General features: G+C 59.9%; 53 protein-coding genes and 1 pseudogene (1 of these 54 only partly in view). 27 read left to right on the plus strand and 27 right to left on the minus strand.

From position 1 onward, the window contains the following. Positions 1-87: 87 nt before the first annotated feature. From FQ185_RS01065 to FQ185_RS01085, 5 genes and pseudogenes are all read right to left on the minus strand, one after another. A complete protein-coding gene (locus tag FQ185_RS01065) occupies positions 88-336 on the minus strand; it encodes a DUF1652 domain-containing protein (RefSeq protein WP_149415826.1) in 249 nt (82 codons plus the stop codon). Positions 337-529: 193 nt separating this feature from the next. Continuing rightward, positions 530-2026, minus strand: coding sequence for a helix-turn-helix transcriptional regulator (locus tag FQ185_RS01070; protein WP_149415827.1), 1497 nt, complete (start codon positions 2024-2026; stop codon positions 530-532). 330 nt (positions 2027-2356) lie between these two features. Beyond that, a pseudogene (locus FQ185_RS30835) lies at positions 2357-2545 on the minus strand (carboxymuconolactone decarboxylase family protein); the annotation flags it as partial. 69 nt (positions 2546-2614) lie between these two features. Continuing rightward, complete coding sequence (locus FQ185_RS01080; protein ID WP_149415829.1) at positions 2615-3898, minus strand: Zn-dependent hydrolase; 1284 nt, start codon at positions 3896-3898, stop codon at positions 2615-2617. Between the two features lie 136 nt (positions 3899-4034). Then, complete coding sequence (locus tag FQ185_RS01085) at positions 4035-5519, minus strand: NCS1 family nucleobase:cation symporter-1 (protein ID WP_149415830.1); 1485 nt, start codon at positions 5517-5519, stop codon at positions 4035-4037. Between the two features lie 618 nt (positions 5520-6137). Between FQ185_RS01085 and hydA the strand changes: the two genes are divergently transcribed. The 3 genes from hydA to preA all read left to right on the plus strand — a co-directional run bounded on the left by hydA (position 6138) and on the right by preA (position 10376). Further along, positions 6138-7577 carry a dihydropyrimidinase gene (gene hydA / locus FQ185_RS01090; RefSeq protein ID WP_149415831.1) on the plus strand — a complete coding sequence of 480 codons (1440 nt, stop codon included), beginning with the start codon at positions 6138-6140 and terminating at the stop codon, positions 7575-7577. A 156-nt stretch (positions 7578-7733) separates the two neighbouring features. Then, entirely contained in the window at positions 7734-9101 is a 1368-nt protein-coding gene (locus tag FQ185_RS01095; RefSeq protein WP_149415832.1) for an NAD(P)-dependent oxidoreductase, read from the plus strand. Continuing rightward, positions 9102-10376 carry an NAD-dependent dihydropyrimidine dehydrogenase subunit PreA gene (preA, locus tag FQ185_RS01100; protein WP_149415833.1) on the plus strand — a complete coding sequence of 425 codons (1275 nt, stop codon included), beginning with the start codon at positions 9102-9104 and terminating at the stop codon, positions 10374-10376. It abuts the gene before it with no gap. Between the two features lie 70 nt (positions 10377-10446). On the opposite strand, the gene FQ185_RS01105 is transcribed toward preA, so the two are convergent. Continuing rightward, on the minus strand, positions 10447-11067 hold the full coding sequence (locus FQ185_RS01105; RefSeq protein WP_149415834.1) for a TetR/AcrR family transcriptional regulator: 621 nt from the start codon (positions 11065-11067) through the stop codon (positions 10447-10449). A 138-nt stretch (positions 11068-11205) separates the two neighbouring features. Between FQ185_RS01105 and copC the strand changes: the two genes are divergently transcribed. The 9 genes from copC (at position 11206) to FQ185_RS01155 (ending at position 19816) form a co-directional block, all read left to right on the plus strand. Then, a complete protein-coding gene (gene copC, locus FQ185_RS01110) occupies positions 11206-11571 on the plus strand; it encodes a copper homeostasis periplasmic binding protein CopC (protein WP_149415835.1) in 366 nt (121 codons plus the stop codon). Between the two features lie 3 nt (positions 11572-11574). Next, positions 11575-12432, plus strand: a complete 858-nt coding sequence (gene copD, locus FQ185_RS01115; protein WP_149415836.1) for a copper homeostasis membrane protein CopD — start codon at positions 11575-11577, stop codon at positions 12430-12432. Between the two features lie 249 nt (positions 12433-12681). Continuing rightward, positions 12682-13980: an OprD family porin gene (locus FQ185_RS01125; RefSeq protein WP_149415837.1), complete on the plus strand. Its 1299-nt coding sequence runs from the start codon at positions 12682-12684 to the stop codon at positions 13978-13980. Between the two features lie 203 nt (positions 13981-14183). After that, complete coding sequence (locus tag FQ185_RS01130; protein ID WP_149415838.1) at positions 14184-15005, plus strand: NAD(P)-dependent oxidoreductase; 822 nt, start codon at positions 14184-14186, stop codon at positions 15003-15005. A gap of 51 nt (positions 15006-15056) precedes the next feature. Further along, a complete protein-coding gene (locus tag FQ185_RS01135; protein WP_149415839.1) occupies positions 15057-15944 on the plus strand; it encodes an SMP-30/gluconolactonase/LRE family protein in 888 nt (295 codons plus the stop codon). A gap of 68 nt (positions 15945-16012) precedes the next feature. Then, entirely contained in the window at positions 16013-16984 is a 972-nt protein-coding gene (locus FQ185_RS01140) for a TRAP transporter substrate-binding protein (protein WP_149415840.1), read from the plus strand. A 78-nt stretch (positions 16985-17062) separates the two neighbouring features. After that, a complete protein-coding gene (locus tag FQ185_RS01145) occupies positions 17063-17590 on the plus strand; it encodes a TRAP transporter small permease (protein ID WP_149415841.1) in 528 nt (175 codons plus the stop codon). Then, a complete protein-coding gene (locus FQ185_RS01150) occupies positions 17591-18871 on the plus strand; it encodes a TRAP transporter large permease (protein WP_149415842.1) in 1281 nt (426 codons plus the stop codon). Positions 18872-18943: 72 nt separating this feature from the next. Then, the gene (locus FQ185_RS01155) at positions 18944-19816 is read left to right on the plus strand and encodes an aldose 1-epimerase (RefSeq protein ID WP_149415843.1); all 873 of its coding nucleotides are present in this window, start codon (positions 18944-18946) and stop codon (positions 19814-19816) included. Here the strand turns inward: FQ185_RS01155 and FQ185_RS01160 are convergent. From FQ185_RS01160 to FQ185_RS30415, 14 genes are all read right to left on the minus strand, one after another. Further along, the gene (locus tag FQ185_RS01160) at positions 19813-21540 is read right to left on the minus strand and encodes a NahK/ErcS family hybrid sensor histidine kinase/response regulator (RefSeq protein WP_149415844.1); all 1728 of its coding nucleotides are present in this window, start codon (positions 21538-21540) and stop codon (positions 19813-19815) included. The genes FQ185_RS01155 and FQ185_RS01160 overlap by 4 nt on opposite strands. Next, a complete protein-coding gene (gene ercA, locus FQ185_RS01165) occupies positions 21524-22687 on the minus strand; it encodes an alcohol dehydrogenase-like regulatory protein ErcA (RefSeq protein WP_149415845.1) in 1164 nt (387 codons plus the stop codon). The genes FQ185_RS01160 and ercA overlap by 17 nt, the downstream gene beginning before the upstream one ends. Positions 22688-22920: 233 nt before the next feature. Continuing rightward, positions 22921-24063 (minus strand): pyrroloquinoline quinone biosynthesis protein PqqE, encoded by a 1143-nt coding sequence (gene pqqE / locus FQ185_RS01170; RefSeq protein WP_149415846.1) that lies wholly within the window; start codon positions 24061-24063, stop codon positions 22921-22923. Further along, positions 24041-24313: a pyrroloquinoline quinone biosynthesis peptide chaperone PqqD gene (gene pqqD, locus FQ185_RS01175; protein ID WP_149415847.1), complete on the minus strand. Its 273-nt coding sequence runs from the start codon at positions 24311-24313 to the stop codon at positions 24041-24043. The genes pqqE and pqqD overlap by 23 nt, the downstream gene beginning before the upstream one ends. Then, positions 24310-25062: a pyrroloquinoline-quinone synthase PqqC gene (pqqC, locus tag FQ185_RS01180; protein ID WP_149415848.1), complete on the minus strand. Its 753-nt coding sequence runs from the start codon at positions 25060-25062 to the stop codon at positions 24310-24312. The genes pqqD and pqqC overlap by 4 nt, the downstream gene beginning before the upstream one ends. A gap of 143 nt (positions 25063-25205) precedes the next feature. Further along, positions 25206-26120 (minus strand): pyrroloquinoline quinone biosynthesis protein PqqB, encoded by a 915-nt coding sequence (pqqB, locus tag FQ185_RS01185; protein WP_149415849.1) that lies wholly within the window; start codon positions 26118-26120, stop codon positions 25206-25208. A 53-nt stretch (positions 26121-26173) separates the two neighbouring features. Then, the gene (gene pqqA / locus FQ185_RS01190) at positions 26174-26245 is read right to left on the minus strand and encodes a pyrroloquinoline quinone precursor peptide PqqA (protein ID WP_003253598.1); all 72 of its coding nucleotides are present in this window, start codon (positions 26243-26245) and stop codon (positions 26174-26176) included. 302 nt (positions 26246-26547) lie between these two features. Beyond that, positions 26548-28068 (minus strand): aldehyde dehydrogenase family protein, encoded by a 1521-nt coding sequence (locus FQ185_RS01200; RefSeq protein WP_149415850.1) that lies wholly within the window; start codon positions 28066-28068, stop codon positions 26548-26550. Between the two features lie 275 nt (positions 28069-28343). Beyond that, positions 28344-30119 (minus strand): PQQ-dependent methanol/ethanol family dehydrogenase, encoded by a 1776-nt coding sequence (locus tag FQ185_RS01205; RefSeq protein WP_149415851.1) that lies wholly within the window; start codon positions 30117-30119, stop codon positions 28344-28346. Positions 30120-30265: 146 nt separating this feature from the next. Further along, entirely contained in the window at positions 30266-31204 is a 939-nt protein-coding gene (locus tag FQ185_RS01210; RefSeq protein ID WP_149415852.1) for a quinoprotein relay system zinc metallohydrolase 1, read from the minus strand. Positions 31205-31220: 16 nt separating this feature from the next. Continuing rightward, complete coding sequence (locus tag FQ185_RS01215; RefSeq protein ID WP_149415853.1) at positions 31221-31982, minus strand: quinoprotein dehydrogenase-associated SoxYZ-like carrier; 762 nt, start codon at positions 31980-31982, stop codon at positions 31221-31223. Continuing rightward, positions 31982-32857: an ABC transporter substrate-binding protein gene (locus tag FQ185_RS01220; protein WP_149415854.1), complete on the minus strand. Its 876-nt coding sequence runs from the start codon at positions 32855-32857 to the stop codon at positions 31982-31984. Before FQ185_RS01220 ends, FQ185_RS01215 begins: the two co-directional genes overlap by 1 nt. Positions 32858-32860: 3 nt before the next feature. Then, positions 32861-33322 (minus strand): cytochrome c-550 PedF, encoded by a 462-nt coding sequence (pedF, locus tag FQ185_RS01225; RefSeq protein ID WP_149415855.1) that lies wholly within the window; start codon positions 33320-33322, stop codon positions 32861-32863. A gap of 352 nt (positions 33323-33674) precedes the next feature. Further along, on the minus strand, positions 33675-33797 hold the full coding sequence (locus tag FQ185_RS30415) for a hypothetical protein (RefSeq protein ID WP_256730344.1): 123 nt from the start codon (positions 33795-33797) through the stop codon (positions 33675-33677). 158 nt (positions 33798-33955) lie between these two features. On the opposite strand from FQ185_RS30415, the gene FQ185_RS01230 reads away from it, so the two are divergent. The 6 genes from FQ185_RS01230 to FQ185_RS01255 all read left to right on the plus strand — a co-directional run bounded on the left by FQ185_RS01230 (position 33956) and on the right by FQ185_RS01255 (position 39057). Continuing rightward, positions 33956-35140, plus strand: a complete 1185-nt coding sequence (locus FQ185_RS01230; protein WP_149415856.1) for an ABC transporter substrate-binding protein — start codon at positions 33956-33958, stop codon at positions 35138-35140. 37 nt (positions 35141-35177) lie between these two features. Then, on the plus strand, positions 35178-36137 hold the full coding sequence (locus FQ185_RS01235; protein WP_149415857.1) for a YVTN family beta-propeller repeat protein: 960 nt from the start codon (positions 35178-35180) through the stop codon (positions 36135-36137). Next, positions 36134-36865, plus strand: coding sequence for an ABC transporter ATP-binding protein (locus tag FQ185_RS01240; RefSeq protein ID WP_149415858.1), 732 nt, complete (start codon positions 36134-36136; stop codon positions 36863-36865). Before FQ185_RS01235 ends, FQ185_RS01240 begins: the two co-directional genes overlap by 4 nt. Beyond that, a complete protein-coding gene (locus tag FQ185_RS01245; RefSeq protein WP_149415859.1) occupies positions 36862-37653 on the plus strand; it encodes an ABC transporter permease in 792 nt (263 codons plus the stop codon). The genes FQ185_RS01240 and FQ185_RS01245 overlap by 4 nt, the downstream gene beginning before the upstream one ends. A gap of 124 nt (positions 37654-37777) precedes the next feature. Further along, positions 37778-38335, plus strand: coding sequence for a PQQ-dependent catabolism-associated CXXCW motif protein (locus FQ185_RS01250; protein ID WP_149415860.1), 558 nt, complete (start codon positions 37778-37780; stop codon positions 38333-38335). A 56-nt stretch (positions 38336-38391) separates the two neighbouring features. Further along, complete coding sequence (locus FQ185_RS01255; protein ID WP_149415861.1) at positions 38392-39057, plus strand: response regulator transcription factor; 666 nt, start codon at positions 38392-38394, stop codon at positions 39055-39057. A gap of 60 nt (positions 39058-39117) precedes the next feature. On the opposite strand, the gene nahK is transcribed toward FQ185_RS01255, so the two are convergent. From nahK to FQ185_RS01275, 4 genes are all read right to left on the minus strand, one after another. Next, the gene (nahK, locus tag FQ185_RS01260; RefSeq protein ID WP_149416141.1) at positions 39118-41712 is read right to left on the minus strand and encodes a hybrid sensor histidine kinase/response regulator NahK/ErcS'; all 2595 of its coding nucleotides are present in this window, start codon (positions 41710-41712) and stop codon (positions 39118-39120) included. Further along, complete coding sequence (nosP, locus tag FQ185_RS01265) at positions 41681-42844, minus strand: nitric oxide-sensing protein NosP (protein WP_149415862.1); 1164 nt, start codon at positions 42842-42844, stop codon at positions 41681-41683. Before nosP ends, nahK begins: the two co-directional genes overlap by 32 nt. Positions 42845-43005: 161 nt before the next feature. Beyond that, entirely contained in the window at positions 43006-44190 is a 1185-nt protein-coding gene (locus FQ185_RS01270) for a porin (protein WP_149415863.1), read from the minus strand. 209 nt (positions 44191-44399) lie between these two features. Beyond that, positions 44400-45206 (minus strand): sulfite exporter TauE/SafE family protein, encoded by an 807-nt coding sequence (locus FQ185_RS01275; RefSeq protein WP_149415864.1) that lies wholly within the window; start codon positions 45204-45206, stop codon positions 44400-44402. Positions 45207-45367: 161 nt separating this feature from the next. On the opposite strand from FQ185_RS01275, the gene FQ185_RS01280 reads away from it, so the two are divergent. Beyond that, positions 45368-46231 carry an MBL fold metallo-hydrolase gene (locus FQ185_RS01280; protein ID WP_149415865.1) on the plus strand — a complete coding sequence of 288 codons (864 nt, stop codon included), beginning with the start codon at positions 45368-45370 and terminating at the stop codon, positions 46229-46231. Positions 46232-46243: 12 nt separating this feature from the next. On the opposite strand, the gene bkdR is transcribed toward FQ185_RS01280, so the two are convergent. Next, positions 46244-46729: a Bkd operon transcriptional regulator BkdR gene (gene bkdR / locus FQ185_RS01285; protein ID WP_008149727.1), complete on the minus strand. Its 486-nt coding sequence runs from the start codon at positions 46727-46729 to the stop codon at positions 46244-46246. A gap of 186 nt (positions 46730-46915) precedes the next feature. On the opposite strand from bkdR, the gene FQ185_RS01290 reads away from it, so the two are divergent. The 5 genes from FQ185_RS01290 (at position 46916) to FQ185_RS01310 (ending at position 53128) form a co-directional block, all read left to right on the plus strand. Continuing rightward, positions 46916-48151, plus strand: coding sequence for a 3-methyl-2-oxobutanoate dehydrogenase (2-methylpropanoyl-transferring) subunit alpha (locus FQ185_RS01290; protein WP_149415866.1), 1236 nt, complete (start codon positions 46916-46918; stop codon positions 48149-48151). Position 48152: 1 nt separating this feature from the next. Then, positions 48153-49211 carry an alpha-ketoacid dehydrogenase subunit beta gene (locus tag FQ185_RS01295; RefSeq protein WP_149415867.1) on the plus strand — a complete coding sequence of 353 codons (1059 nt, stop codon included), beginning with the start codon at positions 48153-48155 and terminating at the stop codon, positions 49209-49211. Then, entirely contained in the window at positions 49212-50489 is a 1278-nt protein-coding gene (locus tag FQ185_RS01300) for a dihydrolipoamide acetyltransferase family protein (RefSeq protein WP_149415868.1), read from the plus strand. Positions 50490-50492: 3 nt separating this feature from the next. After that, the gene (gene lpdA, locus FQ185_RS01305) at positions 50493-51878 is read left to right on the plus strand and encodes a dihydrolipoyl dehydrogenase (protein WP_149415869.1); all 1386 of its coding nucleotides are present in this window, start codon (positions 50493-50495) and stop codon (positions 51876-51878) included. A gap of 230 nt (positions 51879-52108) precedes the next feature. Continuing rightward, positions 52109-53128, plus strand: coding sequence for a branched-chain amino acid aminotransferase (locus FQ185_RS01310; protein ID WP_149415870.1), 1020 nt, complete (start codon positions 52109-52111; stop codon positions 53126-53128). Between the two features lie 100 nt (positions 53129-53228). Here FQ185_RS01310 and FQ185_RS01315 read toward each other — a convergent pair whose 3' ends face one another. After that, on the minus strand, positions 53229-54143 hold the full coding sequence (locus tag FQ185_RS01315) for a LysR substrate-binding domain-containing protein (RefSeq protein ID WP_149415871.1): 915 nt from the start codon (positions 54141-54143) through the stop codon (positions 53229-53231). 105 nt (positions 54144-54248) lie between these two features. Between FQ185_RS01315 and FQ185_RS01320 the strand changes: the two genes are divergently transcribed. Together FQ185_RS01320 and FQ185_RS01325 are read left to right on the plus strand one after the other, a co-directional pair. Continuing rightward, positions 54249-54857, plus strand: a complete 609-nt coding sequence (locus FQ185_RS01320) for a LysE family translocator (RefSeq protein WP_149415872.1) — start codon at positions 54249-54251, stop codon at positions 54855-54857. 226 nt (positions 54858-55083) lie between these two features. Continuing rightward, positions 55084-55827: an SDR family NAD(P)-dependent oxidoreductase gene (locus tag FQ185_RS01325; RefSeq protein WP_149415873.1), complete on the plus strand. Its 744-nt coding sequence runs from the start codon at positions 55084-55086 to the stop codon at positions 55825-55827. Positions 55828-55843: 16 nt separating this feature from the next. Here the strand turns inward: FQ185_RS01325 and FQ185_RS01330 are convergent, their stop codons facing one another. Beyond that, positions 55844-56599 carry a helix-turn-helix transcriptional regulator gene (locus tag FQ185_RS01330; protein ID WP_149415874.1) on the minus strand — a complete coding sequence of 252 codons (756 nt, stop codon included), beginning with the start codon at positions 56597-56599 and terminating at the stop codon, positions 55844-55846. A gap of 82 nt (positions 56600-56681) precedes the next feature. On the opposite strand from FQ185_RS01330, the gene FQ185_RS01335 reads away from it, so the two are divergent. Further along, positions 56682-57250: the 5' portion of a cytochrome P450 gene (locus FQ185_RS01335; protein WP_149415875.1), read on the plus strand. The gene runs 553 nt beyond the window's last position; only the first 569 of its 1122 coding nucleotides appear in the window; the start codon lies at positions 56682-56684; its stop codon lies off the right edge, out of view.

Genomic DNA, 57250 nt, shown 5'->3' on the forward strand with positions numbered 1-57250 from the left:
CCCGACAACCACACCGCTAGTTCGCGGACCGGTCACAGAAACTACTCTCGTACTTCTGATACGACCGCTGGCAAAACCCGGCAGTTCCTAGGAAATCTCAGGACGATGTAACGTATTGCTCTCAAGCTCATAACGCAGTTCTTCAATCAGCGCCGTCACCGCTTCCGGCGTCCTGAGTGTTGCCGCGCTCAACCCACTGACCACCAGATCTACTTGCCCTGATACCGGATGATAGAGTTTCACCGTCAACGAGTTATCGCCCGTCACACTGCAATCACAGGCCAACGGTGAAAAACTGCGTTCCAGTTGCATACGCAATTGCGCCAGATAAATCATTCGACTCACCCTCGCAGCAACGCAGAATAAAATGCATTCGTGATGTGTTCGGGGCCCATGTGGCTGTTCCTTTAGCTGTTTCGAAGGGGAGACGATTGCGGCCCGAAGACCTGTATCGCACCCTTACAGATTAGAAACTGCCGTACCCGGCCAACACATGAATTTGCACCATCCTGGTTAGTGCATTTGCACCTTACCGTTGGCCCTTGGGCCATCGTTCGCTGGAGAACAAACCTCGCTCGCGCGCCCAGACAATCGCCTCACTGCGACTGTGGACATCAAGCTTGGAATACACCGTCGATACATGATTGCGCACCGTGTTGGGCGCCAGTTTCAGCCGCGCGGCAATTTCCTTGTCGGCCAGGCCTTCGCAGATCAGCCCCAACACATCGCGCTCGCGGGCGGTCAGGTCGGTGAACGACACACTGGGCAACTGTGGTGAGTTGACGTTCTTCACGTTAGCGAGCTTTTCGATGAGCGTGCGGCTGAACCACGAGGCGTCTTTCATCACCTCTTCGATCGCCGACACCAACTCCAGCTCCGTGCGTTTTCGCTCGGTAATGTCCATAAACACCAGCAGATAGCAGGGATTGTCCTGAATGTTCACGGTGTCGGCCGAGACCGCGCAATCGATCAGCCCGGCGTCTTTTTTACGCACCCGGACGTCGACACGATCCACGCTGCCGGTTTTTTCCAGCGCTGCAAACAGCCGCGTGCGAGCGCCGTTGTCATCGATAAAATCGATCTGCGTCACGGTTTTGCCAAGCACTTCTTCACTGGGATACCCCAGCGTGTCGAGAAAGGCCTCATTGACGTCCATCACCACCTGATCGTCGGCGTTGCACACCAGGATCGGTACCGGGGTCAGTCGGAAAGCCTTGGCGAAACGTTCCTCGCTCTGGCGCAGGGCGACTTCGGCCTTATGCCGAGGCTCCACGTCGACAAAGGAAAACAACATGCACGGCTCGTCGTTGAGCTCGAGGGGCTGGCCGGCGACAATCACCTGCTTGCTACCACCGCCGCACAATTGCAGCCCCGCCTGCATTTGCGGAATGGTGACCCCTTCGCGCAAACGCTGCTTGGCCAGGTCTTTGTTTTCAGCCCCCTCCAGCACGTCCAATTCGTAGGTCGAACAGCCGATCACCTGATCCCGTGCATAACCGGTCATTTCCAGAAAGCCCGGGTTGACTTTGATGTAGCGCAAATCGCTGAGGCGACAGATCACGGCCGGTGCGGGGTTGGCGTTGAAGGTCTTCTCGAAACGCTGCTCGGCACTGGCCCACTCGGTGACATCGTCCATGATCAGCACCAGCGATTCCGGCTCACCACGACTATCGGCCAACACCATGCTGCGCACGCTGTGGACCCAAGTGCGCTCTTTATCGTCGACCGGGGTTAATTCAACCAGCACATCACTGAAGGTCTCACCGCGGGCGACGCGATTGATCGGATAATTGTTGGCCGCGACCGGGTGATTGTTGCGATAACGCAGGATGAAGCGCTTGGCGTACTCGCCGGTATTGGTTCCCAGGTCGCTGACCTGTCCGACACCGTGCATGGCCAGCGCAGCGTCATTGGCCCAGAGGATGGTCTGGTCGAGTTCCAGCAAAATCACCCCGTCGGACAGACCGGCGATGATCTGCTGCAACTGACGGCGATTGGTTTCGGTGGTCAGGACTTCCTGGCTCATTGGATCTCCACACATGCGGCGGCGCATTCATGCGCCGCCCTGTGAAGATGTCGACCGCGGGGGGTTGGGATAGTGCAAACCGCCTGTGTGATGGCGCACCGGGTTACTGCATGTCCTACGCATCCTGCAACCCCGCCAATTTCTCCGGATTGCGCATGATGAAAATCCGGCTCACCTGCCTTGCTTCGTCAAAGCCAAAGGTCATCGATGCCGTGATAACGCCGTCAGCCTTGATGATTACCCCTTGAGCGCCGTTGATATCTCTTGAGCCAGCATCACGGTCAGGGTGGTGGTAGAGCCGCTGGTGATGGCGCGGTGGAAAGCGCTCAGTAGTTGATCGGTCCAGGCCAGGGCGGCACGTTCGGCGCTGGTGAAATCACTGACGTGGCGCCAGACGATCAGGCGATCGAGACGTTCGTTGGTCTCGTTGGCTTCACGGGCTTCGCGGGTGTGCATTTTCACGCAGAAACCGCATTGGTTGATCTGCGAAGCCCGCAAGTGGATCAGGTGTTTGAGGGATTCAACAGGATGACGATTGAGAATTCGGCTTTGTGACGTGCGCTGTTTTCTCAGCGCACGCCAGACATTTCAAGCCGCCAATTGACCGCTGGCAATCGCCGCCGACGCCGCCAGCATTGCCCGCAACAACACCGCACACCCGGCCGCCAGATCATCCGGCGCGGCGTTTTCGATTTCGTTGTGGCTGATGCCGCCTTCGCACGGTACGAAGATCATCCCGGCCGGGCCAAGTTCGGCGAGGAAGATTGCGTCGTGCCCTGCCCCGCTGACGATGTCCATGTGCGTCAGGCCCAGTCCCTGAGCCGCATCGCGTACCGCTTCGACGCAGCCTTTGTCGAAGTACAGCGGCGGGAAATCAGCAGTGGGAGTCAGTTCAAAGGTCAGGCCGTGCGCGTGGCAGGTGGTTTCTATGACTTCGCGGACTTCGGCGATCATCGAGTCCAGGCGTGCCGGTTCCAGGTGCCGGAAGTCCAGGGTCATGCGCGCTTCGCCGGGGATGACGTTGCGCGAGCCGGGATAGGCTTGCAGGCAGCCGACGGTGCCGCAGGCGTGGGGTTGATGGCCGAGAGCGGCGCGGTTGACGGCGCCGACGATGATCGAGGCGCCGACCAGGGCATCCTTGCGCAGGTGCATTGGGGTTGGGCCGGCATGGGCCTCGACGCCGCGCAATTTCAGGTCGAACCATTTCTGGCCGAGCGCGCCCATCACCACGCCGATGGTTTTGTGTTCGTCTTCGAGGATCGGCCCTTGTTCGATGTGTGCCTCGAAATAGGCGCCGACCGCATGACCGCTGACGGCTCGCGGGCCGGCGTAACCAATGGCGTTCAGCGCTTCACCGACGGAGACGCCTTCGGCATCGACCTTGGCCAGGGTTTCTTCGAGGGTGAATTTTTCCGCGAATACGCCGGAGCCCATCATGCACGGGGCGAAGCGTGAACCTTCTTCGTTGGTCCAGACCACCACTTCCAGCGGTGCTTCGGTTTCTACGCCGAGGTCATTGAGGGTGCGCAGTACTTCGACCCCGGCCAGTACGCCGAAGCAGCCGTCGAATTTGCCGCCCGTGGGCTGGGTGTCGATGTGGCTGCCGGTCATCACCGGTGGCAGGTTCGGGTTGCGACCGGGGCGACGGGCGAAGATGTTGCCGACAGCGTCGATACTGACGGTGCAACCGGCCTCCTCGCACCAGTTGACGAAAATGTCCCGGGCCTGACGGTCGAGGTCGGTCAGAGCCAGGCGGCAGACACCACCCTTGACCGTCGCGCCGAGCTTGGCCAGTTCCATGAGCGACTGCCACAGGCGGTCGCGGTTGATGTGCTGATGGGTGGACTGCAGAACGTCTACGGCAGCGTTCATGATGATCTCCTCGGTTGTTCTTCTGATAGTTCCCACGCTCTGCGTGGGAATTCATCCGTGGACGCTCTGCGTCCGCTTCTGGGACGCGGAGCGTCCCGGGCTGCATTCCCACGCAAAGCGTGGGAACGATCACTCCTTAAACCGCAGTTTTCGCTACGGACGGGCTGGGGCGCATTGAGCACAACCCGTAATAAATCAGCCCGCCCAACGCCGAGCCGGTGAACCAGCCGTAGCTGTAGAACCAGCTGAAGGCATCGCTGCCCAAGGACAACAGCGTCAATACCACCGGCACACCAAACGCGATGAAGCCGAACCAGTTCCACGCCGGATACACGTCATCGCGATAAAGACCGGCCAGGTCAAGTTGCTGTTTCTTGATCAGGAAATAGTCCACCACCATGATCCCGGCGATCGGTCCCAGCAGGCTGGAATAACCGAGCAGCCAATTGGAATAGACCGTTTCCAGGCTGACATCAGAGACGATCAGCCCAAGTTTTTTCAGCAGTTCATGGCCCATCAGCACCAACCCCACCAATCCCGTCAACATCACCGCTTTGGTGCGGTTGATGACTTTGGGGGCGATATTCTGGAAGTCATTGGTCGGCGATACGATGTTGGCCGCCGTGTTGGTGGACAACGTGGCAATGATGATCAGCGCCATGGCCAGGGCTACCCAGACCGGGCTCTGGATATGGCCGATCAGGGTGACCGGATCGGACACGCTGACGCCCACCAGCTTCACTGACGCGGCGGTCATGACGACGCCGAGCGCAGCAAACAGGAACATGGTCAGCGGCAAGCCGATGATCTGCCCGACAATCTGGTCCTTCTGGCTTTTCGCGTAGCGGCTGAAGTCCGGGATGTTCAACGACAACGTCGCCCAGAACCCGACCATGGCGGTCAGCCCGGCGGCGAAGTAACTGACCACGCTGGCGCCTTCGGGACGCTTGGCCGGAATCGCCATCAACTCGGTCATCGACACATTTGGCATCGCCCAAACCAGCAGCCCCACACCCACCAGCACCAACAGCGGTGCAGAGAGCGTTTCCAACCATTTGATCGACTCGGCGCCACGAATCACCACCCATAGATTCAATACCCAGAACACCATGAAACCGATGACTTCACCGGTACCGCCAAGGGACTTCCAGCCTTCGAACACCGAGCCCAGAAACAGGTGAATGGCCAGCCCGCCGAACATCGTCTGGATGCCGAACCAGCCACACGCCACCAAGGCGCGGATCAAACAGGGAATGTTGGAGCCGAGAATGCCGAATGACGAACGCAGCAACACCGGAAACGGAATACCGTACTTGGTGCCGGGGAAGGCATTCAGGGTCAGGGGGATCAGCACAATGATGTTGGCGAACAGTATCGCCAGCAGCGCTTCGCCAACGCTCAAGCCGAAATAGGCGGTGAGCACCCCGCCGAGGGTGTAGGTCGGCACGCAGATCGACATGCCGACCCACAAGGCGGTGATGTGCCATTTGTTCCAGGTTCGTTCGCGCACCTTGGTGGGTGCCATGTCGTGGTTGTAACGGGGACTGTCGAGGACGTCGCTGCCGGCTTCGAGCTCAAACAAGCCGTCGCGCTCGGTCACTTGCGATCTGATCTGTTGCATGGCCACTCCACTGTTCTTTTGATTATTTTTGCTCATCAGGGGCTGGCGCCGAGAGCGCAGCCGGACGATGGCCGGAGGAACTGACAACTTTTACGGGCCGGCCAAGGTGTCAGCGGCGGCATCAATAAACGTGCCGGAGCCCCGCTGGCGCATTGGGCAGTGCCATAAAAACTTTGTAAACCACTGATGTTTATCAGCTTATTTATTCAACTATCGAATCCCCGGTTACTTGTCTGCTCACTCAGGCCGAATGTAAGGCAAGTTGTCCGAACAGTCAGGACTCAATCTGGTGCACTGCACTTTTTTTCAAAGTTGCGCATCAACCATAGACCATCCTCAAGCGGCTGATTTCACATAAGAAATCTCGTCTATTTTTAGAACCTGTCAAGTGAGTCAAAATGGTGAGAGGGCTCACCGTTTTGGTGATTTCTAACTTATTTCGTTATATTTCATATATTTAAAACAAATATAAGCTTATAAATATTTTCTTGCTCATTCCCTGATCTCAGACTAGCTTCTATTCCTGACAGCGTTGACAGGAATACACCTGTTTGCGTCAGCTTCATATAAAACATTTAGAACCGGCACAAGTCGGTCATTGCCTGCGAGGAACTCGGAATGTCTCTGTTGATCCGTGGTGCCACCGTTATTACCCATGATGAAAGTTATCGTGCCGACGTCTATTGCGCCGACGGCGTGATCAAGGCTATCGGTGAAAACCTTGATGTTCCCGCCAGTGCCGAAGTGCTCGACGGCAGCGGCCAATACCTGATGCCTGGCGGCATCGATCCGCACACGCACATGCAACTACCCTTCATGGGCACCGTGGCCAGCGAAGATTTTTTCAGCGGCACCGCGGCAGGTCTGGCCGGTGGCACTACGTCGATCATCGACTTCGTGATTCCCAATCCACAGCAGTCCTTGATGGAAGCGTTTCATCAGTGGCGCGGCTGGGCCGAGAAGTCGGCATCGGATTACGGTTTCCACGTAGCGATCACCTGGTGGAGCGAGCAGGTCCGCGAGGAAATGGCCGAATTGGTCAGCCATCACGGGGTCAACAGCTTCAAGCACTTCATGGCCTACAAGAACGCGATCATGGCGGCCGATGACACGCTGGTAGCGAGTTTCGAACGCTGTCTGGAACTGGGCGCCGTGCCGACCGTACACGCTGAAAACGGCGAACTGGTTTATCACCTGCAACGTAAGTTGATGGCCCAAGGCATGACCGGTCCTGAAGCTCATCCGTTGTCACGACCTTCGCAGGTGGAAGGCGAAGCAGCGAGCCGCGCGATCCGTATTGCCGAAACATTGGGCACGCCGCTGTACCTGGTACATGTCTCGACCAAAGAAGCTCTCGACGAAATCACCTATGCCCGCAGCAAGGGGCAACAAGTCTACGGTGAAGTACTGGCCGGGCATCTGCTGCTGGACGACAGCGTCTACCAACACCCGGACTGGCAGACTGCCGCCGGTTACGTGATGAGCCCGCCCTTCCGTCCTCGTGGCCATCAAGAAGCACTTTGGCACGGGTTGCAATCGGGCAACCTGCACACCACTGCGACCGACCACTGCTGCTTCTGCGCCGAGCAAAAAGCCGCCGGCCGTGATGATTTCAGCAAGATTCCGAACGGAACCGCCGGTATCGAGGACCGCATGGCCGTGCTCTGGGATGAAGGTGTGAACACGGGCCGCTTATCGATGCAACACTTCGTGGCGCTGACCTCCACCAACACCGCGAAGATCTTCAACCTCTACCCACGCAAAGGTGCGATTCGCGTCGGGTCGGATGCGGATCTGGTGCTGTGGGATCCGGAGCGCACGCGGACAATTTCAGCGAAAACGCATCACCAGCAGGTCGACTTCAACATCTTTGAAGGCAAGACCGTGCGCGGTGTTCCAAGTCATACCGTCAGTCAGGGTCGGGTGGTTTGGGCTGATGGTGATTTGCGCGCCGAACGTGGTGCGGGTCGGTACATCGAGCGGCCGGCGTATCCGGCGGTGTTTGATTTGCTGAGCAAGCGGGCTGAGATGAATAAGCCGACTGCAGTGAAACGCTGAGATCGAGGCCTTCGGCCATCGCGGGCAAGCCCGCTCCCACAGGAAAACGCATTCCAAATGTGGGGGAGTGGCTTGCCCGCGATGGCGTCGGCACAGGCAACACAAAAACCAATGCCCATCAGAGGCAGTACCTCAAATAACCGTGAGGCCAACACCGTGATCAAGACCCTGAACCATCTCCCGCATCCGTACGAGAATGCGGCCGCCCTCGCCAGCCATTTCACCGATCTGGCACCGCCACTCAACGAGCGTCAGGCGCATCTGGAAGCCTCGCGCTGCCTGTACTGCTACGACGCGCCGTGTGTGAATGCCTGTCCGAGCGAGATCGATATTCCATCGTTCATCCGCAATATCCATCAGGAAAACGTGCAGGGCGCCGCGCAGAAAATCCTCTCGGCGAACATCCTCGGCGGCAGTTGCGCCCGGGTTTGCCCGACAGAAATCCTGTGCCAGCAAGCCTGCGTGCGCAACAACGCCCACGAATGCGCACCGGTGTTGATTGGCCTGTTGCAGCGATATGCGGTGGACAACGCACACTTTCTCGAACACCCCTTCACGCGGGCCGCTTCAACCGGCAAGCGCATCGCTGTGGTCGGTGCCGGCCCGGCTGGGTTGTCTTGCGCTCACCGCAGCGCCATGCACGGCCATGACGTGGTGATTTTCGAGGCACGGGAAAAGGCGGGCGGACTCAACGAATACGGGATCGCCAAGTACAAACTGGTGGACGATTACGCGCAAAAGGAACTGGATTTCTTGCTGGAAATCGGCGGAATTGAAATCCGCCACGGGCAGAAACTCGGCGAGAACCTGACCCTCAGCGAACTGCATCAGCAATTCGACGCGGTGTTCCTGGGCCTCGGTCTGGCTGCGAGCAAACAACTTGGCCTGTCGCACGAGGATGCACCCGGTTTGCTGGCCGCCACCGACTACATCCGTGAACTGCGCCAGGCTGATGACCTGACTCAACTGCCCCTGGCGGATCACTGCATCGTCCTCGGCGCCGGTAACACGGCCATCGACATGGCCGTGCAAATGGCTCGCCTCGGGGCTCGCGATGTCAATCTGGTGTACCGCCGCGGTGTCGAGGAAATGGGCGCCACCGGCCATGAACAGGATATCGCCAAGGCCAATCAGGTACGGCTGTTGACCTGGGCTCAACCCGAAGAAGTGCTGCTCGATGAGAACGGCCAGGTGCGCGGTATGCGGTTCGCCCGCACGCAACTGATGGAAGGTCGCCTGCAAACCACCGGAGAAACCTTCGAACTGGCCGCCGACGCGATCTTCAAAGCCATCGGCCAAGCGTTCGATGCAAGCGCCCTCGCCGATCCGCTGGCCCGTGAGCTCAAGCGTCAGGGTGACCGGATTCAGGTGGACGAAAACCTGCGTACCAGCATCCCCGGCGTGTATGCCGGCGGCGACTGCACCAGCCTTGATCAGGACCTTACCGTGCAGGCAGTGCAACACGGTAAACGGGCCGCCGAGGCCATTAACGCCCACCTCATGCTCAACGTGGAGGCTGCGTAAATGGCCGATCTCTCGATTGTCTTCGCCGGCATCAAAGCCCCCAATCCATTCTGGCTGGCGTCCGCGCCGCCCACCGACAAGGCCTACAACGTGGTCCGCGCCTTCGAGGCCGGCTGGGGTGGCGTCGTCTGGAAAACCCTGGGTGAAGACCCGGCGGCAGTCAACGTCTCGTCGCGTTACTCGGCGCACTTCGGCGCCAACCGCGAAGTGGTGGGCTTCAATAACATCGAGCTGATTACCGATCGCTCGCTGGAAATCAACTTGCGGGAAATCACCCAGGTCAAAAAGGACTGGCCGGACCGCGCGCTGATCGTTTCGCTGATGGTGCCCTGCGTCGAAGAATCCTGGAAATTCATCCTGCCGCTGGTGGAAGCGACCGGTGCCGACGGCATCGAACTGAACTTTGGCTGCCCGCATGGCATGCCGGAACGCGGCATGGGCGCAGCGGTCGGCCAGGTGCCGGAGTACGTCGAACAAGTGACCCGCTGGTGCAAGACCTATTGCTCGCTACCGGTGATCGTCAAGCTCACGCCGAACATCACCGACATTCGCGTCGCCGCCCGCGCGGCCCACCGTGGCGGTGCCGATGCGGTGTCGCTGATCAACACCATCAACTCGATCACCAGCGTCAATCTGGAGCACATGGTCGCCAATCCCGCCGTCGGCAGCCAAAGCACTCACGGCGGTTATTGCGGTTCGGCGGTCAAGCCGATTGCACTGAACATGGTCGCCGAAATCGCCCGCGACCCTCAGACTCAGGGACTGCCGATCTCCGGCATTGGCGGCATTGGCACCTGGCGCGATGCAGCGGAATTCATTGCGCTGGGCAGCGGCTCGGTGCAGGTGTGCACGGCGGCGATGCTGCACGGATTCCGGATTGTCGAAGAGATGAAGGACGGTTTGTCACGCTGGATGGACAGTCAGGGCTATGCCAGCGTGTCAGAGTTTTCCGGGCGTGCGGTGGGCAACACCACGGACTGGAAGTACCTGGACATCAACTATCAGGTGATTGCCAGGATTGACCAGGAGGCCTGCATCGGTTGCGGTCGCTGCCATATCGCGTGTGAAGATACGTCGCACCAGGCGGTTGCCAGCCTCAAGCAGGCGGACGGCACGCACAAATATGAAGTGATCGATGATGAGTGCGTGGGCTGCAATTTGTGCCAGATCACCTGCCCGGTGCAAGATTGTATCGAGATGGTGCCGATGGACACGGGCAAGCCGTTTCTGGACTGGAATCATGATCCGAGGAATCCCTACCATGTCGCTCCCTGAACTCAGCAGCGCCTGAACTGCCGCCATCGCGGGCTTGCCCGCGATGGGGCCAGCCGCCTCACCGCAAAGCTCACGGCTCCAACCCAATCCCGCGCAAGATCACACTGGTCACCGTCTGCACCGCCCGCTCGAACTGCATGTCCGACAGCGGCTGATGGTCGTTCAGAATATTCACCTGGTGATCGAAGTCAGCGTAATGCTGGGTCGAGGCCCAGATCATGTACAGCAGGCTCGAAGGCTCCACCGGCAGGATGCGTTTGTCGTCCACCCACTGGCGGATTTTTGCCTCTTTCATCTTCGCCCAGTCATACAGGCTCACGTCCAGCCTCTCACCCAGGGTCGGTGCGCCGTGGATGATTTCGTTGGCCCAGACTTTCGAACCGTAAGGCCGGCTGCGAGAGTGGTTCATCTTGGCGCGAATGTAGCTGCTGAGCACCACGCGCGGGTCGTCGAACATTTCGAAGCACAACGCGTCCTGCTTCCACACTTCCAGCAAACCCAACAGCACCGCGCTGTACAGCTCGCTCTTGGTGCTGAAGTAGTAATGCAGATTGGAGCGTGGCAGCTGCACTTCGGCGGCGATGTCGGCCATGGCGGTGCTGCCAAAACCTTTTTCGGCGAAAACCTTTTCGGCTCCCAACAGAATTTTCTCGACGTTACTGCGACGAATCTCGATCTTGTGATTGCCCATGAGGGCTCCCTGACAACAGCATGGGTCAAGACTAGCATCCGCTCTACGTCGCGGCGACAGGGGAAAACGAAACTTCGTATACCGACTTCGTGCAGCTAAACTGTGCACTTCTTCGAACCTGCCTCTGAGGTATCCACGATGCTGCTCAAGAAAACCCTGACCACTGCCGCCCTGCTCGGCTCGCTGTTCGCCGCCACGTCGGTGTTCGCCCATGCTCATCTGAAAAGTCAGACCCCGGCCGCCGACAGCACCGTGAGTGCGCCGTCGGAACTGCGCCTGGTGTTTTCCGAAGGTGTTGAAGCGACCTTCACCAAGGTCTCGATCAGCAAGGACGGTGCCGATGTGCCGGTGAAAAGCCTGGCCACCGAAGGCAGCGACAAGAAGACCCTAGTCGTTACCCCGGCCGCACCGTTGGCGGCAGGTGCCTACAAAGTCGAGTGGCACGCGGTGTCGGTCGATACCCACAAAAGCGAAGGCGCCTACAGCTTCAAGGTTGGCCAGTAATTCATGACGAGCGCGATGGTGCTGTGCCGCTTCCTGCATTTCACCGTGGTGCTGATGCTGTTCGGAGCCTGGGTCTTCCGGCCCCTCTTGTCAGGCCGAGACCCGGCACTGGATCGGCGACTGGCCCGTGTGGCTCCATGGCTCGCGGCCGTCGCGCTGGTCAGCGGCGTGGGTTGGCTGCTACTGATCACCGCCAGCATGGCCGGTTCCTGGGACGCGGCGTTCGATCCCTCGACACTGCGGCTCGTGTTGCGCAAGACATTTTTCGGCCAGGTCTGGAGCTGGCATTTGCTGCTGAATGTTTTGCTCGTGACGCTGCTGCTGACTCCCCTACGGTCCAACCTGCCCTTGCGAATAACCCTGAGCGGCCTGCTGGTGGCCACGTTGGCCCCGGTCGGTCACGGCGCCATGCTCGACGGGCTCAGCGGCCAATTGTTGATCCTCAATCAAATCGTTCACCTGATCTGCGTCGGCGCGTGGCTCGGCGGCCTGATGCTGTTGGTGATGATCCTTCGGCAACCTGCGGGGCAACCCGTGAGCGCAATATTGCAACGCTTCAGCGGCGTCGGTTATGGACTGGTCGCGGGACTGCTGCTGAGCGGTTTGATCAACGTGCGGGTGCTCACCGGGGCGTTCTGGCCGACGCCGTTACTGTCCGGTTTTGCCTTCATCCTGCTGATCAAGGTTGTTCTGGTGGTCATGATGCTGGGGTTGGCGCTGTTCAACCGGCTGCGGATCAATGATTGCGAGCAGCGGCTGGCGACGCTGAAAACCAGCGTGATCCTGGAGTGGATGCTGGGGATGGGTGCCGTAGCAGCCGTTTCTTTACTCGGCACCATGCCGCCGATGATAACTGGCTAAAACACCATCCAATGTGGAAGCGGGCTTGCTCGCGAAAGCGGCGTCACATTCAACACATTGGTTGACTGACAGACCGCCTTCGCGAACATGCCCACTCCCACAGGTCCAACCACCTACGACCAAAGTCATCAAGTCATCGTATAACTTCTGATTGACATTCCCTGAAATCCTCGCAAATAATCGCCCCAATGTTGTACGACGACGTACGACAAAAAATAAAAACAACAAAGAAAACAAGGGAGCGTCACAGTGAGCAAGCTCGTCCGCAATTCATCCGCCTGCACCCCTCAATCCGCCTTCGCACGCCGTCATGCCCTGAGCCTGATAAGTTGCAGCAGCCTGGCCCTCGCCTTACCTATGACCAGCAACGCCGAAGGGTTCGTCGATGACGCCAAGGCCACGCTGAACCTGCGCAACTTCTACATCAATCGCAACTTCACCAACCCGGCCTACCCGCAGGGCAAGGCTGAAGAGTGGACGCAAAACTTCATCCTTGATGCCAAGTCCGGGTTTACCCAAGGCACCGTCGGCTTTGGTATGGACGTGCTGGGGCTGTACTCGCAAAAGCTCGACGGTGGTAAAGGCACCGGGGGTACTGGGTTGCTGCCGATTCACGACGATGGCCGCCCTGCCGACAATTACGGGCGTCTGGGTGTGGCGCTGAAAGGCAAAATTTCGAAAACCGAATTGAAGGTCGGCGAATGGATGCCGGTGCTGCCGGTCCTGCGTTCCGACGACGGCCGATCCCTGCCGCAAACCTTCCAGGGTGGCCAGGTAACGTCCAGCGAGATCAGCGGCTTGACACTCTACGGCGGCCAGTTCCAGGGCAACAGCCCACGCAACGACGGGAGCATGGAAGACATGTTCATGAACGGCAAATCGGCGGCCCTCACCTCCGACCGTTTCAACTTCGGCGGCGGCGAGTATGCGTTCAACGACAAGCGTACCCAGGTCGGTGTCTGGTACTCGGAACTCAGCGACATTTATCAGCAGCAGTACTTCAACCTGAGCCACAGCCAACCCATTGGCGACTGGACCCTCGGCGCCAACCTCGGCTACTTCATTGGCAAGGAAGACGGCAGCGCCCTGGCGGGCGACCTGGACAACAAAACCGCATTCGCCATGCTTTCGGCCAAATACGGTGGTAGCACCTTCTTTGTCGGCCTGCAAAAACTCAGCGGCGACGATGCCTGGATGCGGGTCAACGGCACCAGCGGCGGCACTCTGGCCAACGACAGTTACAACTCCAGCTACGACAACGCCAAGGAAAAATCCTGGCAGTTGCGCCACGACTACAACTTTGTGGTGCTCGGCATTCCCGGCCTGACGATGATGAACCGCTACATCAGCGGCGATAACGTGCACACCGGCACTATCACCGACGGTAAGGAATGGGGCCGCGAATCGGAACTGGCTTACACCGTGCAAAGCGGCGTGCTGAAGAACCTCAACGTCAAATGGCGCAACGCGAGCATCCGCAAGGATTTCAGCACCAACGAATTTGACGAAAACCGCATCATCATCAACTACCCGATCTCGTTGCTGTAAGGCATTTATCCACCCTGCTGATAGATCGTTATCACAGCGATCTATTTCAGCGGTTGGTCGAATTGAGCCTGGGACGACCCTCCGTCAATTTCAAACGATGACGCGTTGACAAGAACAGGAAAGCTTAACGATACTCCGACCAAGTCGTACGACAACTTACAACGAACTCAATAACAACAACTGCTTGTGCAGGGACTTTCAAAATGACCACTCCAACAGCCCGCGCCCCTTTCAATCGTTTGCTTCTGACCGGTGCCGCCGGTGGCCTCGGCAAAGTCTTGCGCGAAAGCCTGCGCCCTTACGCTAATGTGGTTCGCCTGTCGGACATCGCCGACATCACCCCCGCCCTTGATGATCGCGAAGAAGTCATGCACTGCGACCTGGCAGACAAGCAAGCGGTGCATCAACTGGTGGAAGGCGTGGACGCGATCCTGCACTTCGGCGGCGTGTCGACGGAGCACTCGTTCGAAGACATTCTCGGCGCCAACATCTGCGGCGTATTCCACATTTACGAAGCCGCTCGCCGGCATGGCGTGAAACGCGTGATTTTCGCCAGCTCCAATCATGTGATCGGCTTCTACAAACAGGACGAAGTCATCGACGCCCACTCCCCTCGCCGCCCGGACAGCTATTACGGTTTGTCCAAGTGCTACGGCGAAGACACGGCCAGTTTCTACTTCGATCGCTACGGCATCGAGACCGTCAGTATTCGCATCGGCTCTTCTTTCCCGGAACCGCAAAACCGCCGAATGATGAGCACCTGGTTGAGCTTCGGTGACCTGACCCAATTGATCGAGTGCGCGTTGTACACCCCGAACGTCGGCCACACCGTGGTCTACGGTGCGTCCGACAACAAGAACGTCTGGTGGGACAACCGCTACGCCACAAGCCTGGGTTACGCACCACAGGACAGCTCCGAAGTGTTCCGCGAAAAAGTCGAAGCCCAGCCAATGCCGGCCGCTGATGACCCGGCCATGGTTTACCAGGGTGGCGCGTTTGTGGCAGTTGGCCCGTTCGGCGACTGAACCGCGTATTCACTTGATCCCAACTACAAAAAACCAAGGGAATGAGTTGCCATGCAAGCTGAATTGATTGTCGATGCCCGCAACGCAGTCGGTGAAAGCCCGGTCTGGGTCCCCGAGGAAAACGCCCTGTATTGGGTTGATATTCCTGCCGGTGGACTTCAGCGCTGGAGCGCCGAAACCGGCCATGTCCATTCTTGGACCGCTCCGCAGATGCTCGCCTGCATTGCCCGCCAAAGCGACGGCAGTTGGGTTGCCGGGATGGAAAGCGGGTTCTTCCATCTTCACCCGCATAACGACGGCAGCCTCGACAGCAACCTTCTGGCGCCGGTCAAACACGCCCGCACTGATATGCGCTTGAATGATGGGCGCTGCGATCGTCAGGGACGCTTCTGGGCCGGCAGCATGGTGCTGAACATGGGCGCCAATGCTGCCGACGGTACGCTTTACCGCTACAGCGCCGGTCAACGCGGACCGATCGATGCGCAACTCAGCGGATTCATCGTGCCCAACGGCCTGGGTTTCAGCCCGGACGGGCGGACGATGTACCTGTCTGACTCCCATCCGCTGGTCCAGCAAATCTGGGCCTTTGATTACGACATCGACAGCGGCACACCGTCCAATCGCCGACTATTTGTCGACATGAATCAGTTCCCAGGTCGTCCCGACGGCGCAGCGGTTGATGCCGAAGGCTGCTACTGGATTTGCGCCAACGACGCCGGATTGATTCACCGTTTTACCCCCGATGGCCGGCTGGACCGTTCCCTCGCCGTACCGGTGAAAAAACCGACCATGTGCGCCTTCGGTGGCAGCCGACTGGACACGCTGTTTGTGACCTCGATCCGCCCCGGTGACGACCATGACGAACAGTCATTGGCTGGCGGGGTGTTCGCCCTCGACCCCGGCGTCAAAGGGTTGCCGGAACCTCTTTTCAACCACTAGCTCCACCCGCTTCTGCTGCACCGCTGCGCATTGAATACAAAAAAAATAACAACATTGGAGACAACCTCATGCACTTCAAACGCACCTTGCTCGCCGCTGCACTCCCCTTGGCCTTCACCCTCAGCAGTGCCGCTCAAGCGCTGGAAGTGAAATACGCCGATATCCATCCGGCCGGTTATCCGACCGTGGTGGCGGAAGAACAACTGGGCAAGACCCTGGTGGCCGACAGTAACGGCGCACTGACCTTCAAAATGTTCGCTGGTGGCGTGCTCGGCTCGGAAAAAGAAGTGATCGAACAGATGCAGGTTGGCGCCATCCAGATGGCTCGCGTCAGTCTCGGCATCGTTGGCCCCGTGGTACCAGACGTGAATGTGTTCAACATGCCGTTCGTGTTCCGTGACCAGGCGCACATGCGCAAAGTCATCGACGGCGACGTTGGCGACGCGATCCTCGACAAAATTACCCACTCCGAATTCGGCCTGGTGGCTCTGGCCTGGATGGACGGTGGTACACGCAACATCTACACCAAAAAACCGGTGCGCAAACTTGAAGACCTCAAGGGCATGAAAATCCGCGTGCAAGGCAACCCGATGTTTATCGAAACCATCAACGCCATGGGCGGTAACGGCATTGCGATGGACACCGGCGAGATCTTCAGCGCCTTGCAGACCGGGGTGATCGACGGCGCGGAAAACAACCCGCCGACCCTGCTCGAACACAACCACTACCAGAACGCCAAGTTCTACAGCCTGACCGGGCACTTGATCCTGCCCGAGCCGATCGTGATGTCGAAAATCACCTGGGAGAAACTCACCCCCGAGCAGCAAGTCCTGGTGAAGAAAACCGCCAAAGCCGCACAGGCGCAAGAACGCATCCTCTGGGACGCAAAATCGGCCAGCAGCGAAGAAAAACTCAAGGCCGCTGGCGTCGAGTTCATCACCGTCGACAGGAAACCTTTCTATGAGGCAACCGCCTCGATCCGCGAAAAATATGGCGCGCCTTACGCCGACCTGATCAAGCGCATCGAAGCCGTTCAGTAACCCTCCCTGCATTCATGAAAGGCCCGGCGCCGCTGACGGTGGTGTATGTCAGCGCGCTCCCGGTTACGGTGGAACCCGATGAAGAATCTGCTGCTGCGCATCAACGACAAAATCTACATGACCTGTATCTGGGTCGCCGGGCTCTCCGTTCTGGCCATTGCGTTAATCATTCCCTGGGGTGTTTTCGCCCGCTACGTGCTCGGCACCGGCTCCAGCTGGCCGGAGCCCACCGCCATTTTGCTGATGATGGTGTTTACCTTCATCGGTGCCGCGGCCAGTTATCGCGCCGGTGCGCACATGGCAGTGGCCATGCTGACCGACCGCATGACGCCCCAACTGCGCCAGATCATGAGCATCGTGTCGCAACTGTTGATGGCAACGATCTGCCTGTTCATGACGATCTGGGGCACCAAGCTCTGCCTGTCGACCTGGAACCAGTTCATGAGCGCCCTGCCCACCCTGCGCGTGGGCATCACTTATATGCCGATCCCCGTGGGCGGTTTGCTGACGCTCATTTTTGTCCTGGAAAAACTCTTGCTCGGTGATCAGAGCAACCGTCGGGTCGTGCGTTTCGACCTGGTTGAAGAAAGCGAAGGTGCCGCCTAAATGGATGCTCTGATTTTGCTCGGCAGTTTTATCGCTTTGATCATGATCGGCATGCCGGTCGCCTACGCCCTGGGCCTTTCTGCCCTGATCGGGGCGTGGTGGATTGACATCCCGTTCCAGGCGCTGATGATTCAGGTCGCTGGAGGTGTGAACAAATTCTCTTTGCTGGCTATTCCGTTTTTCGTACTCGCGGGCGCGATCATGGCCGAGGGCGGAATGTCCCGGCGGCTGGTGGCGTTTGCTGGCGTTTTGGTCGGGTTCGTCCGTGGCGGGTTGTCGCTGGTCAACATCATGGCCTCGACGTTCTTTGGCGCGATTTCCGGTTCCTCGGTAGCTGACACCGCGTCGGTCGGTTCGGTACTGATCCCGGAAATGGAACGCCGTGGCTACCCGCGTGACTTCGCGACAGCTGTCACTGTCAGCGGCTCGGTTCAAGCCCTTTTGACCCCGCCCAGCCACAACTCGGTGCTCTACTCGCTGGCCGCTGGCGGCACGGTGTCGATCGCGTCGCTGTTCATGGCCGGTGTAGTGCCGGGGCTGTTGATGAGCGCGTGCCTGATGGTGCTGTGCCTGATCTTCGCCAGAAAGCGCAACTACCCCAAGGGCGAAGTCATTCCCATGCGCCAGGCGCTGAAAATCTGCGGGGAAGCGCTGTGGGGCTTGATGGCGATGGTCATCATTCTCGGCGGCATTCTCTCGGGTATCTTCACCGCCACCGAATCGGCGGCCATCGCGGTACTGTGGTCGTTCTTCGTGACCATGTTCATCTACCGCGACTACAAGTGGAGCGAGCTGCCGAAACTGATGCACCGCACGGTGCGGACGATTTCGATCGTGATGATCCTGATCGGCTTCGCCGCCAGTTTCGGCTACATCATGACGCTGATGCAGATCCCGTCGAAGATCACCACGATGTTCCTGACCCTGTCGGACAACCGTTACGTGATCCTGATGTGCATCAACGTCATGTTGCTGTTGCTCGGCACGGTGATGGACATGGCGCCGCTGATCCTGATCCTGACGCCGATTCTAATGCCGGTGATTCTGGGCATTGGCGTGGACCCGGTGCAGTTCGGCATGATCATGCTGGTGAACCTGGGGATTGGTTTGATAACACCGCCGGTGGGTGCGGTGCTGTTCGTGGGGTCGGCAGTGGGCAAGGTCAGTATCGAAAGCACCGTGAAAGCCCTGCTACCGTTCTATGGCGTGCTGTTTTTGGTGCTGTTGGCCGTGACCTATATTCCGGCGTTGTCGCTGTGGTTGCCGCATTTGGTGTTGTAACAAGTGGCCCCTCCGTCAAACGAGGGGCACACGCAGGGCACATCGGTGTTCATCCATTAGAGCTCAACAGATATGACGTTAATACGCCTCGAACTTGAAGACGAACTCACCCACCTCACCCTCGCCCCGGAACTCGGTGCGAGCATCGTCAACTGGACCGTGCGCAGCACCGGGCAGCCGCTGTTGCGCCACGCCGATACTCACGCGCTGAACACCGGCCTGCCGGGTAAACTCGGCTGCTTTCCCTTGGTGCCCTGGTCCAATCGCATTGCCCAAGGCGGCTTTGAATGTCCCGATGGCTGGCTGGCGCTGACAGCCAACAGCCTCACCGATCCCCTGCCGATTCACGGCAGCGCCTGGCAACAGCCCTGGCAAGTAGTTTCCCATTCAAGTAATGAAGTCGTCCTGCAACTCGACAGCACAACGCCCTTCGCCTATCGCGCCCGGCAACGTTTCCATCTGAGCGAGGGCAAGCTGAGCATCGATTTGCACGTCACTCACCTGGCCGAACGCGCCGCTTGGCATGGCCTGGGACTCCATCCGTATCTGCCACGAACCGCAGGCACACAGTTGCAGGCAAAGGCCCGGCAGGTCTGGTTATGCGACACGTCAAAACTGCCGACACAACTCAGCGAATTGCCTGCCGCATGGGATTTTCAGTCGCTCAAAGACTTGCCCGACACCCTGGTCGACAACGGTTTCTGCGAATGGGACGGCCATTGCCTGATCCGCCAACCCGACCTGGGTTATGAACTGGAATGCCATGCCACCGGCAGCGATTACTACCTGCTGTACTGCCCGGTGGGCCTGGAGTTTTTCTGCATCGAACCGGTGAGCCACCCGGTCAACGCTCATCACCTGCCGGGTCGCCCGGGGCTGCGTTTGCTGGAGCAGGGTCAATCCGTCGAACTCGGCTTCAGCCTGCACTATCGCCAGCTCAACTAGCCCAGCATCTGACTCAACACCGCGCGCAATTTTCCGGGTTTTACCGGTTTGTTCAGCAGCGGTGCGTCGAGTCTTTGCAACGAGCGCCGACACTGGTCGGTGCGGTCTGCGGTGATGATGACCGCTGGAGTCGTCTGACCAAAATGCTCGCGCAAATGCCGGACCACCTCACACCCCACCACCCCGTGATCGAGGTGGTAGTCCGCCAGAATCAGCTCCGGTGCTTGCCCCTGCAAGGCCGTCAACGCCGAGGCTTCATCCGTGGCCGTGACCACTTCGCAACCCCACTGCCCGAGCAACGCGCTCATGCTTTCGAGAATGCTCACTTCGTTATCCAGCACCAGCAAGCGTCGGCCCGGCAAGGGGTTGCCGGCGCCAGGTTGCGGCGCTGCCAGACTGATCGGTAGCGGAATCTCATGGGATATCGGCACATCGATGCTGAACATCGAACCGTGTCCCGGCCGCGAATGAACCTGAATCCGGTAATCAAGAATCTTGGCGATGCGCTCGACAATCGCCAGCCCCAGGCCCACGCCTTTGCGGTCGGCGGCGCGGCCGACGTCCAGTTGGTTGAATTCGAGAAAAATTGAATCCAGCCGATCCGCCGCGATACCGCGCCCGGTGTCCCAGACTTCCAGACGCAACATTTCGCCCCGGCGTCTGGCCCCCAGCAGGATGCTGCCTTCATCGGTGTAGCGGCAGGCGTTGCTGAGAAAATTACGCAGGATTCGCGTCATCAATCGCAAGTCAGTGCTGATGGCGTAATCGCCCACGTGCACCCGCAGGTTCAACCCGGCCGCCTCGGCCACTGACTGAAATTCCGACACCAACGGCCCGAGCAATTCGTCGAGTCGATACAGCGCGACGTCCGGTTTGACCGCCGCCTGATCGAGCCGGGAAATATCCAGCAGATCGGTGAGCAAATCTTCAGCCCCTTCCAGAGCCTGGTGAGTGCGCTCGACCAGCACCTGCTCGACATCGGGGAGTTTGCGCTCGCGCAAGGTCGAGATCAGCAAGCGCGCGGCGTTCAGCGGTTGCAGCAGGTCGTGGCTGGCGGCGGCGAGGTATTTGTCTTTGCTGCGATTGGCCGCTTCGGCGGCGTCCCGCGCATCGCGCAAGGCCTCGGTGATCTGTTTACGCTGGGTGATCTGCTGTTGCAGGTTGCGATTGGCTTCGAGTAATTCGTCGGTGCGCGCGGTGACCCGCTGTTCCAGTTCGTCATTGAGTTGTTGCAGGCGCTGTTGGGCGAGTTTTCGTTCGGTGATGTCAGCAACAAAGCCTTCCACCAGCCCTTCCTGATCGGGCTTGAGCAACAGGTTCATCAGCACGTCGAGGCTGCTGCCGTCCTTGCGTCGCAACTGGGTTTCATAGCCATGCAGGCTGCCCTGGTGCCTGAGGATTTCGCCGATATTTGCCAGCTCCCGTGCCCCCCCGACAAACAGATTGCTCGCCAGATCCGCCAGGGAAAACAGCACCTCCTGCGGATTGTCGTAGCCGAGCATCCGCGCCAGCGCCGGGTTGGCAGCGCGCATGCCTTCCAGCAGGCTGGCCTGGAAGATCCCGTGGACGGCGTTTTCGAACAGCCATTTGTAGCGGTTGCGCTCGGCTTCCAGTTCGTCGAGGCGCGCGGCCAGTTCCGGGTAGTGACTCTTGCGCGCCGAATGGCTGCCTAATCCCAGTAATCCGGCCAGCGCCCGTTGATGCTCGTCAGAGGGCTTCGCCATAGACGACCTCGACATCACGCTGACTGGATTCGCGCGGATTGGTGAGGATGCACGGGTCGTGCATGGCGTGTTGCGACAGGAACGGAATGTCCGCCACGCTGACCCCGTGCAGACCAAGGGTTTCATGGAAGCCGATGGCGTGTTTGAGGGCGATCAGGTGTTCGACCAGACGCCCGCAAATCTGCCGGTGATTGAGGCCGCGGCAATCGATGCCAAAGGTCTCGGCGATCACCTTGAAGCGCTCCGGCGCCGAGCTGTAGTTGAACGCCACCACGTGTTCCACCAGCACCGCGTTGCACAAGCCATGGGGCAAATCGAGGAAGCCGCCGAGGCTGTGGGACATCGCGTGCACCGCGCCAAGGATCGCGTTGGAAAACGCCAGCCCGGCCTGCATGCTGCCGAGCATGATCTTCTCGCGCAGGGCGATGTCGTTCGGGTTGGCGATCATTTGCACCAGGTTGCCGTTGATCAGGCGCATAGCTTCCAGCGCGTGGGGATCGGTCAATGGCCCATGACCGGTGGAAACAAAGGCTTCGATGGCATGCACCAGTGCATCGATGCCGGTACAGGCCGACAGGAACGGGTCCATGCTCAGGGTGGTTTCCGGGTCGATCAGCGACACGTCCGGCACCACGGCTTTGCTGACGATGGAGAACTTCATGCGTTCTTGCTGGTTGGAGATGATCACGAATTGCGAGACGTCAGCCGAAGTCCCGGCAGTGGTCGGAATCAGGATCAGTGGCGGGCTGGGCACGCGAATGGTGTCCACGCCCTCGAACTCGAGGATGCTGCGCCCATGGGCGACGACGATGCCGATGCCTTTGCCGCAATCCATCGGGCTGCCGCCACCCACGGCGACGATCACATCGCAGTGGTTTTCCCGGTACAGATCGGCACCGAGCATGACTTCTTCGACCCGAGGGTTGGGCGAGACCGCGCTGTAGAGGAAATATTCGATGCCCTGTGCTTGCAGGCTGGCCTCGACATCGGCCACCCAACCGGCGGCAATCACGCCGGGGTCGCTGACCACCAGCACCTTGCGGGCGCCAAAGGTTTTGGCGCAATTGCCGACGTTGTGCCGGCAGCCGGCACCGAAGATGATTTCAGGTGAAACGAATTTACGCAGCTGGCTGAGACTCTGGCTCATTGGAAAGCCTGTTTTTTATTGTTTTGGAAGGTAGATCCACACTAAAGCATCCGGCTGCGAATGCAATCAGACCAATGGGTAGCAGGCGGATGCACGCAAACCCTTTATCCACCGCAAATCCCCTGTGGGAGCGAGCCTGCTCGCGATGACGGAGTGTCAGGCAGCATCAATGGTGACTGGTAGTCCGCTATCGCGAGCAGGCTCGCTCCCACAGGGGATTTGTGTTGTTTGATTCAACCGCGGTAGATCAGTCGCGAAGCCTTCTCGTTACGCAACGTCAGGTGTTCCATTCCCTGCCCCGGCGCATCGGCCTCCTCGCGGGCCTTGAGAATCACCCCGTGGTGCGGTGACTTGCTGCACACCGGGTCCGCATTTTCGGCATCGCCGGTCAGCATGAATGCCTGGCAGCGGCAGCCGCCCAGATCCTTGTGTTTCTCATCGCAGGAGCGGCACGGTTCTTTCATCCAGTCATCGCCACGAAAGCGGTTGAAACCGAACGAGTCAGTCCAGATGTGCGAGAGGCTGTGCTCGCGCACGTTGGGAAACTGCACCGGCAACTGGCGGGCGCTGTGGCAAGGCAATGCCGTGCCGTCGGGGGTGATGTCGAGAAACAGATTGGCCCAGCCGTTCATGCAGGTCTTGGGGCGTTCTTCGTAGTAATCCGGGGTGACGAAGATCAGCTTGCACGGGTGACCCTGTGCTTCAAGGCGCTCGCGGTATTCATTGGTGATGCGCTCGGCACGCTGCAATTGTTCGCGAGTGGGTAACAAGCCCACGCGATTGAGCTCGGCCCAGCCGTAGAACTGACACGTCGCCAATTCGACGAAATCCGCTTCCAGCTCCAGGCACAAGTCGATGATCTGCGCGATCTGATCGATGTTGTGCCGATGGGTGACGAAGTTCAGCACCATCGGATAGCCTTGGGCTTTCACCGCCCGGGCCATCGCGAGTTTCTGGGCGAAGGCCTTGCGCGAGCCGGCGAGCATGTTGTTGACCTGCTCGTCGGCGGCCTGAAAGCTGATCTGGATGTGGTCCAGCCCGGCGACCTTGAAGTCTCGGACCTTCTGTTCGGTCAAGCCGATGCCCGAGGTGATCAGGTTGGTGTAGTAACCCATGTCCCGGGCAGCCTTGATCAGCTCGGCCAGGTCTTGGCGAACCAGCGGCTCGCCGCCGGAAAAGCCCAGTTGCGCGGCGCCCATCTCCCGGGCTTCGCGGAACACCCGAATCCATTCTTCGGTGCTCAACTCTTCGCCTGATTGGGCAAAGTCCAGCGGGTTGGAGCAATACGGGCATTGCAGCGGGCAACGATAGGTCAGCTCCGCCAACAGCCACAGCGGCGGCCCCGGGCACGAGTCATTCGATCCAGAATTGAGCATGGGCCACCTCCAGAAACGCCAGTACATCTTCGTCGATCCCCGGTACGCCGGGGAAACTCGCGGACAGTAGATCGATGATCGCTGCGACGCTGCGCCGACCATCCACCAGATCGAGGATCTGCCCGGCACTGACGTTGAGTTTGATCATGCCCTCGGGGTACAGCAGCACGTGGCAGTCCTGTCGGGGTTCCCATTGCAGGCGAAAACCCTGGCGCAACGACGGTGACTGTTCGCGGCTGATCAGGCTCACAGGGCGATCCCCCGGTGCCAGACTTTCGAGGGAGTGACGGTGTGGTACGGCGGGCGCTCAAGCTCATAGGCCATGCTCATGGCATCGAGCATGCTCCACAGCACGTCGAGCTTGAACTGGAGGATTTCCAGCATCCGTTGCTGGCCCTCGACCGTGACGTAGTGCGCGAGGGTGATGCGCAAACCGTGCTCGACGTCGCGTCGCGCCTGACTCAGGCGAGCACGGAAATAGTCGTAGCCGGCAACGTCGATCCATGGGTAATGGGTCGGCCAGGCGTCGAGCCGGGATTGGTGGATCTGTGGTGCGAACAGTTCGGTCAGGGAGCTGCTGGCGGCTTCCTGCCAGCAAGCGCGGCGGGCGAAATTGACGTAGGCGTCCACGGCAAAACGTACGCCGGGCAACACAAGTTCCTGTGAGAGGATTTGCTCGCGGTCCAGTCCCACCGCTTCGCCCAGCCGCAGCCAGGCTTCGATGCCGCCTTCGCTGCCGGGCACGCCGTCGTGGTCGAGAATCCGTTGCAGCCATTCGCGGCGCACGTCGCGGTCCGGGCAGTTGGCGAGAATCGCGGCATCCTTGAGCGGGATGTTCACCTGGTAATAGAAGCGATTGGCGACCCAGCCCTGAATCTGCTCGCGAGTGGAACGGCCGGCGTACATGGCTTGGTGGAATGGATGGTGGATGTGGTAGTAGGCGCCTTTGGCGCGCAGGGCTGCTTCGAATTCGGTGGGGGACATTGGGGTGTCAGTCATTGCGGTTCTCCGGGGAATCTGCGGTGTCTGGTCTGGCCCCATCGCGAGCAGGCTCACTCCCACATTGGTATTGTGGTGTACACAAAATCTGTGTTCACACCGATCAACTGTGGGAGCGAGCCTGCTCGCGAAGGGGCCCTCCGCTACAGCTCAATACTCATGCCGTCATAAGCCACTTCAATCCCGCGCCGCTCCAGCAGCGCCCGCTCGGCCGAGTCTTCGTCGAGGATCGGATTTGTGTTGTTGATGTGGATCAGCACCTTGCGCTGACGGGTGAAGCCTTCCAGCACCTCAAGCATCCCACCGGGGCCGCTTTGCGAAAGGTGACCCATTTCACTGCCCAGGTTCTGGCCGACTTCGCAGACTCGCATCTCGTCGTCGCGCCACAAGGTGCCGTCCAGCAACAGGCAATCGGCGCGTTGCATCCAGCTCAGCACTTCATCATCGACTTGCCCCAGACCCGGCGCATAAAACACCGAGGCGCCGCTGCGCACGTCTTCGATAAACAGGCCTATGGTGTCGCCCGGCTGAGGACTACCGCGATTGGGCGAGTACGGCGGTGCGTTGCTGACCAATGGAATCGCCCGAAATTGCAGGTGTGCGCAGGCCGCGATGCTGAACGGTTCACGGTCCAGGCCGATGGGTTGCCACTGCAAGCCGCCGTTCCAGTGCTTGAGCATGGTGAACAACGGGAATCCGCTACTCAGGTCTTCATGGACCCGTTCGGTGCAAAAGACTTGATGCGGGCAACCTTCGCGCAGGCTCAACAGGCCGGTGCAATGGTCGATCTGGCTGTCCAGCAGGATGACGCCGGCAATCGCGGTATCGCGCAATTGGCGGGCCGGTTGCATCGCGGGGAAACTCTCGAGTTGCGCACGGATGTCCGGTGACGCATTGCACAGTACCCACTCCACACCGTTGTCACTCAGGGCAATCGACGACTGTGTGCGCCGTTGCGCCCGCAGGCTGCCATTGCGCATGCCGGCGCACTGACGGCAGTTGCAGTTCCATTGCGGAAAACCACCGCCAGCGGCGGAACCGAGAACGCGGATGTGCATGGGATGCTCCAGAAGGCAGGCCCGGCCAACGCGACGGCTGGCCGGGTGAACAATCAGCGGTTGGCGAAATACATCGTCACTTCGAAGCCAATACGCAGGTCGGTAAACGCGGGTTTAGTCCACATGGGTCAATCCTCTTCTTATGCCGGACGATTCCGGTAAAGCCATTAATGCACGGGGTGCAGAGCGACCGAATGCTACTTTCGAAGGAGGCGGAGGCGTGCGTTGGTAGGGGGTGTTACTTGATCTTCAAGTACACACCAGACCCCTGTGGGAGCGGTGGGCAGGATATCTGTGGAACACCACAAAACAAATGTGGGAGCGGGCTTGCCCGCGAAGGCGGCGTCACATTCAACACATTGGTTGACTGACAGACCGCTATCGCGGGCAAGCCCGCTCCCACAGGGTTTGCAGTGTTCTTGCGAAATTAGAAGAACCCCATCGGATTGATGTCGTAGCTCACCAGCAGGTTTTTGGTCTGCTGATAGTGGTCGAGCATCATCTTGTGGTTTTCACGGCCAACACCGGACTTCTTGTAGCCACCGAACGCGGCGTGGGCCGGGTACAGGTGGTAGCAGTTGGTCCACACCCGACCGGCCTTGATCGCACGGCCCATGCGGTAGGCACGGTTGATGTCGCGGGTCCACAGGCCGGCGCCGAGGCCGAACTCGCTGTCGTTGGCAATCGCCAGGGCTTCGGCTTCGTCCTTGAAGGTGGTGATACCCACCACCGGGCCGAAGATTTCTTCCTGGAACACGCGCATTTTGTTGTGGCCCTTGAGCAGGGTCGGCTGGATGTAATAACCCGTCGACAAGTCGCCTTCAAGACGCTCGGCCGCGCCGCCGGTGAGCAGCTCGGCGCCCTCCTCCTGAGCAATTTTCAGGTACGAGATAATCTTGTCGTATTGCTGCTCGGACGCCTGGGCGCCGACCATGGTTTCGGTATCCAGCGGGTTGCCGCGCTTGATTTTGACGATCTTCTTCATCACCACTTTCATGAAGTCGTCGTAGATCGATTCCTGAACCAGCGCCCGGGACGGACAGGTGCAGACTTCGCCCTGATTGAAGAACGCCAGCACCAGGCCTTCGGCGGCTTTCTCGATGAACTGTGGCTCGGCGTTCATGATGTCTTCGAAGAAAATGTTCGGCGACTTGCCGCCCAGTTCAACGGTCGACGGAATGATGTTTTCGGCCGCACATTTCATGATGTGCGCGCCAATCGGGGTGGAACCGGTGAAGGCAATCTTGGCGATGCGCTTGCTGGTGGCCAGCGCCTCACCGGCTTCGCGACCGAAACCCTGAACGATGTTCAGCACGCCGGGTGGCAGCAAATCGGCGATCAGCTCGGCGAAGATCATGATCGACAGCGGGGTTTGCTCGGCAGGTTTGAGTACCACGCAGTTACCGGCGGCCAGGGCCGGTGCGAGTTTCCAGGCGGCCATCAGCAGCGGGAAGTTCCACGGGATGATCTGTCCGACCACGCCCAGCGGTTCATGGAAGTGATAGGCCGTGGTCAGCTCGTTGATCTCGGCGGCGCCGCCTTCCTGCGCGCGGATGCACCCGGCGAAATAGCGGAAGTGGTCGGCGGCCAGCGGCACGTCGGCGTTAAGGGTTTCGCGCACGGCTTTGCCGTTGTCCCAGGTTTCGGTGACGGCGAGGATTTCCAGGTTTTGCTCGATGCGGTCGGCGATTCTCAGCAGCACCAGGGAGCGGTCCTGCGCCGAGGTCTTGCCCCAGGCGTCGGCGGCGGCATGCGCTGCGTCGAGAGCTTTTTCGATGTCGGCGGCGCTGGAGCGCGGGAATTCGGCGATCACTTCACCGGTGACCGGTGAGGTGTTGGTGAAGTATTCGCCATTGACCGGCGCGACGAACTCGCCGCCGATGAAGTTGCCGTAGCGCGCCTTGAACGTAATGACGGCGCCTGGTGTTCCGGGTTGTGCGTAGATCATGGTGGGCCTCTGTCTGGGTCGATGCCTGTTGTGCGAACAGGCGATGAACCGATAGTAGAGAGCCCCGCGTGCCAGACGAATGCGCCGTTGGCAGGAGGACTCTCGTTATTTGGTAGTAGGAGCTGAGCTTGCTCGCGATTGGAGCGCCACAGTCTTGATCGTTCCCACGCTCTGCGTGGGAATGCCTCTACGGACGCTCTGCGTTCGGCTCTTGGGACGCAGAGCGTCCCGGGCTGCATTCCCACGCGGAGCGTGGGAACGATCAGTGGCAGGTATCAGTGTTTGGCGACCAGGTCTTTCGGCAGCTTGAAGGTCCAGAGCATCCCGCCCTGGTTGAAGTCCTTGATGCGCTTGGCCACTTCGCCGCCCCACAGCGGAACAGCCCCCCCCCAACCGGACAGCACCGAGACGTACTGTTCGCCGTCCATTTCCCAGGTCACAGGCGAGCCGAGTACGCCGGAGCCGGTCTGGAATTCCCAGACTTTCTCGCCGGTCTTGGCATTGAACGCCTGCAGGAAACCTTCCGGCGTACCGGTGAACACCAGGTTGCCTTTGGTGGTCAGCACCCCGCCCCACAGCGGCGCGAAGTTCTTATGGCGCCAGACTTCCTTGCCGGTTTTCGGGTCGATGGCGCGCAGCACGCCGATGTAATCTTCATTCAGCGGTTTGATGGTGAAGCCGGCACCGAGGAACGCCGCGCCTTTCTTGTAGGCGATGCCTTCGTTCCAGATGTCCATGCCCCATTCGTTGGATGGCACATAGAACAATCCGGTGTCCTTGTTGTAGGCCATCGGCATCCAGTTTTTCGCGCCGAGGAATGCCGGCGCTACGAATACCGAACTGCCTTTGGCTTCAGTGCCGGGCGCGCCTGGGCGGCTGGCTTCGTTGTAGATCGGCCGACCGTCTTTATCCAGGCCGGTGGCCCAGGTGATTTTGTCCACGAACGGGAAGCCGCGAATGAATTTGCCGTTGGTGCGGTCCAGCACGTAGAAGAAACCGTTACGGTCAGCGGTCGCGGCAGCTTTGATCTCTTTGCCGCCTTCTGTGTAGTTGAACGAGACCAGCTCGTTCACGCCGTCATAGTCCCAGCCATCGTGAGGCGTGCTCTGGAAGTGCCACTTGATGGTGCCGTCGTCCGGGTTCAGCGCCAGGCGCGACGAGGAGTAGAGATTGTCGCCAGGACGCAGGTGCGAGTTCCACGGCGCCGGGTTGCCAGTGCCGAACAGCAGCAGATTGGTTTCCGGGTCGTAGTAACCGCCCAGCCAAGGGGCGGCGCCGCCGGTTTTCCAGAGGTCGCCGGGCCAGGTCTTGCCCGCTTCACCGCCAGAGATACCGTTCTCTACCGCTTTACCATCCTTGTAGGTGTAACCCATGTGGCCTTCGACGGTAGGTCGGGTCCACAACAGATCGCCGTTTTTCGGGTCGTAGGCTTCGATTTTGCCAACCACCCCAAACTCGCCACCGGCCACGCCGGTGATCAGTTTGCCGTTGATCACCAGCGGCGCGGCGCTGATTGAATAGCCTTCTTTGTGGTCGGCAACTTTCTTGCTCCAGACGACTTTGCCGGTGTCCTTGTTCAGGGCCACCAGCTTGGCGTCGAGGGTGCCGAAGAACACCAGGTCGCCGTACAGCGCCACGCCACGGTTGATCACGTCGCAGCACGGGCGGATGTCATCGGGCAGGCGCGCATCGTATTGCCAGAGTTTTTTGCCGGTGCGCGCATCCACCGCAAACACTCGCGAGTAGGAACCGGTCATGTACATCACGCCGTCCTTGATCATCGGCTGTGCTTGCTGACCGCGCTGTTTTTCACCACCGAAGGAAAACGCCCAGACCGGGCGCAAGTCCTTGACGTTGTTGACGTTGAGGGTGTCCAGCGGGCTGTAGCGTTGACCCTGGACGCCCAGACCGTTGGTGACGATCTGCTCCGGGTTCTTGGGGTCCTGGAGAATGTCTTGATCGGTGACGGCGGCCAATGCCTGACCGGACAACAGCATGGCACTGAGCAGCACACTCAAGACGAAGGGTTGGCGACGTGCGGGTTGGGTCATGACGGCTACCTCTGCAGTTTTTGTTATACCCGGGAAATTTTCCCGGTCTGGTGCAGATTCTTGGGCGCCGCCGCCCTTGCAACAATTGTCCGCAGTGCTGAGATTGCTAGTTCCTTCGTACCGGGTCGGAGGAAATGAACGATCAGTCAGTGGTTTTTGCCGGAATCAACTCGGGTCATCTGCCCGCGCTCGTAACGCGGATACAGATGGCTGACGCTGCGGATCAGCTCGTAACGACTCAGGCTGATCCCGGTGAACCGTTCAGGAATGGGGCTGCGGATCATCTCGGCCATGTCGCGGCCATTGGCGGCGCCATCGCGCATCAGTTGGTCGAGCCAGGTGAGGTAGTCGCGCATTTGCTCGAAGGGTTTTGTATCCGTGGCCACAGGGCCGTGACCGGGGACGAGCAAACTCCACGGCAAAGCCTCAAGTATGGCGATATCCGCCAGCCAAACCGCCAGCCCAGGACTGTTCGGCGTGGTCAGTGCCCGTTGATAAAACACCAAATCCCCGGCAAACAACACGCCGGTTTTCTGGTCGAGAATAGCCAGATCCGCGCCCGTGTGCCCACCCAGGCTCAGCAGACGAAAATCGTGATCCCCAAAACTGAGTACGCCCGGGGTCAGCGCCTGGGTCGGCAACACCACTTCGGTGCCACGCATCCAGTCGCCCACCAGCCGATACATGTTCTCGGCCATGGCATCGCCCTGCTGATGCAACAACTCAGTGGTGCCAGCCAACGCGCCGATCGGCACGTCAGCAAAGGCCTGGTTGCCGAGCACATGATCAGGATGATGATGGGTCAGCAGCACCTCGATCACCGGTTTGTCGGTGGTTGCGGCAATGGCTTTGCGCATCGCTTCGCCGTAGTGTTTCGACGGCCCGGTGTCGATCACCACTACACCCTGCTCAGTAACGATGAACGCGGTGTTGACGATGTTGCCGCCATTGGCCTTGGTGAAATTGTCGGTGCTGCCTTCCAGCAGCCAGGTATCTTCGGCGATCTCTCGGGGCTTGAGTGTGTATTCCAGATCGGCCAGGGCCGGCAGGCTCAGACTCATGAACAACAGCAGCATCCAGCGCATCACGCGCTCCTTCGGGTCAGGGTATGGCCGCATCGAATTGATTGCCGCTGTTGTCGCGCAGCATCAGGCGCGTCTGCCCTGTCCCTTCGATGTCGAAGGTCAGGTTGGGGTTTTCGCTGACGGCGGGAAACAGCTCAAGACGGGCCAGCACTTGATCGTTCTGATCGCGCAGCTCGGCGTGATTGATGAAGAATTCCGGGATGCCACTGACCATGCCGTTGTCCATCGGATGTGCGACTTGCATGCGCACGCGGCTGAATTCGCCACGGGGAAAACGACCACCGAGCACTTCGCCGATGTGGTCCTCCCAACCCGGTTGCGTGCGCACCACGCTGGGCGCCGTGCAACCGCCGCCCGCCGCATCGATCAGGGTCGAGCCGACATGCCACAACCCGTCACGGGTCAGTACCGCCGCACGCAGCGGCGTGGCCTGTTCGATACGGATGCGGATCGACAGCCACGGCAACACGCGGTCCACTGGCTGGAAATCAACGATTTTCGGCAAGGGATTAAGTTCGGCCCAGACGAGTATTTTCACCACCTCGCCCTTGAACGCCCGGGCGTCGATTTCCAGCGGAACCTGGCGCGCGTCTTCAGCGAACGGCGGCACCAGCAGCTTGACACGCTCGTCGAACACGAACGGCGCATCGCCGAGCATTTGCTTGTGATAGAAGGCCCACATCACCGACGGCACCGGGTCTTTACTCGGCTCGATATCCGCCGCGAGCGCAGCCAGGGGTAACCAGCAAGCCAGCAGACCACTCGCTCGCCAATTCACTATTGATACATCTCGGGCACGTCGTACTGCAGGCCGTAATGGTCATAAATGGCTTTCACCGAGCCCTCGCGGATCAAGACCTCCAACGCCTCTTCCACGGCATAGGCCAGTTGACGGTTGCTTTCGTGCACCGCCATGCCGATTTCCCAAAGCTGCTTGCCCATGTTCGGGTAGGCGTTTTTCGCCAGCGCCACTTGTGGATCAGCCGCCTCATGCACTTGCCAGTCGATCTCACCGCGCATGGCCATCACCGCGTCGACTTCGCCGGCCTTCATCGCAGCGAAAGCCTGAGGCACGCCGGGATAGTGGTGGGTTTTGCCGGCGAGCATGCCGTTGAACACCGAGGTCAGGTAGAACGACGGCACGCTGTCGACTTCGACGCCGATCGGGTGCTGCTCGAACACGGCGACACTGCCCACCTTGTCCAGTCGACGGCGGTCAAAAGCGACTTGCCATTGTTCGTTCTGGTACGGCCCGAACATCACCACGTGGCCGTTTTCCAGCTCGCCCAGTTCATTGCGTTTGCGGGCGTAATCGCGGTCGTATGGCACGCGCATCATCAGGTCGGCCAATTGCTGATCGTGCAACTGACTGGCGCGCCAGATGTAGTCGCGCAGGTCGTCGTCGAGCTTCTCGCCAGCGGGCGCCCAGATCAGCTTGAGCTGCACGCCAAGCGCCTTGGCCAACGCCTGGGCGAGTTCGACATCTACACCACGGGCCTGGCCGGCGTCATCAAAACTGTAGGGAGCGAAATCCTTGTAGACCGCCACTTTCAACTCCCCGGCGGCGATCATTTCGTCATAGGTACGGACCTGCGCCTGCACCGTCTGGCAGCACAGCAACACAGCGCTGATCAACACAGCGAACAGGCGCATGGGTTACTCCTCGACGTGAACGCTATCCAGATAGGTGCGCACTGCCCACAAGGCTTCCTGGCTCAGGTAGTCGGCCATCTTCGGCATGTAGACCCGACCGTCACGCACGGCGCCGTGACGCACGCGCTCGACGAACCATTCATCACCGGCATCGGCGACATCAAGCATGCGCAAATCGGGGGCAATGCCGCCGGATTTGGCTTCCAGACCATGACAGGCGGCGCAGTTCTGGTTGTAGGCCGAGGAGCCGATTTCCACGGCCTTATCATGTTCCGGGGAGGTGCGGTAAGGGTTCACCGACGCCCAGCCATCGGCATCGACCGGCACGCCGGCATCCTTGATCGAGGTCAGGCCAGGGGTGGCGACAGCCTGAGGCACCACATTGCCGTGGGCCCAGACGGAACCAGCGCTGATTAAACCGGCCAGCAGCCCGGCAACAAATAAGGCGTTGCGTTTTGTTGTCATTGTTATGCCCTCTTGATTGCACGCAAAACCTCTTTGAAGAGGCTATGGCACCCATCTTAGGAAGGGCTTCGCGCAAGACCCATGCTGCTTTGGTGGCCGCCGTCTAGTTCCTTGGTAGTAGGGCTTGTGGCGCACACCTGAATCAGGTGCCGCACCCTGCGTCACCCGTGCGCAGGATTCAAGCCTCGCGTCGATGGCGGGACGCCGGTTGCACAACGACTTGGGACAAGTGAACTTGTTGCCCCACCACTGATCGTTCCCATGCTCCGCGTGGGAACGATCATCTAACGTAGACGTGACCTGCAATTTGCTCTTGAGCAATGTCAGGTGATTGGAGTTGCGGATGGCATGCCTAGCGCCCTGATGACATGGGCAAGACCTGCAACGGCGCGGGGCGCGGGCCGTGGAGCTTGTCGACACCGATCAGGGTCAGGATCAGCAGCAACGGCAGAAGCAGCGCTTTGAGAATACGCATGATCGATTGCCTCCCGTGTGATGGCCGTTATTGCCCATGCTAAAACCGCGCCGCCCCGAGCGAGCTACTACCTTGGTACTGCCTCACTGGTACTTTCTGCATATTTCCTTCTGCCTCGCAGCGTTCCTATGCTGGCGCTACCAGTAATGGAGTGCCCTATGCGCCAGCTTGCCCCTTACGCCCTGATCTACCTGTTGGCGATTGCCTGCGCCGCCGGGCTGGCGACCCACAGCCAGGCTGCGGACGCGCCGTTGCAGGTGCAGATCGGCTACCTCGGCTATCGCCCTGATCCGGGCCCGTTGCTGTCGAACGTCATTCCCGAGCCGGTCGATGCAGGGCTGCGCGGCGCGGAACTGGCGATCACTGACAGCAACAGCACCGGGCGTTTCCTGAACCACAGCTACAACCTGGTCAGCGCCAACGTCGACAGCCCCGAAGCTTTGCTCGAAGCCGCCAAAACCCAACACGCGCAGGGTTTGCGTCTGTTTGTGGTGAACGCACCGGCCGCCAGCCTGCGCCAACTCAGCGTCGCGCTACCGGATAGCCTGCTTTTCAACGCCGGCAGCCCAGACGACAGCCTGCGCACCACCGATTGCCTGCCGAACGTGCTGCACAGCCTGCCGAGCCGGGCGATGCTCGCCGATGCGCTGGCGCAATTTCTGGTGGTGCGCAAATGGCAACGGGCGCTGCTGATCGTCGGCCCGACCGCGGACGATCAAGCCTATGCCGCCGCCCTGCGCCGTGCCGCCAAACGCTTCGGCCTGAAACTGGTGGCGGAAAAAGCCTGGAGCTTCGATAACGATCAGCGTCGCAGCGCCCAGGCCGACATGCCGCTGTTCACCCAGACCGCCGAATACGACGTGGTGCTGGTGGCGGATGAACGCGGCGATTTTGGCGAATACGTGCCCTACCAGACCTGGTACCCACGGCCGGTCGCCGGCACTCAGGGGGTGACCCCGGTGGGATGGCACAAAACCGTGGAAACCTACGGCGCCGCGCAGTTGCAGAAACGCTTCGAAGCCCTGACCGGGCGCTGGATGAATGACCGCGATTTTGCCGCCTGGATCGCCGTGCGCAGCATCGCCAGTGCCGTGAGCAAACTGCGTCAGGTCGATCCGGTGGCGATCCGTACGCTTGAGATCAGCGATCAATTGCCGCTGGACGGTTTCAAGGGTCGCAAGCTCAGTTATCGGCCATGGAACGGCCAGTTGCGCCAGCCGATTCCCATCGTCCAACCCCGGGCGCTGGTCAGCACGTCGCCGCAGGACGGTTTCCTGCACCCTTTTAATGAAATGGACAGCCTGGGCTACGACAAGCCTGAGGTCAGCTGCCGCTTTCCCTGATCCACCTCCACAACAATTACAACAAAAGGAATCCGCCATGCGCCGCACCCTGCTTTCTTGCGCCCTGCTGCTTGCTGCCGGGCACGCCGTGGCCAGCACCGCTTGGGTCTCCAACGAAAAAGACAACAGCTTGAGCCTGATCGACCTGCAGACCCTGCAAGTCACCGACACCCTGCCCGTCGGCCAGCGCCCACGCGGTCTGCTGCTGTCCCACGACAACAAACTGCTGTACATCTGCGCCAGCGATTCGGACCGGGTCCAGGTGATGGACGTGGCCACGCGCAAGATCATCAAAGAGCTGCCTTCGGGCAAGGACCCCGAGCAATTCGCCCTGCATCCCAACAACCGCTGGCTGTACGTTTCCAACGAAGACGATGCGCTGGTGACGGTGATCGACACCGAAACCTCCAAGGTGCTGAGCCAGATCAGTGTCGGTGTCGAACCCGAAGGCATGGCCGTCAGCCCCGACGGCAAATGGGCGGTGAACACCAGCGAAACCACGAACATGCTGCACTGGATCGACACCAGCACCCAGACCCTGGCCGACAGCACCCTGGTGGATCAGCGGCCGCGCTTCGTCGAGTTCGCGCCGGATGGCTCCAAGCTCTGGGCCTCGGCGGAAATCGGCGGCACGGTGACGATTCTCGATGTCGCGACCCGCCAGACCCTCAAGACCCTGACCTTCCAGATCAAAGGCGTGCACCCGGATAAAGTCCAGCCGGTGGGCATCAAGCTCAGCGCTGACGGCAAGTACGGTTTCGTCGCCCTCGGCCCGGCCAATCATGTGGCGGTGATCGATGCCAAGACCTTCGAAATTCTTGATTACCTGCTGGTCGGCCGGCGTGTCTGGCAGATGTCGTTTACCCCGGATCAGAAGCAATTACTGGCCACCAATGGTGTCAGCGGCGATGTGTCGGTGATCGATGTCGACAGTCTCAAGGTCACCAAGTCGATCAAGGTCGGACGCTATCCGTGGGGCGTGGTGGTGACGCCATGAAAGCACTGGAAGTCAGCGAGCTGAGTTTCGCCTATGGTGCGAAAGAGGCGTTGCGCCAGGTGAATTTCAGCTTGGCGCCCGGCCGTTTTGCGGCGCTGCTTGGGCCGAACGGCGCGGGCAAATCCACGCTGATTGCCCTGCTCACTCGGCTCTACGATTTACAGCGCGGTGACATTCGGGTCGGCGGCTGTTCGCTGCGCAACGCAGCGCGCCCGGCGCTTAAGCAATTGGGTGTGGTGTTTCAGCAAAGCACGCTGGACCTGGACCTCAGCGTCGAGCAAAACCTGCGGTATCACGCCGCGCTGCATGGGATGTCGCGGCGTCAGACCGGTCTTCGGGTCGACGCCGAACTGGCTCGTCAGGCCTTGACCGAACGCCGTCGCGAGCGGGTTCGCGAACTCAATGGCGGCCATCGTCGTCGGGTGGAAATCGCCCGCGCCTTGCTGCATGAGCCGCGCCTGCTGTTGCTCGACGAGGCCAGCGTCGGCCTCGATCCGGCCAGCCGTCTTGCACTCAATCAACACATTCGCAGTTTGTGCCGCGAGCAAGGCATCAGCGTGCTGTGGACCACTCACTTACTCGATGAAGTACAGCCGAGCGACGACTTGTTGATCCTTCATCAGGGCCGGTTGGTCGCCAGCGGACAGGCCGACGCCCTGAGCCTGGAGCACGGCGGCGATCTCGGTTCGGCCTTCGCTCGCCTGACCACCTCTGGAGTCGCCCGATGAATGCCTACTGGCAATGTTTCAGCGGCATCGTGCTGCGTGAATGGCTGCGTTTTGTGTTGCAGCGCACGCGGTTTCTCAGCGCTTTGGTCCGGCCGTTGCTGTGGTTGCTGGTGTTTGCGGCAGGTTTTCGCGCCGCGCTCGGGATCGCGATCATCGAGCCCTACGACACCTACATTCCCTACGAGGTCTACATCATTCCCGGCCTGGCCTGCATGATCCTGCTGTTCAACGGCATGCAAGGTTCGCTGTCGATGGTCTACGACCGGGAGATGGGCAGCATGCGCGTGCTGCTGACCAGCCCCCTGCCCCGGACTTTTCTGCTGTGCAGCAAACTGTTGGCCACCTCACTGATTTCGTTGTTGCAGGTGTATGCCTTCCTGGCGATTGCCTGGGTGTACGGCGTGCAGCCCCCGGCCATGGGTCTGTTGATTGCCTTGCCGGCGTTGCTGCTGGTGGCGTTGATGCTCAGCGCGTTGGGCCTGTTGCTGTCAAATGCGATCCGCCAACTGGAGAACTTTGCCGGGGTGATGAATTTCGTGATCTTCCCGCTTTTTTTCCTCTCGTCGGCGCTGTATCCGCTGTGGAAGATGCGCGAGTCCAGTGAGTGGTTGTACTGGTTGTGCGCTTTGAACCCATTCAGTCATGCGGTGGAGCTGGTGCGGTTTGCGTTGTATGAGCGTTTCAATCCGCTGGCGCTGGTGGTGTGTTTGGGGCTGACACTGGCGTTCGCTCTGCTCGCCGTACTCACCTTCAACCCACAACACGCCGCCCTGCGCAAATCCAACTGACCACAGGGATTGTGTTGAACAGGCTGAAATTACTACTTTAGTACTGCTTTACCTGTCTATCGTCGCATTCCCAACGCATCAAGACTGGCATGTAATGGGTTCATAATTATAAGGATTGAACCCCATGCCGCGTGCCCGACATCGTCTGCTGCGCCCTTCTCTCGCTGCGCTATCGCTGAGCCTGTTAGCGGGCCTCGCGCAGGCCGAAACACCGCTGTTCTCCGCCGACGGCTATCGCATCGGCCTTTATCGCAGCCCGACCCCAAATCAAGTACAGGGCGCAGGCATCATCGATACCGCGGCCCTGCAAACCCTGCTGACCCAGACACCCCGTCCGGTGCTGATCGACGTCTACCGCCGCCAGTGGTTGCAAGGACGTTTCATCGAGGACCAGCCCCACGAAAACCTTCCCGGCAGCCATTGGCTGGCCAATACCGGCGATGGTGACCTGACAGCCGACTGGCAGGCCTATTTTGCGCGTAACCTGAACACTTTGACCGCAGGCGATCACGCACAACCGCTGGTCTTCTATTGCCGTTCCGATTGTTGGCTGAGCTGGAATGCGGTGAAACGCGCCGCCGCCATGGGCTATAAGTCAGTGTATTGGTATCGCGATGGCCTGGATGCCTGGCAAGCGGCGAACCTGCCCGTTGTGCCGGCCCGACCCGAGCCCTTCCCCTGACACGAGCGCTTGCCTGCTGTTGCCACACCATAATGAAAATAATGAGGTGAAAGGCTATGTACAAAATTCTGATTGCCGACGATCACCCGCTGTTTCGCGAAGCCATTCATAACGTCATCAGCGATGGTTTTCCGGGCAGCGAGGTGATGGAAACCGCCGATCTCGACAGCGCCCTGGCGCTAACCCAGGATCACGACGACCTGGATCTGATCCTGCTCGACCTGAACATGCCGGGTATGCACGGCCTCAACGGCCTGATCAACCTGCGCAACGAAGCACCGACCATTCCGGTGGTGATCGTCTCGGCCGAGCAGGACAAACAGATCGTGCTGCAGGCCATCACCTACGGCGCGGTGGGCTTCATCACCAAATCCTCGCCACGGATGCAGATGACCGAAGCCATCCAGCAAATTCTCAACGGTAACGTCTACTTGCCACCGGACATCATTCGCACGCAAAAACCCGGCACCCACCGCCGCATGAACGACAACCCGAGCTTCCCGCCCGAGCTGCTCCAGGCCCTGACCCGCAAGCAATTGCTGGTGCTGGAGCGCATGACCAAAGGCGAGTCGAACAAGCAGATTGCTTACACCCTGGAAATCGCCGAAACCACGGTCAAGGCCCACGTTTCGGCGATCCTGCGCAAACTCAACGTGCACAACCGGGTGCAGGCGATCCTGAGTGCCGGGGATATTGATTTCGGGTCTTATCTGCGGCGCTGAGATCGGGGCAACTACTAGACCGAGTCGCCCGCGATGGGGGCATTGAACACACCGCGAGTCTCAGGGCCTGCCGAGTAGGTGACTCATCGCCGTCTTGAGTTTCATTGGCCGCACCGGCTTATGCATCAAGGTATGGCCCAGTTCGCGAATCTGCAATTTCAGCTCATTGCTGTAGTTGGCAGTAATCATCATCGCCGGAATAGCCGAGCCGCGACGGGCGTTGATGCGGGCCACGGCGTCGACGCCATTCTGATCGTCATCCAGGTGATAGTCAGCGATCAACAGATCCGCCTCTTCGTGGTAGTTGTCCACCTGCCGCGCCAGATCCTGCTCCGACAATGCCGTGATCACCCGACACCCCCACCCTTCAAGCAACGTGCGCATACCGGCACAAATGGCCGCGTCATTATCCAGCACCCACACCCGCGCCCCGCGCAGACGCTCGAGCATCGGCTCACTCATCAACAGGCTCGGCAGCGCCTTCGGTGCGGTCGCACTCAACGGCACTTCAACGGAGAACATCGATCCCTTGCCCGGCCACGAACGCACATGTATCCGGTGACCGAGAATCCCGGCGATTTTTTCCACGATCGCCAAACCCAGACCCAACCCGCGATCCTGATCCGGACGCTGTACATCACCGCGTTTGAACTCCTGAAAAATCTCTTCCAGACGGTTTTCCGCAATGCCCATGCCGCTGTCCCACACCTCGATCGACAGCCGTTGGTGATGGCGCCGGCAACCGAGTACCACGCGACCGCTGTAGGTGTAGCGAATGGCGTTGCTCAATAGATTCCGCAGGATTCGCGCCAGCAATTGAATGTCGCTGCGCACCAGCGCCGAACACGGGATGAAATGCAGTTCCAGCCCTTCACTGCGAGCCACCTGGGTGTACTCGGCAGCCAGGTTTTCCAGCAATTCGCTCAGGGCAAACGGCGCAATGTCGGCCTTGATTACCCCGGCATCGAGTTTGGAAATGTCCACCAGCGTGCCCAACAGATTCTCCACGTCTTCCAGCGAATTGCTGACATTGCGCACCAAAATCGCATTGGCCACCGGTTCACACCGCTCCAGTAAAGCACTGGTAAATAGCCGCGCAGCATTGAGCGGTTGCAGCAAGTCATGGCTCACGGCAGCGAGAAACTTGGTCTTCGACAAGTTGGCCTGCTCGGCCTCGAGTTTGGCCTCGCGCAAGCGGGATTCCGCCCGCCGACGCTCGTCGATCTCGCGCAGCAACTGGTCATTGAGCGTGGTCAGTTCTGCGGTCCGTTCGCGCACCCGCAACTCTAGGTTCTGATAGGCCTGGTGCAGCGCTTCGGCGGTGCGGCGGCGCTCGGTGATGTCGCGGATCAGCACGAAGATCCCCACCACTTCCCCGGTGGCCAGGCGATTGGGTACGTAGGAGCGCAGCATGTAGCGCTCCTGGTTGTTGATGTTGGTTTCAGCGACCTCGAACGTCACGCTCTCACCAGCCAAAGCCCGCGTCACATAGGCTTCCAGGCGCTGGTAATGCTGCTCGCTGTGCACTTCCCGCAAGCTCTGCCCGAGCATTACGCCCCGTGGCCAGCAATACCATTCTTCGTACACCTTGTTGGTGAACTCGTAGACCAGATCGGCATTCAGGTAGGCAATCAACGCCGGCACATGGTCGGTGATCAGGCGAATCCAGCGCTCGCTTTCGCTTAGCGCTTCGGCGTGTTGGTAGCGTTCGGTGATGTCGGTGAAGGTGTTGACGAAACCGCCGGTGGGCAGCGGATGGGTGCGGATTTCCAGCACTCGGCCATCGTAGAGGCGCTGCTCGCATTCCAGCACGTGCCGCCCGTTCAGATCCCGACTGGCCGGGGTCAGCAGATTCAACTCACTGTCGCCGATTACTTCGGCAAACAGACGATGGGCCGCCACCGGGGCCAGGCCGCTGAGTTCGAGGAAACGCCGGTTCCACAACTCCAGAATGCCCTCTGCGTTGACCATCGCCACGCCTTGGGACAGGTTGTCGACCGCCCGTTGCAACAAATGGGATTTCTGCGCCACCGCCTGCTCACGGCGCACGGTTTCGCTGAGTTTGACGTCGGTAATGTCGGTGAACAGGATCACCCGCCCACCTTCTTGGGTGGGTCGTTCGCTGACTTGCAACCAGCGGCCGTCCTGCAGGCGATAGAGCAGGTTTTCGTCGGCATGCCCGCGCGGCTCTTCAGTGAACAGCCCGGTGGAGGACATCAGTCGCTTGACCTCGGCCAGGCGCATGCCGGCGTTGATCCGCACCCGGCTGTTGCCCCAGAACGCCTTGAAACGGCTGTTGAACAGCACGATCCGTTGGTCGGCATCGAACAGCACGAACGCATCGGAAATGCTCTCGATGGCATCGATCAAATGCTGATGCGCGGTTTCCGCGCGCAACCGTGCCTCGCTGAGCAAGTGATTGCCCGACTTGAGTTCAGCCATGGCCTGGTTCAAGGCATCGGTGCGCTCACGCACCTGCTCGGCCAGCACCACTGAATGCTGGAACGCCGCGTACGGATCATTGCCGCGAGTGATGCCGGACTCGATCCGCTCGATCAACGCGCCGTTGATGCGCTGCAGTTTGTGGTTGTCGCGCTGCAGGCTGGCGATCTGCGCCTGAAGCTCAGCGATGTCCAGGGGACCGGCCTCGGGCAATGGCAACCCCGGTAAAGGTCTGGTTGATGTGCATGCCATTGAACTGTTCTCCATAGGTGTTGAAACCCATCACCCGTTGGTCACGCAAAAACGTTCCGATCTGCTCCAGACTGCCGCCGTCTTCGAGTTCCAGACGCCTGAGAAAGCAGTCGCAGCCAATGGTCAGCAACAGGTCGCCGAGGCGCTCCTGTAACCCTTCGAACAGGCTTTGCAGATTCGGCAGCATCGGGCCTGGCGTCATGACGGTGAGGACGATGCCGTTTTCCACCGCGCAGTAGAAACTCAGGCTCAGGTCCGGATGAACCTGCTGGATGGCGCGCACGTAATATTGATCGTTGATCCGAACCGCCAAGGGATGCGCGGCGAAGATCCGATGATCGAGCTCGGCCACCGGCACACCGATGTGCCGGGCGTACTCCTCGGCGGCCGGCTCGGCATTGAGTTCAAAGACCCGGCGCGAGGCGCTGTCGGCGCCGGTGACCACCAGTTTTTCCGCCCTCGGCAAGATGTGGTGAGTGGTGAAGACTTCGAAGTCGAGCCAGGTGTTGACCAGCACCACTACGGCCGCGCCGCTGTAGAACTCGCCATTGAAATAGACGTGGGTGTGGGTCAGGTAATTGTCGTCGCCGGCCGAACCGCCGAAATGCGGAATATCGCCCAACGCCGCGCTCAGGGCTGCGAGGACCATTTCTTCACGGCTGGACAACCCATCGAGCAGGGTCAGGGCAAAGCTGTTGCCCTTGATCGGCGCCAACGTGTTGCTGCGACAGCCACTGACCAGGCGCTCGACCATTTGCTGGGCGTCGATCAGGCTGAAGCGTTCCATCTCGCAGATCAGCTCGGCGTCGATGGAAAAATGCCGATGGTCGAAACCCACCGCCGTCACACAGTTGCGGCCGTAGCCCAGTGGCGTGATCTCCCCGGCGCTGGTGCAGCCCACCAGGCGAATGCCGCCGAAGCTTTGTTGCAAGGCCTGGCCCAGCGCCTGCAAGTCGTACTCGGCGGAACAGAAGAACAGCACGAAGCCCAAGTGCGGATGCAACAGTTGTCGCGCCAGCTCCTGGGCCACCTGTTGGGCATCGGTGGCCTGGGACATTGCACTGACCACACCTTCACTCTGGACCTGCTGCATCGTCGCCTCCCGCAGGTGCGCATGTATGAGGTTGGAGTGTACGAAGCCTGCGGGCCGCAACGTATGCTACTTGGGTAGCGGGTAGCCGCTTCGATGGGATGAGAGCGGTGTCGTAAACACCACTCGCTCCTACAGGGGTTTGCGTTGCCCTAAGCTGAGGCTTACCAGGTCAGCACCGCCCCCACCGCAAAGGTGTCGGTGTCTTCGTTCTGGTCGCTGGTATCGTGACCGTTGATTGCGAACTGGTTGTACTCGGCTACCAGCTTGAGGTTGTCGTTGACGTCATGAAACAACGCAATGCCGCGGGTTTCGTAATCTGCGCCGCTGCCGACTGCGCCATTGCCGTCATCGTTGGTTTTGCCGTACGACAAGGCCAGACGGTTTTTGCCCAGTTTGTAGGAGCCTTGCAGCAAATAGCCATCACTGTCGACGTTGCGCAATGTGGGTTCGCCGGCATTGTTGGTGAAGAACGGGTTGATGCCTTTGGCCTGGAAGCCGGAACCGGTCAGCGACAACCCACCCATCTTCGCCTGCACGCCGTAGCCGACGCCTTTGGAGGTGACAGACTGGACGGTGGAATCGGTGTTATCCGAGGTCTGGTAACTGCCGTTGACCCAGCTGTAAATCTTCGCCCCGGCGACGTCGAACTGGTAGGTGATCTCGCTTTCGGTGCGCGGATTTTCCTGATAAGCCTTGCCCGTCGGGCTGCTGTCGTTGGTGTCCACCGGGTCCATGATCCCCACCGCCACCCGCAAGCCTTCCATCACCGGCGTGCGATAGGTAATTTGCGAGGTCGGGAACGGATACGGATAACCCGTGCCAATGTTGCCGAACGACACCCCGCCGCCATCCACCAGCCCCAGGGTATCGCTGACCTGGCCGTAACCGGCGAGCAATTCATCCAGCAAAATGTTGGAACGGGCGAACAGGCCAAAGTCCTTGCCGATCAGCACTTCGCCCCACTCAGGGTTGGCCACCGTGCCGTAGAACTGCCGCACGTCGATGGCGGTGTCGGTGCCGTTGGTTTCGCTGTCGTTGATGGTCACCCAGAACGAGGCACGGGCGCCGAGCTTGAGGTCATCGATTTGCTTGCCCATGTTGAAGCCCAGGTAGTTGGGTAGAAAACCCATCTTCACGCGCGCCTGTTTGCGGTCGAACTGGTCGCCGGCACGGTCCACATCGCTGTTCACATAGAAGGCGTTGATGTAGCCGTCGGTGGAAAACGTGGTCTGGTCCTTGTCGTACAGCATGATCTCGGCCTCGGCCATCGAGCTCAAACCGAGGGTCGACAGGCTGGCGATGAAGGCAGGCAAGAAACGATGCTTGATGTTCTTATTGTTGTGCATGACGCGCTCCGCAGCGGGGGACTGGATGTCGGAGGCGATTATCGAAAGCTGACCGGCGGCGTCATACGCTGCCTTGGAGGCGGTTTTCAGGTGCTTTGGATTGGTCGGTAGCGCGCGGCAAGTTCGGTGTAAGACCACGTGTCGGCACGGCCCGGAACTTAGGGTGTACGCCGATGGAACACACTGGCGTCCACAGGGACAAGTGCCGCCTAGACGACTGCTCTAAACAGCATGTAAGCGGCAACCACGACGCAGATACTGGCAAAGCCGATTTGCAAGGCCCGGGCCGGTACTCGTGCGCAAAGCTTTCGGCCAATGATCATGCCGACGATGCTGGCGACGATGAATGCCACGCCCAGACCGTCGATTCGCACCCCGGCCTGAAACGCGCCGATCACGCCGATGGCGGAAATCAGGCTGATCACCATCAACGACGTGGCGACGATTCCGCGCATCTGCACATCGGTCAGCTGCTTGAACGCCGGGACGATCAGGAAGCCGCCGCCCACCCCGAGCAGCCCGGAGACCACTCCGGTCACTGCGCCCAGTGCCGCGAGGGTCGCGGTGCATTTGGCGGTCCAGGAAAAACGCCCGGTCTGCTGATCGAGCATGCAGTTCTTCTGGCCCCAGTTGGCATGGCCATGGTCGCTCGGCCCTTCGTCCTGACGCTCACGTCGCAGCATCCGCCAGGCCACCATGACCATCAGCAGGCTGAACAGAATCATCAGGATTTTTTCTGATAACTGATGAGCGAAGAAGATGCCCACCGGCGAAAAAATCGCCCCCAACAATGCGATCAGCAACGCTGCGCGATAGCGCACCAGACCATGGCGCAAGCCGTCGATGGCACCGACGGCCGCCGCACTGCCCACCGCAAACAGTGCGACGGGCGCGGCCTGGGTCATGGTCAAACCCAGCCCCAGCACCAGAGCCGGCACCGCAAGAATGCCGCCGCCGGCACCGGTCAAACCCAGCACAAGCCCCATCACCACGCCAAAAAAACTTGCCAGCAACATAAACCACTCGTGATCTGCAAAAAAAAGCCGGGAGCGCCCGGTATCGATGACTGACAGGATAGAGCCCGCACAGCTTTTTTCATTAATTGAATAGATGCGGGCTGGTCAGCGCAGGGAAAATGAAACTACCCTCAAGGCTTGTCCAGAAAGAAACGGCCACCATGCCCGCCTTGATTGAAGCTTTTTTAGACCCTGCCTCGTCGACCTTCAGCTACGTCATCTACGAGCACGATAGCGGGCACTGCGCCATCGTCGACCCGGTGCTCGACTACGACCCCGCCGCCGGGCGAACCTCCACCGTCCAGGCCGACAAGATAATCGCCTTCGTTCGCCAACATCAGCTGCAGGTGCAATGGCTGCTGGAAACCCACGCCCATGCCGATCACCTCTCCGCCGCACCGTATCTGCGTCGGGAACTGGGTGGCAAGATTGCGATTGGTCAGTCGATCAGCAAGGTTCAGGGCGTGTTCAAGACCTTGTTCAATCTTGAGCCGGAATTTCGCAGTGACGGTTCACAGTTCGACCATCTGTTCGCGCCGGACGAATCGTTCCGGATCGGCAACCTCAAGGCTACGGCCCTGCATGTTCCCGGCCACACGCCAGCGGACATGGCCTATCTGATCGACAGCGATGTGATTCTGGTGGGCGATACGCTGTTCATGCCGGACGTGGGCACCGCGCGCTGCGACTTTCCTGGCGGCAACGCCAACCAGATGTTTGCTTCGATTCGCAAACTGCTGGCCTTCCCTGCCAGCGTGCGACTCTATGTCTGCCATGATTACCCGCCTGAGGGTCGTGAACCGCAGTGCATGAGCACGGTGGGCGAACAGCGCAAAAGCAACATTCACATGCATGATGGCATCGACGAAACCGCGTTCGTCGCCATGCGCACCCAGCGCGATGCGGGGTTGGGCATGCCGACATTGTTGCTGCCAGCGATTCAGGTGAATGTGCGGGCGGGGAATTTGCCGCCGGCCGAGGACAACGGCGTCACGTACCTGAAAATCCCCCTGAATAAACTCTGAGTCCGATCTGCCCTAGGCGAGGGTCAGGCCGTTAGCCGGCAATGGCAGCGCGGTTTTATAGCGCACCTGTTTGAGCGCAAAGCTCGAGCGGATGTTGGCGACGCCGGGGACTTTGGTGAGGAAGTCCATCATGAAGCGCTCCAGCGACTGAATGGTCGGCACCAGCACGCGGATCAAGTAATCCGGGTCGCCGGCCATCAAATAGCATTCCATCACTTCCGGGCGATCCGAGATCGCCTCTTCGAAATGCTGCAACGCTTCTTCCACCTGTTTCTCCAGGCTGACGTGAATGAACACATTCACGTGCAGCCCCAGCAGATCCGCATCCAGCAAGGTCACTTGCTCACGAATCAGCCCCAATTCTTCCATCGCCTTGACCCGATTGAAACACGGCGTCGGCGACAGGTTGACCGAGCGTGCGAGGTCGGCGTTGGTGATGCGCGCGTTCTCCTGAAGGCTGTTCAAAATGCCGATATCGGTACGGTCCAGTTTGCGCATGAGACAAAACCACCTGCTTTTTATGTTTGTGCAGATTTTTTATCCTCAAATGAGCGCCAACGCAACGAAACAGAGAGAAATATTCTTCTTCGCCGGGCCTATGATGTTTGTAGGACAAGATTTCCACCATCCGTGGAAGGACGGTCAGCTCACTACAAGAAATTCACAAGATCGAGCGTAGAAGCCATGAACCAAGCGTACGAACCGCTGCATCTGCACGTTCCCGAACCTTCGGGCCGTCCTGGCTGCAAAACCGACTTCTCCTACCTGCGTCTGACCGACGCCGGCACGGTGCGCAAACCTCCAATCGACGTTGAACCGGCTGACACGGCTGATCTGGCCAAGGGCCTGATTCGCGTGCTCGACGATGAGGGCAATGCCCTCGGTCCGTGGGCTGAAGGCGTGCCGGTGGAGATCCTGCGTAAAGGCATGCGCGCCATGCTCAAGACGCGGATCTTCGACAACCGCATGGTCGTCGCCCAGCGTCAGAAAAAAATGTCGTTCTACATGCAAAGCCTTGGCGAAGAAGCCATCGGCAGCGCCCAGGCCCTGGCCTTGAACATTGACGACATGTGCTTCCCGACTTATCGCCAGCAAAGCATTCTGATGGCGCGCGAAGTGCCACTGGTTGACCTGATCTGCCAACTGCTGTCCAACGAGCGCGATCCGCTCAAGGGCCGTCAGTTGCCGATCATGTATTCGGTAAAAGACCACGGTTTCTTCACCATTTCCGGCAACCTCGCCACTCAATTCGTGCAGGGCGTGGGCTGGGGCATGGCCTCGGCGATCAAGGGCGACACCAAAATCGCCTCGGCCTGGATCGGCGACGGCGCCACCGCTGAATCCGACTTCCACACCGCCCTCACCTTCGCCCACGTTTACCGTGCGCCGGTGATCCTCAACGTCGTCAACAACCAGTGGGCGATCTCCACGTTCCAGGCGATTGCCGGTGGTGAAGCCACCACATTCGCCGGTCGTGGCGTTGGTTGCGGCATCGCCTCCCTGCGGGTCGATGGCAACGATTTTGTCGCGGTCTACGCCGCCTCTGCGTGGGCCGCCGAACGTGCACGCCGCAACCTCGGCCCGACCATGCTCGAGTGGGTCACCTACCGCGCCGGTCCGCACTCCACCTCTGATGATCCTTCCAAATACCGTCCTGCCGACGACTGGAGCTACTTCCCGTTGGGCGACCCGATTGCGCGCCTCAAGCAGCACCTGGTGAAAATCGGCCAGTGGTCCGAAGAGGAACACGTTGCCGTCAGCGCCGAGCTGGAAGCCGAAGTCATTGCCGCGCAGAAAGAAGCCGAGCAGTACGGCACCCTCGCCGGTGGCCAGATTCCAAGCGCCGCGACGATGTTCGAAGACGTCTATAAAGAGATGCCGGAGCACTTGAAGCGCCAGCGTCAAGAGTTGGGGATCTGACATGAACGACCACAACACTAATATCGAGTTGGAAACCGCCATGACTACAACCACCATGACCATGATCCAGGCCCTGCGCTCGGCCATGGACGTGATGCTTGAGCGTGACGACAATGTCGTGGTCTTCGGCCAGGACGTCGGCTACTTCGGCGGCGTGTTCCGTTGCACCGAAGGCCTGCAGAACAAGTACGGCACCTCCCGGGTGTTCGATGCGCCGATTTCCGAAAGCGGCATCGTCGGCGTCGCAGTCGGTATGGGCGCCTACGGTCTGCGCCCGGTGGCCGAGATCCAGTTCGCCGATTACGTGTACCCGGCGTCGGACCAGATCATTTCCGAAGCTGCCCGCCTGCGTTATCGCTCGGCCGGCGAGTTCACCGCGCCGATGACCCTGCGCATGCCTTGCGGCGGCGGCATCTACGGCGGCCAGACCCACAGCCAAAGTATTGAGGCGATGTTCACTCAGGTCTGCGGTCTGCGCACGGTCATGCCGTCCAACCCTTACGATGCCAAAGGCTTGCTGATCGCCTCCATCGAAAACGATGACCCGGTGATCTTCCTTGAGCCAAAACGCCTGTACAACGGCCCGTTCGACGGCCATCACGACCGTCCGGTAACCCCATGGTCGAAACACCCGGCCGCGCAAGTGCCGGACGGTTACTACACCGTGCCGCTGGACGTCGCCGCCATCGCGCGTCCGGGCAAGGACGTGACCATCCTGACTTACGGCACCACGGTTTACGTGTCGCAAGTCGCTGCCGAAGAAACCGGGATAGACGCTGAAGTCATCGACCTGCGCAGCCTGTGGCCGCTGGACCTGGACACCATCGTCAAGTCGGTGAAGAAAACCGGTCGTTGCGTGATCGTTCACGAAGCGACCCGCACTTGCGGTTTCGGCGCCGAACTGGTCGCCCTGGTGCAAGAGCATTGCTTCCACTACCTGGAAGCGCCTATCGAGCGCGTCACCGGTTGGGACACTCCCTACCCGCACGCACAAGAGTGGGCGTATTTCCCTGGCCCGACCCGAGTGGGCGCGGCTTTGCATCGGGTTATGGAGGTCTGAATGGGCACGCACGTTATTAAAATGCCGGACATTGGCGAAGGCATTGCAGAAGTTGAATTGTCGGTATGGCACGTCAAGGTCGGCGACATGGTCGTCGAAGATCAGGTATTGGCCGATGTGATGACCGACAAGGCGATGGTCGACATCCCGTCGCCGGTCCACGGCAAGGTGATTGCGCTGGGCGGAGTACCGGGCGAAGTCATGGCCGTCGGCAGCATCCTGATCAGCATTGAAGTCGAAGGCGCGGGCAACGTTAAAGAGTCGGCTCAGTCGGCGGCCGCTACTGTGAAAGAAGCACCGGTTGCGGCGCCAAAAGTTGCAGCCGCTGCTGAAAGCAAACCGGTTGCTGCAGCAGCGCCACGAGCTGCCGTGTGCCAAGGCCCGATGGTCGCTCGCGAAGCCGATGAGCGTCCGCTGGCCTCCCCGGCCGTGCGTAAGCATGCGCTGGACCTCGGCATCCAGTTGCGGCTGGTGCGTGGCACCGGCCCTGCCGGTCGCGTTCTGCACGAAGATCTGGACGCTTATCTGGCACAGGGTCAGCAGACGCAATCCACCGTCGCTGTCGCTTACGCCCAACGTAACGACGAAGAACAAATCCCGGTTATCGGCATGCGCCGCAAGATTGCCCAGCGCATGCAGGACGCCACTCAGCGCGCCGCACACTTCAGTTACGTCGAAGAAATCGACGTCACCGCCGTGGAAGAACTGCGCGCTCACCTGAACGAAAAACACGGCACTACACGCGGAAAACTGACCTTGCTGCCGTTCCTGGTTCGCGCACTGGTCGTTGCGCTTCGGGACTTCCCGCAGATCAACGCCCGTTACGACGACGAAGCCCAGGTCATCACTCGCCTCGGCGCGGTGCATGTGGGCGTCGCCACGCAAGCCGACATCGGTTTGATGGTGCCGGTGGTCCGTCACGCCGAAACCCGCAGCCTGTGGGACAGCGCCGCCGAAATCTCCCGTCTGGCCACCGCTGCCCGCAATGGCAAGGCCAGCCGCGATGAGCTCTCCGGCTCGACCATCACCCTCACCAGCCTCGGCGCGTTGGGCGGCATCGTCAGCACGCCAGTGTTGAACCTGCCGGAAGTTGCAATCGTCGGCGTCAACAAAATCGTCGAACGCCCGATGGTCGTCAAAGGCCAGATCGTGATTCGCAAGATGATGAACCTCTCCAGCTCCTTCGATCACCGCGTGGTCGATGGCATGGACGCGGCGCAATTCATCCAGGCCATCCGTGGCTTGCTCGAACAACCCGCTACTTTGTTTGTGGAGTAGGTCATGCAACAGACTTTGAACACCACGCTGCTGATCATCGGCGGCGGCCCCGGCGGTTATGTGACGGCGATCCGTGCCGGTCAACTGGGCATTTCGACCATTCTGGTTGAAGGCGAATCACTAGGCGGCACGTGCCTGAACATCGGCTGCATTCCGTCCAAGGCGTTGATCCACGTCGCCGAACAGTTCCACCAGACGCAGCATCACAGCCAACACTCGGCCCTGGGAATCAGCGTTTCCGCGCCGACGCTCGACATCAGCAAGAGCGTCGAGTGGAAGGACGGCATTGTTGATCGCCTGACCACCGGCGTCTCGGCGCTGCTGAAAAAGAACAAAGTCCAGGTCATTCAAGGCTGGGCCAACGTCATCGACGGTAAAACCGTCGACGTCGGCGACACGCGCATTCAGTGTGAGCACCTGGTGCTGGCCACCGGTTCAAAAAGCGTGAACCTGCCGATGCTGCCGATTGGCGGCCCGATCATCTCCTCCACCGAAGCCCTGGCACCGACCTCCGTGCCAAAACGGCTGGTCGTGGTTGGCGGCGGTTATATCGGTCTGGAACTGGGGATTGCCTATCGCAAACTCGGCGCCGACGTCAGCGTGGTCGAGGCTCAGGATCGCATCCTGCCGGCCTACGACGCCGAACTGACCCAGCCTGTGCACGACGAACTTAAAAAACTTGGCGTAAAGCTTTACTTGAAGCACAGCGTCGAAGCTTTTGATTCACAAGGAAATATCCTGCAAGTTCGTGACCCGAACGGTGACACGCTGAACGTGGAAACCGATCAGGTACTGGTGGCCGTCGGCCGCAAACCGAACACTCAGGGCTGGAACCTCGAAGCGCTGAACCTGGACATGAACGGTTCGGCGATCAAGATCGACAACCGCTGCCAGACCAGCATGCGCAACGTGTATGCCATCGGCGACCTCAGTGGCGAACCGATGCTCGCGCACCGGGCCATGGCTCAGGGCGAGATGGTTGCCGAACTGATCAGCGGTAAATCCCGTGAGTTCAACCCGACCGCCATCGCCGCCGTGTGCTTTACCGACCCGGAACTGGTGGTGGTCGGCAAGACACCGGACGACGTCAAGGCGGCGGGTCTGGACTGCATCGTTTCCAGCTTCCCGTTCGCCGCCAATGGCCGGGCGATGACTCTGGAGTCGAAAAGCGGCTTCGTGCGGGTCGTGGCTCGTCGCGATAATCATGTGATTGTCGGCTGGCAAGCAGTGGGTGTGGGCGTTTCGGAATTGTCGACAGCGTTCGGCCAGAGCCTGGAAATGGGCGCCCGGCTGGAAGACATCGCCGGCACGATCCATGCGCATCCGACCTTGGGCGAAGCTGTCCAGGAAGCGGCGCTGCGAGCTTTGGGCCACGCGTTGCACCTGTAACCACTACACCGCTGATCGTTCCCACGCTCTGCGTGGGAATGCAGCCCGGGACGCTCCGCGTTCCAACAGCGGACGCAGAGCGTCCATTGAGGCATTCCCACGCAGAGCGTAGGAACGATCAACGTATTTGGGCTGCGAAACAGGCCCGGAATGAAGTATTGTTGTCCCCATCCAGAAAAACGTCAGAAGCCTTGAACCGTTTCGGCGGTTGTTAAGTGATAGAGGGTGTCATGGGTAACGAAAGCATCAATTGGGACAAGTTGGGTTTTGACTACATCAAGACAGACAAGCGCTATCTGTCGCACTGGCGTAATGGCGAGTGGGACAAAGGCACCCTGACCGAAGACAATGTGCTGCACATCAGCGAAGGCTCCACTGCCCTTCACTATGGCCAGCAATGCTTCGAGGGCCTGAAGGCCTATCGTTGCAAGGACGGTTCGATCAACCTGTTCCGCCCGGATCAGAACGCCGCCCGCATGCAACGCAGCTGCGCGCGCCTGCTGATGCCACACGTGTCCACCGAGCAATTCATCGAAGCCTGCAAGGAAGTGGTCCGCGCTAACGAGCGTTTCATCCCGCCTTACGGCACCGGCGGTGCGCTGTATCTGCGCCCGTTCGTGATCGGCGTGGGTGACAACATCGGCGTGCGCACCGCCCCCGAGTTCATCTTCTCGATCTTCTGCATCCCGGTCGGCGCCTACTTCAAGGGCGGCCTGACCCCGCACAACTTCCTGATCTCCAGCTACGACCGCGCCGCCCCACAAGGCACCGGTGCAGCCAAGGTCGGTGGTAACTACGCCGCCAGCCTGATGCCGGGCTCCCAAGCCAAGAAAGCGCACTTCGCCGACTGCATCTACCTGGACCCGATGACCCACTCGAAAATCGAAGAAGTCGGCTCGGCCAACTTCTTCGGTATCACCGACGACAACAAGTTCGTCACGCCGAAGTCCCCTTCGGTGCTGCCGGGCATTACCCGTCTGTCGTTGATCGAGCTGGCAAAATCGCGTTTGGGCCTGGAAGTGATCGAAGGTGACGTGTTCATCGACAAGCTGTCCGACTTCAAAGAAGCCGGCGCTTGCGGTACTGCGGCCGTGATCACCCCGATCGGCGGCATCAGCTACAACGACAAACTGCACGTGTTCCACAGCGAAACCGAAGTCGGCCCGATCACCCAGAAGCTCTACAAAGAGCTGACTGGCGTGCAGACCGGCGACATCGAAGCGCCAGCGGGTTGGATCGTCAAGGTTTGATCCAGCGCTTCAGGCACTAAAAAAGCCCACCCCTCGCGAATGCGTCGGGTGGGCTTTTTGTTGGCCGGTCGTTTTTCAGCGCCGGTCACTTGCAGGCGAATCACCCTGCGATCAATTGCCCCACCTGACCGGCATCCTCTTCGATCCGGGCAAACAACCACTCCACAAACACTCGTGTCTGCACCGTCACGTCGGGCGCGACACCGTAGTAATAACGCGGCAACGGCATTCGCAACTCGGGCAGCGGGCAGATCAGGCGACCGCTCGAAAGGTGGGTGCCCAGCAAAGAGGTCGGGCACAAGGCAATGCCCTGCCCTTCCACGGCGGCCTCAAGCACCCGGTGCATGTGGTCAAACTGCTGGGTGACCTGAGTGGCGGACTGGCCTTGACCAAAATGCAGGGCCCAGTTGTGCCAATCTTCGCGACGCGCCTTGACGGTCAGTAACGTGTGCCGGCTCAGGGACGCGAGGTCTTCAAGGGCCAGACGCTCGATCAGCGAGGGTGCCGCGACCAGCAACAGTTCGTCTTCAAAGAGGGCTCGCGCCTCAATTGCCGGTGCCCAGTCGTCACGACCACGGCGAATGACGATGTCGAACCCATCGCGCGAATGATCCGGTGCCTGGGTTTGGGTCATCACTTGCGGCTTGATGTCCGGGTGCTGCGCAATGAAATCCTCCAGCCTGGGCGCTAGCCACAGCATCGCAAAGGATGGGCGGACATTGATATTCACGGTCGGCAGCGAGGCGTGCTGCTTGAGTTCAGCCGCGGCGCTGGCGATCTGCGCCAGCCCGGCACTGACCTGCTCATAAAAGCGCTGACCGGCCGGCGTCAGCACCGATTGACGGACACGCCGCTCGAACAGCAGCACACCCACGTGTTCCTCCAGCAATTTGATGTGCCGGCTGACGGCACTGTGACTGACATGCAGCTCTTCGGCCGCCAGGCTGAAACTCTGATGGCGAGCAGCAACAGCGAAGGCGCGAACAGCATTAAGCGGCGGTAGTGGATTTATCATGCGTCTAATTTAGTCACATATGCAGCGCAATTAAAGCGTTTGTCACGCCCACGTCGTCACGCCAATCTGCTCGCACGCAGCCAGCGCCACCTGACGGAGCAAGACATGAACAGCTACGGACTCTTTCTACTATTTGCCACCCTGACCATTTTGAGTCCGGGACCTGGCGTGGTCCTGACCCTGTCCAACGCGGTGCGCCATGGCTGGACCGGAGCAGTGCCGGGCATTTTGGGGATCGCGTCGGGAGCGTTTATCGTCGCCGCCATCAGCGCCACCAGTGTCGGCCTGATCCTCAGCACCTCCGCCAACGCCTTTACCGCGTTGAAATACGCAGGTGCCGCCTATTTGTTGTACCTGGGTTACAAAAGCTGGTGCTCGGCAGGTTTCAGCACGCGACTTGAAACGCGCCCCTCAAAACCGGGCTACCGCTTCCTTGAAGCGGCTTCGATGCAATTTTTGAACCCCAAGGCCGTGTTTTTCTTTCTGGCGGTGTTCCCGCAATTCATCGACACCTCAGCACACTTCTCCACCCAGTTTTTCAAACTGGTCGCCTCCTATGGCGTACTGGTGATCCTCGTGCATGGCAGCTATGCCTTGCTCGCCAATGCCGCCAAAGGCTGGTTGTCGAGCCCGAAGGGTTCCTGGCTGGCGGCGAAAGTCTCGGGCGTGACTTTCGCCGGTTTCGGCGTGCTGATGGCCTCGGCCAGTCGCTAAGGAGCAGAACCGGGCGGGGTTTTTCATTAGAGTCCTAATGACAACATTTGCGGTCATAACGACATCGCCTGCAACTAGTCAAAATAACCACACTATCTTTCAAACGCCCTGTTTACGCAGCGCTTGCACCTGGCCCGAAACTTGACTGCAAACATTCCGCTTTTCAAACGTTATCCCGTCATCGACTGATGTCGATCCGGCTAATTTCAGAAAAAAGGAATGCCCCATGCACACTGTTTTCCAGGATCGTCTGGCCGTCGTCACCGGAGCAAGTTCAGGTATCGGCCTGGCAGTAACCGAACGACTGCTGTCCCAAGGCGCCCAAGTATTGGCAATGTCACGCCAGATCGGCGGACTGGGGGAATTGGCCGAGCGCTTTTCGACACGTTTGTCGTGGGTGGCCGGCGATGTCACTCAACCGGCTGATCTGGCTCGGTTGGCAAAGCAGGCTTCAACCATCGGCCCAGTGAGTTACCTGGTGCCGAATGCAGGCATCGCGGAACTGGCTGATGGCCTTGATGTGTCGGCATTTGACCGGCAGTGGGCAGTCAACGGCGCGGGGGCGATCAATACACTCGCCAGCCTGCGCGGGCACTTGGCGGAATCCACCTCGGTCGTGTTTATCGGGACCTTTCTGGCGCAAGTGACCTTTCCCGGGCTGGCCGCCTATATCGCGTCAAAGGCCGCATTGATTGCCCATACGCGCACCCTCGCGGTGGAGCTGGCTCCCCTCGGCATTCGCATCAACACCGTGTCCCCTGGTCCCACCGCTACGCCTATCTGGTCGACGCTGGGATTGAAGAATGAAGAGCTGAACGAAGTTGCCAACGCAGTGAACCTGCGGTTGCTCGATGGTCAATTTCTTGAAGCGGGCGCCGTCGCCGATGTGATCCTGTTTCAGCTCGGCAACGGCGCACGTAACGTCTTTGGCCAGGACTGGGTCGTCGATAGCGGTTACACACTCAGATAATTAATAAAATTATATTTCAATTATTAACGGATACATATTGAGGTTGATTCGAGGATTTGATAGATGGGCCGGTCGACACCGGCAGCGTCAGACCAAACTGTACGTTGATCTCCTTGCGGCCCAGCGCCGTCAACGCCAACGCGCGGCTGTCCAGATCCTGAGTCACCCATTTGCGCCGGACCGCCATTTGCAGCAGCGCCGCCCCCAGCGATCCACCCAGATGCGGGCGGCGCATGCTCCAGTCCAGGCATGGGCAGGCGAAGCGGCGACGCAGCGTGCTCAAATCCTTGACCTCGATACCTAACCCTTCAAACAACGCCTCACCACTGTCGCTCAGCTGATAGACCTGTTCATCGGTTTCCAGCAGCCACCCCGCTTCGATCATCCGGTCATGCAGCACCACCGCCAACGTACCGGCCATGTGGTCGTAGCACGTGCGGGCAAATTGCAGGCGATCCGGGGTGCGCGAATTGAAGGTCGGCGCAACGTTTTGGCCGATCACCATCAACGCTTCCAGCGCCTGGGCGACGCGCTTGTCCGCCAGGCTGTAATAGCGATGTCGGCCCTGCACGTGCAGCCGCACCAGCGCCAATTCCTTGAGTTTGGCCAGGTGCGCGCTGGCGGTGGAGGCGCTGACTTCGGCAATCGCCGCCAACTCAGTGCTGGTGCGGGCGTGGCCGTCCATCAGCGAACAGAGGATTTTCGTCCGGGCCGGTTCCGCGATGGCTGCAGCCACGTGAGAGACGCCAATGTCGTGCTGTTCTACGTTCATATTTCGCTCCCGGACGAATCAAGGCCTTTTCGGACTGGAGATAGTAGCAACACTTTTCCAACCACGAACAAGGCTGCGACCCATGGACCCGATCATCGCTGCGACTCATGCCGATCCTTATCCCTATTACGCTGAACTGCGCGCGGACGGCGGGCTGGCTTTACACCAAGGACTGAATGTGTGGGTGGCGAGTAGCGCCCGAGCGGTTGCGGCCGTGCTGGCGCACCCTGACTGCCATGTTCGGCCGTCACACGAACCGGTGCCCAAGGCGATTGTTGGCGGGATGGCCGGCAAGGTCTTTGGTCAGTTGATGCGGATGAATGAGGGCGAACGGCAGCGTTGCCCGAGGTCGGCAATTAAACCGGGATTGGCGTTGATTGATGTCGATGAAGTTAATGCGCTGGTCGGCGCTCGCCTGATCACTCCGGGCGCCGACGGGTTGTACAAGGCGATGTTCCGCGGGCCGGTGTGCGTGGTGGCTGCATTGCTGGGGTTCTCTCCGGCTCAGAACCGGGCGATTAGCGAGCTGACCGGGGACTTCGTCGCGTGCCTGTCGCCCCTGAGCGATCAAGCGCAACTGGGGGCGGCGCACGTTGCGGCTGAACACTTGAGCGGCTATTTCGTTGAGCTGCTGGATGACCCGAACAATCA

The sequence above is a fragment of the Pseudomonas sp. ANT_H12B genome (assembly GCF_008369325.1).
In the GTDB taxonomy this organism is placed as follows: Bacteria; Pseudomonadota; Gammaproteobacteria; order Pseudomonadales; family Pseudomonadaceae; genus Aquipseudomonas.

What these genes read in the sequence shown, in the direction of transcription:
- FQ185_RS01105 (WP_149415834.1), bottom strand. Translation starts at nt 11,067, where the DNA reads ATGGGCAATCACAAGATCGAGATTCGTCGCAGTAACGTCGAGAAAATT.
- pqqB (WP_149415849.1), bottom strand. Translation starts at nt 26,120, where the DNA reads ATGCACATCCGCGTTCTCGGTTCCGCCGCTGGCGGTGGTTTTCCGCAA.
- FQ185_RS01295 (WP_149415867.1), top strand. Translation starts at nt 48,153, where the DNA reads ATGAACGACCACAACACTAATATCGAGTTGGAAACCGCCATGACTACA.
- FQ185_RS01275 (WP_149415864.1), bottom strand. Translation starts at nt 45,206, where the DNA reads ATGTTGCTGGCAAGTTTTTTTGGCGTGGTGATGGGGCTTGTGCTGGGT.
- FQ185_RS01270 (WP_149415863.1), bottom strand. Translation starts at nt 44,190, where the DNA reads ATGCACAACAATAAGAACATCAAGCATCGTTTCTTGCCTGCCTTCATC.
- FQ185_RS01150 (WP_149415842.1), top strand. Translation starts at nt 17,591, where the DNA reads ATGGATGCTCTGATTTTGCTCGGCAGTTTTATCGCTTTGATCATGATC.
- FQ185_RS01310 (WP_149415870.1), top strand. Translation starts at nt 52,109, where the DNA reads ATGGGTAACGAAAGCATCAATTGGGACAAGTTGGGTTTTGACTACATC.
- FQ185_RS01085 (WP_149415830.1), bottom strand. Translation starts at nt 5,519, where the DNA reads ATGCAACAGATCAGATCGCAAGTGACCGAGCGCGACGGCTTGTTTGAG.
- copC (WP_149415835.1), top strand. Translation starts at nt 11,206, where the DNA reads ATGCTGCTCAAGAAAACCCTGACCACTGCCGCCCTGCTCGGCTCGCTG.
- pqqC (WP_149415848.1), bottom strand. Translation starts at nt 25,062, where the DNA reads ATGACTGACACCCCAATGTCCCCCACCGAATTCGAAGCAGCCCTGCGC.
- nosP (WP_149415862.1), bottom strand. Translation starts at nt 42,844, where the DNA reads ATGCAGCAGGTCCAGAGTGAAGGTGTGGTCAGTGCAATGTCCCAGGCC.
- ercA (WP_149415845.1), bottom strand. Translation starts at nt 22,687, where the DNA reads ATGAGCCAGAGTCTCAGCCAGCTGCGTAAATTCGTTTCACCTGAAATC.
- FQ185_RS01220 (WP_149415854.1), bottom strand. Translation starts at nt 32,857, where the DNA reads ATGCGCCTGTTCGCTGTGTTGATCAGCGCTGTGTTGCTGTGCTGCCAG.
- FQ185_RS01280 (WP_149415865.1), top strand. Translation starts at nt 45,368, where the DNA reads ATGCCCGCCTTGATTGAAGCTTTTTTAGACCCTGCCTCGTCGACCTTC.
- FQ185_RS01315 (WP_149415871.1), bottom strand. Translation starts at nt 54,143, where the DNA reads ATGATAAATCCACTACCGCCGCTTAATGCTGTTCGCGCCTTCGCTGTT.
- FQ185_RS30415 (WP_256730344.1), bottom strand. Translation starts at nt 33,797, where the DNA reads ATGCGTATTCTCAAAGCGCTGCTTCTGCCGTTGCTGCTGATCCTGACC.
- copD (WP_149415836.1), top strand. Translation starts at nt 11,575, where the DNA reads ATGACGAGCGCGATGGTGCTGTGCCGCTTCCTGCATTTCACCGTGGTG.
- FQ185_RS01320 (WP_149415872.1), top strand. Translation starts at nt 54,249, where the DNA reads ATGAACAGCTACGGACTCTTTCTACTATTTGCCACCCTGACCATTTTG.
- FQ185_RS01145 (WP_149415841.1), top strand. Translation starts at nt 17,063, where the DNA reads ATGAAGAATCTGCTGCTGCGCATCAACGACAAAATCTACATGACCTGT.
- FQ185_RS01210 (WP_149415852.1), bottom strand. Translation starts at nt 31,204, where the DNA reads ATGCGCTGGATGCTGCTGTTGTTCATGAGTCTGAGCCTGCCGGCCCTG.
- FQ185_RS01300 (WP_149415868.1), top strand. Translation starts at nt 49,212, where the DNA reads ATGGGCACGCACGTTATTAAAATGCCGGACATTGGCGAAGGCATTGCA.
- FQ185_RS01255 (WP_149415861.1), top strand. Translation starts at nt 38,392, where the DNA reads ATGTACAAAATTCTGATTGCCGACGATCACCCGCTGTTTCGCGAAGCC.
- pedF (WP_149415855.1), bottom strand. Translation starts at nt 33,322, where the DNA reads ATGACAACAAAACGCAACGCCTTATTTGTTGCCGGGCTGCTGGCCGGT.
- FQ185_RS01135 (WP_149415839.1), top strand. Translation starts at nt 15,057, where the DNA reads ATGCAAGCTGAATTGATTGTCGATGCCCGCAACGCAGTCGGTGAAAGC.
- FQ185_RS01160 (WP_149415844.1), bottom strand. Translation starts at nt 21,540, where the DNA reads ATGGCGAAGCCCTCTGACGAGCATCAACGGGCGCTGGCCGGATTACTG.
- FQ185_RS01155 (WP_149415843.1), top strand. Translation starts at nt 18,944, where the DNA reads ATGACGTTAATACGCCTCGAACTTGAAGACGAACTCACCCACCTCACC.
- FQ185_RS01070 (WP_149415827.1), bottom strand. Translation starts at nt 2,026, where the DNA reads ATGAGCCAGGAAGTCCTGACCACCGAAACCAATCGCCGTCAGTTGCAG.
- FQ185_RS01205 (WP_149415851.1), bottom strand. Translation starts at nt 30,119, where the DNA reads ATGACCCAACCCGCACGTCGCCAACCCTTCGTCTTGAGTGTGCTGCTC.
- FQ185_RS01235 (WP_149415857.1), top strand. Translation starts at nt 35,178, where the DNA reads ATGCGCCGCACCCTGCTTTCTTGCGCCCTGCTGCTTGCTGCCGGGCAC.
- FQ185_RS01080 (WP_149415829.1), bottom strand. Translation starts at nt 3,898, where the DNA reads ATGAACGCTGCCGTAGACGTTCTGCAGTCCACCCATCAGCACATCAAC.
- FQ185_RS01065 (WP_149415826.1), bottom strand. Translation starts at nt 336, where the DNA reads ATGATTTATCTGGCGCAATTGCGTATGCAACTGGAACGCAGTTTTTCA.
- FQ185_RS01240 (WP_149415858.1), top strand. Translation starts at nt 36,134, where the DNA reads ATGAAAGCACTGGAAGTCAGCGAGCTGAGTTTCGCCTATGGTGCGAAA.
- FQ185_RS01200 (WP_149415850.1), bottom strand. Translation starts at nt 28,068, where the DNA reads ATGATCTACGCACAACCCGGAACACCAGGCGCCGTCATTACGTTCAAG.
- bkdR (WP_008149727.1), bottom strand. Translation starts at nt 46,729, where the DNA reads ATGCGCAAACTGGACCGTACCGATATCGGCATTTTGAACAGCCTTCAG.
- FQ185_RS01230 (WP_149415856.1), top strand. Translation starts at nt 33,956, where the DNA reads ATGCGCCAGCTTGCCCCTTACGCCCTGATCTACCTGTTGGCGATTGCC.
- FQ185_RS01130 (WP_149415838.1), top strand. Translation starts at nt 14,184, where the DNA reads ATGACCACTCCAACAGCCCGCGCCCCTTTCAATCGTTTGCTTCTGACC.
- FQ185_RS01290 (WP_149415866.1), top strand. Translation starts at nt 46,916, where the DNA reads ATGAACCAAGCGTACGAACCGCTGCATCTGCACGTTCCCGAACCTTCG.
- FQ185_RS01140 (WP_149415840.1), top strand. Translation starts at nt 16,013, where the DNA reads ATGCACTTCAAACGCACCTTGCTCGCCGCTGCACTCCCCTTGGCCTTC.
- FQ185_RS01325 (WP_149415873.1), top strand. Translation starts at nt 55,084, where the DNA reads ATGCACACTGTTTTCCAGGATCGTCTGGCCGTCGTCACCGGAGCAAGT.
- hydA (WP_149415831.1), top strand. Translation starts at nt 6,138, where the DNA reads ATGTCTCTGTTGATCCGTGGTGCCACCGTTATTACCCATGATGAAAGT.
- FQ185_RS01245 (WP_149415859.1), top strand. Translation starts at nt 36,862, where the DNA reads ATGAATGCCTACTGGCAATGTTTCAGCGGCATCGTGCTGCGTGAATGG.
- preA (WP_149415833.1), top strand. Translation starts at nt 9,102, where the DNA reads ATGGCCGATCTCTCGATTGTCTTCGCCGGCATCAAAGCCCCCAATCCA.
- pqqE (WP_149415846.1), bottom strand. Translation starts at nt 24,063, where the DNA reads ATGCTCAATTCTGGATCGAATGACTCGTGCCCGGGGCCGCCGCTGTGG.
- FQ185_RS01330 (WP_149415874.1), bottom strand. Translation starts at nt 56,599, where the DNA reads ATGAACGTAGAACAGCACGACATTGGCGTCTCTCACGTGGCTGCAGCC.
- lpdA (WP_149415869.1), top strand. Translation starts at nt 50,493, where the DNA reads ATGCAACAGACTTTGAACACCACGCTGCTGATCATCGGCGGCGGCCCC.
- FQ185_RS01250 (WP_149415860.1), top strand. Translation starts at nt 37,778, where the DNA reads ATGCCGCGTGCCCGACATCGTCTGCTGCGCCCTTCTCTCGCTGCGCTA.